The sequence below is a fragment of the Pseudescherichia sp. genome, assembly GCF_032052675.1.
Classification (GTDB): domain Bacteria; phylum Pseudomonadota; class Gammaproteobacteria; order Enterobacterales; family Enterobacteriaceae; genus Pseudescherichia.
In genome coordinates this window covers 220,871-278,541 of record NZ_DAMBWA010000003.1, presented here as the reverse complement: position 1 = coordinate 278,541, position 57,671 = coordinate 220,871, and the positions used below count along the sequence as shown (strand labels likewise).

The 57,671-nt window shown below is 58.0% G+C and carries 44 protein-coding genes, 1 tRNA gene and 1 other RNA gene (2 of these 46 running past the window's edge); 15 read left to right on the top strand and 31 right to left on the bottom strand.

Annotated elements, in window-relative coordinates; genetic code table 11:
• Positions 1-610, bottom strand: the beginning of a protein-coding gene (gene prlC / locus RTX96_RS06125; protein WP_268106114.1) for an oligopeptidase A. It extends 1,433 nt beyond the left edge of the window; only the first 610 of its 2,043 coding nucleotides appear in the window; it begins with the start codon at positions 608-610; the stop codon falls past the left edge of the window.
• Positions 611-809: 199 nt separating this feature from the next.
• On the opposite strand from prlC, the gene RTX96_RS06120 reads away from it, so the two are divergent.
• The 3 genes from RTX96_RS06120 (at position 810) to RTX96_RS06110 (ending at position 3,888) form a co-directional block, all read left to right on the top strand.
• Positions 810-1,652 carry a 23S rRNA (adenine(2030)-N(6))-methyltransferase RlmJ gene (locus RTX96_RS06120; RefSeq protein WP_103820401.1) on the top strand — a complete coding sequence of 281 codons (843 nt, stop codon included), beginning with the start codon at positions 810-812 and terminating at the stop codon, positions 1,650-1,652.
• Between the two features lie 69 nt (positions 1,653-1,721).
• Entirely contained in the window at positions 1,722-3,074 is a 1,353-nt protein-coding gene (gene gorA / locus RTX96_RS06115) for a glutathione-disulfide reductase (protein WP_312670548.1), read from the top strand.
• A gap of 325 nt (positions 3,075-3,399) precedes the next feature.
• Positions 3,400-3,888, top strand: coding sequence for a type VI secretion system tube protein TssD (locus RTX96_RS06110; RefSeq protein WP_312670547.1), 489 nt, complete (start codon positions 3,400-3,402; stop codon positions 3,886-3,888).
• Positions 3,889-3,899: 11 nt separating this feature from the next.
• Here RTX96_RS06110 and RTX96_RS06105 read toward each other — a convergent pair whose 3' ends face one another.
• Together RTX96_RS06105 and RTX96_RS06100 are read right to left on the bottom strand one after the other, a co-directional pair.
• Positions 3,900-4,157, bottom strand: a complete 258-nt coding sequence (locus RTX96_RS06105; protein WP_312670546.1) for a hypothetical protein — start codon at positions 4,155-4,157, stop codon at positions 3,900-3,902.
• On the bottom strand, positions 4,135-4,665 hold the full coding sequence (locus RTX96_RS06100) for a DUF2778 domain-containing protein (RefSeq protein WP_312670544.1): 531 nt from the start codon (positions 4,663-4,665) through the stop codon (positions 4,135-4,137). The genes RTX96_RS06105 and RTX96_RS06100 overlap by 23 nt, the downstream gene beginning before the upstream one ends.
• Positions 4,666-4,896: 231 nt before the next feature.
• Between RTX96_RS06100 and RTX96_RS06095 the strand changes: the two genes are divergently transcribed.
• From RTX96_RS06095 to RTX96_RS06080, 4 genes are all read left to right on the top strand, one after another.
• Positions 4,897-5,148: a type II toxin-antitoxin system Phd/YefM family antitoxin gene (locus RTX96_RS06095; protein ID WP_312228077.1), complete on the top strand. Its 252-nt coding sequence runs from the start codon at positions 4,897-4,899 to the stop codon at positions 5,146-5,148.
• Positions 5,145-5,432, top strand: coding sequence for a type II toxin-antitoxin system RelE/ParE family toxin (locus RTX96_RS06090; RefSeq protein WP_312670543.1), 288 nt, complete (start codon positions 5,145-5,147; stop codon positions 5,430-5,432). The genes RTX96_RS06095 and RTX96_RS06090 overlap by 4 nt, the downstream gene beginning before the upstream one ends.
• Positions 5,433-5,526: 94 nt before the next feature.
• The gene (locus RTX96_RS06085) at positions 5,527-5,964 is read left to right on the top strand and encodes a CopD family protein (protein WP_312670542.1); all 438 of its coding nucleotides are present in this window, start codon (positions 5,527-5,529) and stop codon (positions 5,962-5,964) included.
• Between the two features lie 236 nt (positions 5,965-6,200).
• Positions 6,201-7,850, top strand: a complete 1,650-nt coding sequence (locus RTX96_RS06080; RefSeq protein WP_103820404.1) for an alpha,alpha-trehalase — start codon at positions 6,201-6,203, stop codon at positions 7,848-7,850.
• Between the two features lie 29 nt (positions 7,851-7,879).
• On the opposite strand, the gene RTX96_RS06075 is transcribed toward RTX96_RS06080, so the two are convergent.
• Positions 7,880-9,478 carry an STY4199 family HEPN domain-containing protein gene (locus RTX96_RS06075; RefSeq protein ID WP_103820405.1) on the bottom strand — a complete coding sequence of 533 codons (1,599 nt, stop codon included), beginning with the start codon at positions 9,476-9,478 and terminating at the stop codon, positions 7,880-7,882.
• A 226-nt stretch (positions 9,479-9,704) separates the two neighbouring features.
• Between RTX96_RS06075 and RTX96_RS06070 the strand changes: the two genes are divergently transcribed.
• The gene (locus tag RTX96_RS06070) at positions 9,705-10,103 is read left to right on the top strand and encodes a YdeI family stress tolerance OB fold protein (protein WP_103820406.1); all 399 of its coding nucleotides are present in this window, start codon (positions 9,705-9,707) and stop codon (positions 10,101-10,103) included.
• Between the two features lie 49 nt (positions 10,104-10,152).
• Here the strand turns inward: RTX96_RS06070 and RTX96_RS06065 are convergent, their stop codons facing one another.
• Entirely contained in the window at positions 10,153-10,911 is a 759-nt protein-coding gene (locus RTX96_RS06065) for an SDR family NAD(P)-dependent oxidoreductase (protein WP_103820407.1), read from the bottom strand.
• A gap of 118 nt (positions 10,912-11,029) precedes the next feature.
• Here RTX96_RS06065 and RTX96_RS06060 point away from each other — a divergent pair, with 118 nt between their 5' ends.
• From RTX96_RS06060 to RTX96_RS06050, 3 genes are all read left to right on the top strand, one after another.
• On the top strand, positions 11,030-11,938 hold the full coding sequence (locus RTX96_RS06060) for a LysR family transcriptional regulator (RefSeq protein ID WP_312670541.1): 909 nt from the start codon (positions 11,030-11,032) through the stop codon (positions 11,936-11,938).
• 58 nt (positions 11,939-11,996) lie between these two features.
• Positions 11,997-13,037 carry an inner membrane protein YhjD gene (gene yhjD / locus RTX96_RS06055; RefSeq protein WP_312268438.1) on the top strand — a complete coding sequence of 347 codons (1,041 nt, stop codon included), beginning with the start codon at positions 11,997-11,999 and terminating at the stop codon, positions 13,035-13,037.
• 272 nt (positions 13,038-13,309) lie between these two features.
• Positions 13,310-14,632 (top strand): MFS transporter, encoded by a 1,323-nt coding sequence (locus tag RTX96_RS06050; RefSeq protein WP_103820410.1) that lies wholly within the window; start codon positions 13,310-13,312, stop codon positions 14,630-14,632.
• A gap of 111 nt (positions 14,633-14,743) precedes the next feature.
• Here the strand turns inward: RTX96_RS06050 and RTX96_RS06045 are convergent, their stop codons facing one another.
• From RTX96_RS06045 to pdeH, 3 genes are all read right to left on the bottom strand, one after another.
• A complete protein-coding gene (locus tag RTX96_RS06045) occupies positions 14,744-15,256 on the bottom strand; it encodes a hypothetical protein (RefSeq protein ID WP_103820411.1) in 513 nt (170 codons plus the stop codon).
• 114 nt (positions 15,257-15,370) lie between these two features.
• A complete protein-coding gene (locus RTX96_RS06040; protein ID WP_312670540.1) occupies positions 15,371-17,431 on the bottom strand; it encodes an AsmA family protein in 2,061 nt (686 codons plus the stop codon).
• A gap of 74 nt (positions 17,432-17,505) precedes the next feature.
• Positions 17,506-18,276 carry a cyclic-guanylate-specific phosphodiesterase gene (gene pdeH / locus RTX96_RS06035; RefSeq protein WP_103820413.1) on the bottom strand — a complete coding sequence of 257 codons (771 nt, stop codon included), beginning with the start codon at positions 18,274-18,276 and terminating at the stop codon, positions 17,506-17,508.
• 235 nt (positions 18,277-18,511) lie between these two features.
• Here pdeH and RTX96_RS06030 point away from each other — a divergent pair, with 235 nt between their 5' ends.
• Positions 18,512-19,441, top strand: coding sequence for a sugar kinase (locus tag RTX96_RS06030; protein WP_312670539.1), 930 nt, complete (start codon positions 18,512-18,514; stop codon positions 19,439-19,441).
• A gap of 53 nt (positions 19,442-19,494) precedes the next feature.
• Here the strand turns inward: RTX96_RS06030 and RTX96_RS06025 are convergent, their stop codons facing one another.
• The 9 genes from RTX96_RS06025 to bcsR form a co-directional block, all read right to left on the bottom strand.
• Complete coding sequence (locus tag RTX96_RS06025) at positions 19,495-20,985, bottom strand: pitrilysin family protein (RefSeq protein WP_312670538.1); 1,491 nt, start codon at positions 20,983-20,985, stop codon at positions 19,495-19,497.
• Between the two features lie 187 nt (positions 20,986-21,172).
• The gene (locus tag RTX96_RS06020) at positions 21,173-22,459 is read right to left on the bottom strand and encodes a dicarboxylate/amino acid:cation symporter (protein ID WP_103820416.1); all 1,287 of its coding nucleotides are present in this window, start codon (positions 22,457-22,459) and stop codon (positions 21,173-21,175) included.
• A gap of 156 nt (positions 22,460-22,615) precedes the next feature.
• A complete protein-coding gene (hmsP, locus tag RTX96_RS06015; protein WP_312670537.1) occupies positions 22,616-24,619 on the bottom strand; it encodes a biofilm formation regulator HmsP in 2,004 nt (667 codons plus the stop codon).
• A gap of 113 nt (positions 24,620-24,732) precedes the next feature.
• Complete coding sequence (gene bcsC / locus RTX96_RS06010; protein WP_312670536.1) at positions 24,733-28,221, bottom strand: cellulose synthase complex outer membrane protein BcsC; 3,489 nt, start codon at positions 28,219-28,221, stop codon at positions 24,733-24,735.
• Complete coding sequence (gene bcsZ, locus RTX96_RS06005; RefSeq protein ID WP_103820419.1) at positions 28,209-29,312, bottom strand: cellulose synthase complex periplasmic endoglucanase BcsZ; 1,104 nt, start codon at positions 29,310-29,312, stop codon at positions 28,209-28,211. Before bcsZ ends, bcsC begins: the two co-directional genes overlap by 13 nt.
• A gap of 3 nt (positions 29,313-29,315) precedes the next feature.
• Positions 29,316-31,673 (bottom strand): cellulose biosynthesis cyclic di-GMP-binding regulatory protein BcsB, encoded by a 2,358-nt coding sequence (gene bcsB, locus RTX96_RS06000; RefSeq protein WP_312670535.1) that lies wholly within the window; start codon positions 31,671-31,673, stop codon positions 29,316-29,318.
• A gap of 10 nt (positions 31,674-31,683) precedes the next feature.
• Positions 31,684-34,302: a UDP-forming cellulose synthase catalytic subunit gene (gene bcsA, locus RTX96_RS05995; RefSeq protein WP_312670534.1), complete on the bottom strand. Its 2,619-nt coding sequence runs from the start codon at positions 34,300-34,302 to the stop codon at positions 31,684-31,686.
• Positions 34,299-35,066, bottom strand: coding sequence for a cellulose biosynthesis protein BcsQ (gene bcsQ / locus RTX96_RS05990; protein ID WP_312670533.1), 768 nt, complete (start codon positions 35,064-35,066; stop codon positions 34,299-34,301). The genes bcsA (RTX96_RS05995) and bcsQ (RTX96_RS05990) overlap by 4 nt, the downstream gene beginning before the upstream one ends.
• Positions 35,067-35,084: 18 nt before the next feature.
• Positions 35,085-35,273: a cellulose biosynthesis protein BcsR gene (gene bcsR / locus RTX96_RS05985; protein ID WP_103820423.1), complete on the bottom strand. Its 189-nt coding sequence runs from the start codon at positions 35,271-35,273 to the stop codon at positions 35,085-35,087.
• A 169-nt stretch (positions 35,274-35,442) separates the two neighbouring features.
• Between bcsR and bcsE the strand changes: the two genes are divergently transcribed.
• Genes bcsE through bcsG form a run of 3 tightly spaced genes read left to right on the top strand, consistent with a single transcriptional unit; the run spans position 35,443 to position 38,868 of the window.
• A complete protein-coding gene (gene bcsE / locus RTX96_RS05980; RefSeq protein WP_103820424.1) occupies positions 35,443-37,002 on the top strand; it encodes a cellulose biosynthesis c-di-GMP-binding protein BcsE in 1,560 nt (519 codons plus the stop codon).
• Positions 36,999-37,196 (top strand): cellulose biosynthesis protein BcsF, encoded by a 198-nt coding sequence (gene bcsF / locus RTX96_RS05975; protein WP_103820425.1) that lies wholly within the window; start codon positions 36,999-37,001, stop codon positions 37,194-37,196. The genes bcsE and bcsF overlap by 4 nt, the downstream gene beginning before the upstream one ends.
• On the top strand, positions 37,189-38,868 hold the full coding sequence (bcsG, locus tag RTX96_RS05970) for a cellulose biosynthesis protein BcsG (protein ID WP_312670532.1): 1,680 nt from the start codon (positions 37,189-37,191) through the stop codon (positions 38,866-38,868). Before bcsF ends, bcsG begins: the two co-directional genes overlap by 8 nt.
• 67 nt (positions 38,869-38,935) lie before the next feature.
• Here the strand turns inward: bcsG and RTX96_RS05965 are convergent, their stop codons facing one another.
• The 14 genes from RTX96_RS05965 to RTX96_RS05900 all read right to left on the bottom strand — a co-directional run.
• Positions 38,936-39,943 (bottom strand): glycosyl hydrolase family 8, encoded by a 1,008-nt coding sequence (locus tag RTX96_RS05965; RefSeq protein WP_103820427.1) that lies wholly within the window; start codon positions 39,941-39,943, stop codon positions 38,936-38,938.
• 11 nt (positions 39,944-39,954) lie between these two features.
• Positions 39,955-40,434 carry a cellulose biosynthesis protein BcsD gene (bcsD, locus tag RTX96_RS05960; RefSeq protein WP_286140703.1) on the bottom strand — a complete coding sequence of 160 codons (480 nt, stop codon included), beginning with the start codon at positions 40,432-40,434 and terminating at the stop codon, positions 39,955-39,957.
• Complete coding sequence (locus RTX96_RS05955; protein ID WP_312670531.1) at positions 40,431-44,405, bottom strand: cellulose synthase subunit BcsC-related outer membrane protein; 3,975 nt, start codon at positions 44,403-44,405, stop codon at positions 40,431-40,433. Before RTX96_RS05955 ends, bcsD begins: the two co-directional genes overlap by 4 nt.
• A 14-nt stretch (positions 44,406-44,419) precedes the next feature.
• Entirely contained in the window at positions 44,420-46,711 is a 2,292-nt protein-coding gene (bcsB, locus tag RTX96_RS05950) for a cellulose biosynthesis cyclic di-GMP-binding regulatory protein BcsB (RefSeq protein WP_312670529.1), read from the bottom strand.
• A complete protein-coding gene (gene bcsA / locus RTX96_RS05945; protein WP_312670527.1) occupies positions 46,708-48,816 on the bottom strand; it encodes a UDP-forming cellulose synthase catalytic subunit in 2,109 nt (702 codons plus the stop codon). Before bcsA (RTX96_RS05945) ends, bcsB (RTX96_RS05950) begins: the two co-directional genes overlap by 4 nt.
• Positions 48,817-48,834: 18 nt before the next feature.
• Positions 48,835-49,638, bottom strand: coding sequence for a cellulose biosynthesis protein BcsQ (gene bcsQ, locus RTX96_RS05940; protein WP_312670526.1), 804 nt, complete (start codon positions 49,636-49,638; stop codon positions 48,835-48,837).
• Complete coding sequence (locus RTX96_RS05935) at positions 49,629-50,144, bottom strand: cellulose biosynthesis protein BcsO (protein ID WP_312670525.1); 516 nt, start codon at positions 50,142-50,144, stop codon at positions 49,629-49,631. The genes bcsQ (RTX96_RS05940) and RTX96_RS05935 overlap by 10 nt, the downstream gene beginning before the upstream one ends.
• A 537-nt stretch (positions 50,145-50,681) precedes the next feature.
• Positions 50,682-51,698, bottom strand: coding sequence for a dipeptide ABC transporter ATP-binding subunit DppF (gene dppF, locus RTX96_RS05930; protein WP_042394052.1), 1,017 nt, complete (start codon positions 51,696-51,698; stop codon positions 50,682-50,684).
• Positions 51,685-52,677, bottom strand: coding sequence for a dipeptide ABC transporter ATP-binding protein (gene dppD / locus RTX96_RS05925; RefSeq protein ID WP_103820434.1), 993 nt, complete (start codon positions 52,675-52,677; stop codon positions 51,685-51,687). Before dppD ends, dppF begins: the two co-directional genes overlap by 14 nt.
• Before the next feature lie 11 nt (positions 52,678-52,688).
• Positions 52,689-53,591: a dipeptide ABC transporter permease DppC gene (dppC, locus tag RTX96_RS05920; RefSeq protein WP_312670524.1), complete on the bottom strand. Its 903-nt coding sequence runs from the start codon at positions 53,589-53,591 to the stop codon at positions 52,689-52,691.
• Positions 53,592-53,600: 9 nt separating this feature from the next.
• On the bottom strand, positions 53,601-54,620 hold the full coding sequence (gene dppB / locus RTX96_RS05915) for a dipeptide ABC transporter permease DppB (protein ID WP_103820436.1): 1,020 nt from the start codon (positions 54,618-54,620) through the stop codon (positions 53,601-53,603).
• Between the two features lie 161 nt (positions 54,621-54,781).
• Positions 54,782-56,389, bottom strand: coding sequence for a dipeptide ABC transporter periplasmic-binding protein DppA (dppA, locus tag RTX96_RS05910; protein WP_312670521.1), 1,608 nt, complete (start codon positions 56,387-56,389; stop codon positions 54,782-54,784).
• A 1,095-nt stretch (positions 56,390-57,484) separates the two neighbouring features.
• Positions 57,485-57,618, bottom strand: a non-coding RNA gene (locus tag RTX96_RS05905) — RtT sRNA.
• A 35-nt stretch (positions 57,619-57,653) separates the two neighbouring features.
• Positions 57,654-57,671 (bottom strand) — tRNA-Pro (locus RTX96_RS05900) (it continues 159 nt past the right edge of the window).

Genomic DNA, 57,671 nt, shown 5'->3' with positions numbered 1-57,671 from the left:
CCTGCGCCTGAGCCTGAGCCTGTGCCAGGGCGCTCTCCGGCATGCCAGACAGCTCGGACTCATCGGTGATCAGTTTACTCCAGCCCATAGTGGCATCGAGCACGTTGTTGCTGTAGGTCGAACCCAGCTCGGAGAGGCGAGCGGCGATTTCGCCGTAGCGTTTCTGTTTCTCTTTCGGCAGGCCGATACCGGACAGTTCAAAATCACGCAGGGCGTTATCCACCGCTTTCATCTGCGCCAGATCCAGCACGGTATAGGCCTCGCCGTCGCGCAGGTTGCGATAGGCCTGGTAGAGCCCCTCATGCTGGCCCACCCAGGTGCTGTATTCAGAGAGCAGCGGCAGCGTCTGCTCGTAGGCTTCACGCAGCTCCGGGCTGTTCTGCACCGAGTTCAGGTGGCTGACCGGCGAGAAGATACGGCCCAGGCGATCGTCCACCTCTGCCAGCGGCTGGCAGAGGTTGTCCCAGGTGTAGGGTGCCCCTTGAGCTACCACGCGCTCTACCGCTTCGCGGCAATCCTCAAGCGCTTTCGTCACGGCGGGAACCACATGCTCAGGTTTAATCTGGGAAAACGGCGGCAAGTCGAAGGGCGTCAGTAATGGATTGGTCATAAGCGCTGTCCTGTAAAAATAATCGCAAGCGCTCGGGCGGCGCTCGTTCCTGTAAGGTCTAGCATGGGGTTTAGTGTAGTTAATTTCAATGCCGTACGTTGCGCTTTTGCGCCCCGGCAACAGCGCCGCTGCGGTAATTTGCCGCAATCTGCGGTAAACTATCGGCTATCTGTTTTTACTTCCCAGGATTGTTCCTTCCATGCTCAGTTATCGCCACAGCTTCCACGCCGGCAACCATGCCGACGTTTTAAAACACACCGTTCAGAGCCTGATCATTGAATCACTGAAAGAGAAGGAGAAACCCTTTCTCTATCTGGATACCCACGCAGGCGCGGGCCGTTATCAGCTGAGCAGCGAACATGCCGAGCGCACCGGCGAGTACCTGGAAGGCATCGCCCGTATCTGGCAGCAGGACGATCTGCCTGCCGAGCTGGAGCCGTACATCAGCGTGGTAAATCACTTTAACCGTAGCGGCCAGCTGCGCTACTACCCTGGCTCGCCGCTGATCGCCCGCCAGCTGCTGCGCGAGCAGGACAGCCTGCAGCTGACCGAGCTGCACCCGAGCGACTTTCCGCTGCTGCGCTCAGAGTTCCAGAAAGATAGCCGCACCCGCGTCGAGCGCGCCGACGGCTACCAGCAGCTGAAGTCCAAGCTGCCCCCGGTGTCACGCCGCGGCCTGATCCTGATCGACCCGCCCTACGAGATTAAAAGCGACTACCAGGCGGTGGTTCAGGGTATCAGCGAAGGCTATAAACGCTTTGCAACCGGCACCTACGCGCTGTGGTATCCGGTGGTGATGCGCGCGCAGATCAAACGCATGTTAAAAGAGCTGGAAGCCACCGGCATCCGCCGTATTTTGCAGATTGAGCTGGCGGTGCGCCCGGATAGCGACCAGCGCGGCATGACCGCATCCGGCATGATTGTTATCAACCCACCGTGGAAGCTGGAGCAGCAGATGAACAGCGTCCTGCCGTGGCTGCACAGCAAGCTGGTTCCGGCCGGCACCGGCCATACGCTGGTAAACTGGGTCGTACCAGAGTAATCACAGCCATCGGTGGAACCTTAAGGGCATCGCGTTACACTCAAAGCAAAAATTCACTAAGGAAACGTTATGACTAAGCACTACGACTACATCGCCATTGGCGGCGGCAGCGGCGGTATTGCGTCTATTAACCGTGCGGCCATGTACGGCCAGAAATGTGCTCTGATTGAAGCGAAAGAGCTGGGCGGAACCTGCGTGAACGTGGGCTGCGTGCCGAAAAAAGTGATGTGGCATGCCTCGCAGATTGCCGAGGCGGTCAACCTCTACGGCCCGGACTACGGCTTTGACGCCACCATCAACAACTTTGACTGGCAGCGCCTGGTTGCCAGCCGCACGGCCTATATTGACCGCATTCACAGCTCCTATGAGAACGTGCTGGGTAAAAATAACGTGGATGTGATCCGCGGTTTTGCCCGCTTTGTCGATGCTAAGACCGTTGAGGTCAACGGCGAGACCCTCACCGCCGACCATATTCTGATCGCCACCGGTGGGCGTCCGAGCTACCCGGATATCCCTGGCGTTGAGCACGGCATCGACTCCGACGGCTTTTTTGAGCTGACCGCCCTGCCGAAACGCGTTGCGGTTGTTGGGGCAGGCTATATCGCCGTTGAGCTGGCAGGCGTGCTGCACGGCCTGGGCGCAGAGACGCACCTGTTCGTGCGTAAGCATGCCCCGCTGCGCAGCTTCGATCCGCTGATCGTCGAGACGCTGGTTGAGACAATCATGGCCGACGGTCCGTCGCTTCATACCAACGCCACGCCGAAAGCCGTGGTGAAAAACAGCGACGGTAGCCTGACGCTGGAGCTGGAGGATGGCCGTAGCGAGACCGTTGACTGCCTGATCTGGGCGATTGGCCGCGAACCCGCCACTGACACCTTCAACCTGGCGGTTACCGGGGTGAAAACCAACGATAAAGGCCACATCATCGTCGATAAGTTCCAGAACACTAACGTTCCAGGAATTTATGCGGTCGGTGATAACACCGGTGCGGTTGAGCTGACGCCGGTTGCGGTGGCGGCAGGCCGTCGTCTTTCAGAGCGTCTGTTCAACAACAAGCCGGACGAGCATCTGGACTACAGCAATATTCCTACCGTGGTCTTTAGCCATCCGCCTATCGGCACCGTCGGCCTGACCGAGCCGCAGGCCCGCGAGCAGTACGGCGACGACCAGGTGAAGGTCTACACCTCCTCCTTTACCGCCATGTACACCGCCGTCACCCTGCACCGCCAGGCGTGCCGAATGAAGCTGGTCTGCGTTGGCCCGGAAGAGAAGATTGTCGGCATTCACGGCATCGGCCAGGGCATGGATGAGATCCTGCAGGGCTTCGCCGTCGCGCTGAAGATGGGCGCAACGAAAAAAGACTTTGATAACACCGTGGCGATCCACCCTACGGCGGCAGAAGAGTTTGTGACGATGCGTTAAGAGTTAAAGAAAGGCTTACTGTCTTTTTAAATAGTATCGTACTATCCGCACGGTTTTTTAAACCCGTGCGGGCATATCTTACATATCGTTTTCAATAACGTAGCCGAAAGATTTAAACCGCGTAATTAATTTATGTAATGATCCAATGCTTCATTGATTGCTATGACAATCACCTTACCGGAAGGAAGCTCAAATCTTTCTGCATGGAAAGGTCGGGCAGTTTGGAACACGGAAATTTTTTGCAAAACATTGATCGTTTACTCGCCAATTTACAAAGTCCATACTTTCCTTGCGTGTTCAATAACAACATGAGGAAAAAGGAAAAATGCCAATACCAGCGTATTTATGGCTGAAGGACGACGGTGGCGCAGACATCAAAGGTTCTGTCGATGTAAAAGACCGTGAGGGCAGTATTGAGATTATCAGCCTATCGCATGGACTCAATCTTCCGGTTGATAGTGCCAGTGGCAAAATTACCGGTACGCGTCAGCACTCATCGATGATGTTTGAGAAGGAGATAGACAGTTCTTCCCCTTACTTCAACCGCGCCGTGGCAACAGGCCAGGCACTGAAAAGCGCGGAGTTTCGTTTCTACCGGATAAATTACTCGGGCCAGGAAGAGTGTTACTACAAAATCATCCTGGAGAACGTGAAGGTGACAAGCGTGAATACAGCTATCCCGAATACTAAACTTTCCAGTTCGCAGATTAACCACGTCGAGCATGTCAGTTTGAATTATGAAAAAATCACTTGGCACTACATGGACGGGAACGTACAGTACGCCGATGCTTGGAACGAGCGTAAGACGGCTTAAAAAATGCGCCGTCAGCGGCGCACTTTTCTGATTATCCCCATTGAGAGCAGATACCCTACCACGGCGAACGCGAAAGAGCTGACCACCCAAGTCAGTACCCATAAATCGTCGAAATTTTCCTGACTAGAGTATCCATATACCCATTGTGCAAAACGCTCAGAGGTGTACAGACTGATAAATTTTTCAGGGTAGATAATGTGCAAGCCGATATAGAACAGTCCGATAAACCAAGCGATTTTCGCCAGCCTACGAGCAAGTGTTATAGCCATTGTTCACGACCTCAATCATGCCGTATGCCTTCAAATCCTTCATGCAGGGCACGTCGATTTGTTGGGTCGCAAGCAGAGCGTTACGCAAGGTACGGAAGTCGGCATTACTCACGAGGGTAATGCAGCCGTCGGAGAGTACGCCGGGATGGAGGCGGAAGTGTTGGCGCTTAACACCTTCGGTCCAGAGCGTATCATCAATGTTCCAGTCGTTCGGGTACAGCGCAAACCATTCATCGCGTCTGAACTCTGCGCCGCTGTTAAATTTGTTGTACGTGTCTTTTATGTAAGCAATACCCTTTGAAATACTTCCACCACCTCCGCGGCTCACAATCCAGTATCGTCCTTCCGGCAATGGGCCATCACCGGCAGCAGTTCCTGAAAACTTGCCGCATCCTCCCCGATTTTTATAAGCGCCGTTGCCCGAGAACGCCATAAACGTACCAACACCGGGAAAGGATAGCGGCGCAATATTCGCACCATTTAAAAGCATTGTTCCGTTAAGAGCCATTCGCTAATCCCTCATTATTTTGTGGGTTTAGTTTACAAGGCATGTGACCATTTTTTAACAAACAAAACGTAATTGATTATTAAGGAGTCGGTTTAGGAAACGGTGACTCTCTACGTTAAGAGTATTTATTAATCACGGCGGGTGCCTAACTCACGCTTCAAATGACTCGTTAACAGGTCTCATAAGGGCTACAATAGAGACTAGTTAACCAGTCTCGAAGAGGTTTCTACCATGCCACATGCTATTTTGAGTGATACCAGCGCCAGCGTCAGCGAACTAAAAAAAAACCCAATGGCAACGGTGAGTGCTGGCGAGGGGTTTCCAGTCGCGATCCTTAACCGCAACCAGCCAGCGTTCTACTGTGTTCCTGCGGAGCTGTATGAAAAAATGCTAGATGCCCTGGACGATCACGAGTTAGTGAAGCTAGTAAACGAACGCAGCAGTCAGCCGCTTGTCGATATAGATCTGGACAGCTACCTATGACCTATAGCGTCAAATTCAGGGAAGATGCACAGAAGGAGTGGCTAAAGCTAGACAGATCGCTCCAGCAACAATTCGCAAAAAAGCTGAAGAAATGCTGTGAAAACCCTCATATTCCTTCAGCAAAGCTGAACGGTTTAAAAGATTGCTACAAGATCAAACTACGGGCCTCAGGCTTTCGTCTGGTTTATCAGGTCCTTGATGAGGTTTTGATTATTGTTGTTGTAGCCATAGGGAAACGTGAACGCAGCAACGTTTATAACCTGGCCAGCGCGAGAATGAAGTAAACCTGTTTACGGAGCAGTGAAACCTCTTTCTTGCTCCCGAGGCCCGGAGTATGATCTCAGTTACAACAATAGGGTTACAGCTCAGGGGAAAGCGATGGACTACCGTTGGTTAAACGCTCTGCATATTATGGCGGGCGTGATTTGGCTGGGCGGCATTTTTGTGATGGCAGTGATTATCGTGGCCTGGTCGCAGAGCCGCAGCGCGGTGGCAAAAGGGGGGAGCGATCCCTTGCTGGAGTATGCGCGCCGCTGGAACCGATTCGTCACTTCACCCGCAATGATCCTGCTGTGGGCTTTTGGTATCGCGCTGATTGTAAAGGGCGACTGGCTGCTGCCGCTCTGGTTAGGTATTAAGCTGGCGGTACTAGTATTCCTTTCGGCGGTTCACGGCATGCTGTCGGCCTCGCTGCGCAGGTTAGCGACGGGCGAGACATCCTCAGCCCCACTGCTGGCGCGTAATGCCGCATGGCTCACCGTCGTGGCCGTTATCATCGTGGTGGCTTTAGCGGTGGTTAAGCCTTTTAGCGGTTAAAAAATTATCTTGATTGCTCTGAAAATGCAGTTTGTTTAGGCAGGCTGCAATGTCACGATTTTGTAATAAAAAACAAAAAGTTAAACCGATTTGCTTTACAAATTAGTGCTTATAATTGTGATCTTGCGCACAGTTTGTACTTCATTCCCAATGCCAAATGACTAAACTTTAATCTTATAAAACAACCGGGAAAACACCCGACTCTTTTTACGACGCCATCCGGAGGTCGCCACTCTATGTTCAACCAGAAACTACAGCTTGCTGATTCTGTCGAATTCGAGATCGAGGAGAAGATCCGCTACGAGACCGATCCTTGCGAATTAAAACTGGATGAAATGATCGAGGCGGAACCGGAACCGGAGATGATCGAGGGGCTGCCCGCATCTGACGCGCTGACCCCCGCCGATCGTTATCTGGAACTCTTCGAGCAGGTACAGTCGTCGGGCCTCTTTGCCGACAGCAAGACCTTTCCTGACTGTGCGCCGAGAATGGATCCGCTCGATATCCTTATCCGCTATCGTCGTATCAAACGCAGACCTGACTTTGACCTGCGCCAGTTTGTCTCACGGCATTTCTGGCTCCCGCAGCAAATAGACAGTCAGTATGTCTCTAATCCAGAAAACTCGCTGAAGGAGCATATCGACCAGCTGTGGCCAGTGCTGACCCGCGAGCCGCAGGATCATATTCCCTGGTCGTCGCTGCTGGCGCTGCCGCAGGCCTATATTGTGCCCGGCGGACGATTCAGTGAGACCTACTACTGGGACTCCTACTTTACCATGCTGGGGCTGGCCGAAAGCGGCCGTAACGATCTGCTGAAGTGTATGGCGGATAACTTTGCATGGATGATTGAAAAATATGGGCACATCCCAAACGGCAACCGAACCTACTATCTGAGCCGCTCTCAGCCGCCGGTGTTCGCGCTGATGGTGGAGCTGTTCGAAGAGGACGGCGTGCGCGGTGCGCGGCGCTACTATGAGCACCTGCTGATGGAGTACGCCTTCTGGATGGATGGCGCTGAATCGCTGAACCTTAACCAGGCCTATCGTCATGCCGTGCGTATGCCTGATGGCTCTCTGCTCAACCGCTACTGGGACGATCGCGATACGCCCCGAGATGAGTCATGGATCGAAGACGTGGAAACCGCGAAGCATTCGGGCCGTCCACCAAACGAGGTCTACCGCGATCTGCGCGCCGGGGCGGAGTCCGGCTGGGACTACTCTTCCCGCTGGCTGCGGGACACGCAGCGTCTGGCCAGTATCCGGACGACGCAGTTTATCCCTATCGATCTGAACGCTTTCCTGTTCAAGCTCGAGAGCACCATCGCTAATCTCTCTGGCCTGAAGGGCGATCGCGAAGGCGAGGCGATGTTCCGCCAGCGCGCCAGCGATCGCCGGGCAGCGGTGAACCGCTACCTGTGGGATGAGGAGAAAGGCTGCTACCGCGACTATGACTGGCGGCGCGGCGAGCAGGCTCTCTTCTCAGCAGCGAGCATCGTGCCGCTCTACGTTGGTATGGTCACCCATGAGCAGGCCGATCGGATAGCCGTGGCGGTACGTGAACGCCTGTTGACGCCGGGCGGCATGATGGCCACCGAGTATGAGACCGGTGAGCAGTGGGATAAACCTAACGGCTGGGCACCGCTGCAGTGGATGGCTATCCAGGGCTTTAAGCTCTATGGTAACGATGCGCTGGGGGATGAAATTGCCCATAGCTGGCTTCATACTGTTAACGTTTTCTATCAGCAGCACTACAAGCTGATTGAGAAGTACCATATCGCAGGCGGTACGCCGCGCGAGGGTGGCGGCGGTGAGTATCCGTTGCAGGACGGTTTTGGCTGGACCAACGGTGTAGCACGTCGCCTGATCGGGCTTTACGGGGAGCCGTAGCGCCCCCCTGTTTATCAACGCATAGCCCGTTAGCGGATAACGTTATAGATCGCAGTCTGGATTGCCAGCCACTGGCGGGTGCTCTCATCAGGCTGCGCTTTATGCCGTATTTTTGCCTGCTCGGTTTCATAGCGCTGTCGCTCTACCACGGGTGGACTGGTGCAGAAGGCGTGCAGGTAATCTTTCCGTTGCCCGGTAAGCTTTTCCCCGTTTAACATGGCGTGACCGAGCGTAGTCGTAAAGCGACGGCAGGGCCGTGGTTCATCCATCTGTAGCTTATAGCGCAGCAGCAGAGTCAGCACCTCGTCATTCCCCACCGAAAGCGCCTGCTCGGTCCAGGAGAGCTTCCAGTCCATTCCCCCTTTCAGGAACAGCTGTGCGACACGGGTATCGTTACGATCAATCGCCGAGCGAAGGTTGCTCTCATCCCAGGTGATGCCCATTCGCGTGAGCTGCATGCGTGAGGTCGGCGTAGTATGTTCGTTTTCCGTATCGGTTAATATCTGCGTCTGGGCCGGAGGCTCGCTTACCGCCCGTGCGGGTGGGGTGCTGTTTATCATTATGAAGCCGCCCCCCATCATCATCAGCACCATCACGCCAACCGCACCCCAGAGAATGCCTGAGACCAGGCGAATACGCTGCTCCGGCGTGCGGACGGCACGGCGCTCGGGTCGCTCAATGTCTTCACCTACTTCGAAAATATCCCCTCCCGCCCCGGCCTTTTTAACCGTTCGCGCTTTAAACGCATTCAGTTCGTCCACGTCGGTAGTCAACAAGCTGGCCGGGTTAACGGTGGTGCGGCCCTCATTGAAGGCGCGTTGCACCGGTGTGGCGAGCTGCGGATAGTAGGTGTCCAGCAGAGTAAGCTGGATGGCAGAGAGGGGTTTCTGTGCGGTAAGGGTGTTGCGGATCTGGCGAATATCATCAAGAAAGGTTTGCAAGGTCTTGCGCGGATCAGCAAACAGCGTCAGTAGCGAACTGTCGTTAAACAGCGGAGCGTAGTGGCGAGAGAACTCTTTTTTATCCACCAGCATCAGCGCCAGCTCGCTAAACAGCATTCCGCTGAGCACGTCGTTACGCTCTCCTAGCTTTAACCAACGGCGCACGCGATCCTGGCCAAACTGGGTTTTTAGATGGTTACGCAGCTTGATGCCGTCCGGCCAGGCAGCATAGACCAGCCCGCTCATCATCTGCTCCAGGGCGCGAAGCTGAGCCAGCCCCTTGAGCTGCGCTTCGCCGTTTACCGTCTCCGTTGAGGTAGGATAGGTCAGCAGAGGCTGCTGCAGGCGGAGATGCTCCAGGGCAGCGACAAAGCGCAGCGCGGCAATCAGCTGGTTTTCGCTAACGTCCTGGCCGCTTTCATACTGCGGAACCAGCTGCTGAAGGTGGCGCAGCTGCATGGTGAACTGCGTAAGCTCGGCGTCGTTGAGCTTTAGTCGCTGTGCTACCGCACCCCAGCCGCCGAGGCCCAGACGAGCGTTTTCCAACTGCTCCAGAAACCAGCGCGGATCTTTACCTTCGCTAACGCGAACGTCCAGCAGTAACAAAATTTCAATAGACGCCTGGCGAATAATTCCGATGCAGGTTTCGAATTGTTCGCGGTTCCTGAGCGATGTGCTGTATGTCATTATTTTCCCTTAACCACAATTAACGAAAGTTAATGCCAGCCGTCTACGCAGCTTATTTTATCTTAGATTCCAGTTAGTTAGATAATAGGCCACTTTAAATTAAATATCAGTGATGCAGGTAATAAAAGACGAAGTGAAATAAAACAGAGCATTCCTTATCCACAGCGGAATTTCCTATGCCAGGCTTAGTACAGAGGTATCTGAGGCACATGCGAAAGGAGTATCTATGAAGAAAATGTTACTTGCCGCCACGGTGGCCGCCCTATTCACCCTCCCGGCACTGGCCGAAGACTCCCCAGGGCTGAATACGGATAAAGCACCACCGCCGCCACATAAGCTCGACGATGGCTATCGCGGCATTGAAGATGCCCGGACCATGAACATTAAACAGGCGCTGGAGCTGCACGACGGTGGTTCCGTCTCGCTACGCGGGAACCTGATCGCTAAAAAAGGTAACGATATCTACACCTTCCGCGACAAAACGGGTGAGATTGACGTCTATATTCCGATGGCGGTTTTTGCCGAGCGCGATGTTAGCCCGGATCAGCTGGTAGGCATCAGCGGCTCGCTGGACAAGAAACAGAAGCCGCCGCGGATCAAAGTACACCATTTCCAGAAAGAGTAACCCGCTTTGTAGGCCGGGCCAGCGCTAGCGCCGCCCGGCGTTTTTATCTCTATAAGAACATCCCGCCCGAGACCTCAACGCGCTGGGCATTCATCCATGCCAGCTCATCGCTCAGCAGCGCCGCTATCGCGTTGCCGATATCATCCGGTAGGCCAGTGCGTCCCAGCGCCGTTTGCGAGGCGACAAACTGGTTGAGCTGCGCGTCATCACGTACCCGTCCGCCGCCAAAATCGGTTTCAATAGCGCCGGGTGCAATGATATTTACCGAGATACCCCGCGCGCCCAGCTCTTTTGCCTGATAGCGGGTTAACACCTCCATTGCCCCTTTCATCGCCGCATAGGCCGCATAGCCTGGCAGAGCAAAGCGTGCCAGCCCACTTGAGACGTTCAGGATCCGTCCGCCATTTTTAATCAGCGGCAGCAGATGTTGGGTAAGAAAGAACGGCCCCTTAAAATGGATGTTCACCAGCTGGTCAAACTGTGCCTCGGTGGTCTCAGCAAAGGATGCGTTCAGGCCGATTCCGGCATTGTTTATTAAATAATCAAAGGTGTCGCGCTGCCAGGTCTGTTTCAGGCAATCCTGCACCTGTCTGGCCACGTTTTCGAAGCTAGCGCTATCGCCGACGTCGAGCTGCAACGCCACAGCCTTCGCGCCTTTCAGCTCAATTTCACGTACCACGTCCAGAGCATCTTCCTGACGACTATTCCACGTCAGAATAATGTCCACGCCTTTTTCAGCCAGCTTCAATGCGGCATTTTTTCCCAATCCACGGCTGCCGCCAGTCACTAATGCAATACGATGCGTCATAAGAAACCTCATTTCTGATGGTGGATGATTGAGAAAGAGCTTATTAGGTGGTAGATAAACAATAAAGCCTGGCGAATACGCTTCACTGTTTCATTCATAACAACAATAGGTGGCAGGGATGGATAAAATTTACGCAATGCAGCTTTTCGTCCGCGTCGCAGAGCTGGCAAGCTTTTCTCGCGCCGCCGACTCCCTTGGCGTGCCGAAAGGGAGCGTATCGCGCCAGGTTCAGACTCTGGAGAACCACCTCGGTACGCAACTGCTGCACCGGACCACGCGCCGGGTTCAGCTCACCCAGGACGGTATGGTTTATTACGAGCGCGCTAAAGATCTGCTCTCTAATCTTGACGAGCTGGACGGTCTGTTTATCCACGATCCCGCCAGCATCAGCGGCAAGCTGCGGGTGGACATGCCCGTGGGCGTGGCGCGCAATCTGGTCATCCCACGCCTGCCCGCCTTTGTGCAGCAGTATCCCGGCATTGAGATAGAACTCAGCAGCAGCGACCGGCTGGTGGATGTGATCCGCGAAGGCTTTGACTGCGTGGTACGCGTTGGCACGCTGAAAGATTCCGGGCTGATCGCCCGCTCGCTGGGTAAACTGGCGGTGGTCAACTGCGCCAGCCCCGGCTATCTCGAACGTTTTGGCTACCCGGAGACGCTGGAGGATCTCTCCTCTCACGCAGTGGTGCATTACGCTGTTCACCTTGGCACGCGGCCGCAGGGCTTTGAGCTTTACCAGGATAACACCACGCGCTGGATCAAGACCGGTGGCATTCTGACGGTCAACAGCACCGAGACCTATCATGCAGCGTGCCTGGCGGGGCTGGGGATTATCCAGGTGCCGCGTACCGGCGTGCGTGATGCTCTGCGCCAGGGCACGCTGGTGGAGATCCTGCCCCAGTACCGCGCCGAGCCGATGCCGGTCTCGCTGATCTATCCCCATCGCCGCAACCTCTCCCGGCGGATACACCTGTTTATGGAGTGGCTGGCAAGCGTGATGAAGGATTACGTCGATTCACCCGCTTAGGTGATGAGGGTCTATAATTTGCGGTACATCACGCTAAGCAGAGAAGGAAGCCGTACTGATGACCCCGGAAAATAGCGCCAAGCGACCTGTCCCGCACCTGGACTACGAGCCTGTTAAAAAGGTCGATACTACCGATAAGCCTGAGTCTGAGTCAGAGCCGCTGCTGAGCGGTAAGGCAGAGGGCGTGGTGGAGACGGTCACCGAAGCGGCGGAGAAGATCCAGCGCCGGCCGATGATTGCGCATCTGATCCGCGCGACGGAGCGCTTCAATGACCGGATGGGCAACCAGTTTGGGGCAGCCATCACCTACTTCTCGTTCCTGTCGATGATCCCCATTCTGATGGTGTCGTTTGCCGCAGCGGGTTTTGTGCTGGTCTCCCACCCCACCCTGCTGCAGGATATCTTCAATAAGATCCTGCTCAACGTCAGCGACCGCACCCTGGCCGATACCCTGCGCAATACGATAAAAACTGCCGTAGAGCAGCGTACTACCGTAGGTATTGTCGGTCTGGCCGTCGCGCTCTACTCGGGTATTAACTGGATGGGCAACCTGCGCGAGGCGATCCGCGCCCAGTCCCGGGACGAGTGGGAGCGTACGCCCCAGGACAGTGAGAAGATCTGGGTAAAATATTTCCGCGACTTTATCTCCCTGATTGGCCTGCTGGTGGCGCTGGTGATCACCCTCTCCATCACCTCTATCGCCGGTGCGGCGCAGGAGATGATTATCTCTGCACTCTATCTGGACTACATCGGCTGGCTTAAACCGGTCTGGCATCTGATTGGCCTGGCGATCTCTATCTGCGCTAACTTCCTGCTCTTCTTCTGGATCTTCTGGCGCCTGCCGCGCCACCGCCCACGCAAGAAGGCATTGATTCGCGGGACGCTGATTGCCGCCGTCGGCTTTGAGGTGATTAAGCTCATCATGACCTGGACCCTGCCTTCGCTGGTAACCTCCCCGTCAGGTGCGGCGTTTGGTTCGGTGCTCGGTATTATGGCCTTCTTCTACTTCTTCGCCCGTCTGACGCTGTTCTGCGCAGCGTGGATCGCCACCGCGCAGTATAAAGACGACGTGAAAATGCCAGGCAAAGAGACCCTTTAACCACACTACTGGGCTGAATCAAAAAGCAAAGTTTCGGCCCAATTCCTCATTTCAGCATTAAAAACCAGTCCGTAACTTTTATTTAACCAAAAACTGGTTTTTAATGCTGATATTCAATTTCTGTGAAGCATTTCATAGATGCGAAAACTCAGGCACGAAAATTATTCACTTTTTGCCGTTTTTATCGCCACCTGCCCGTCTTGTTACAGATTGAAATGTCGCTTTTGCTGTGCGTAATATGGCCCTTCGTTCGCCCAAAATAAGAAAATTCTATGCAAGCTACCGCCACAACGCTCAATCACGAACAGGAAAGCCCTCCGGTCAACTCGCGTAATAAAGTTGTCATCGCCTCGCTCATTGGTACGGCGATTGAGTTTTTCGACTTCTATATTTACGCCACCGCAGCGGTCATCGTCTTTCCGCACATCTTCTTCCCGCAAGGGGATCCGACGGCTGCTACGCTACAGTCGCTGGCGACCTTCGCCATCGCCTTTGTGGCGCGTCCGATCGGCTCTGCGGTGTTTGGTCACTTTGGCGATCGCGTCGGGCGTAAAGCCACGCTGGTGGCATCCCTGCTGACGATGGGGATCTCTACCGTGCTGATCGGCCTGCTGCCGAGCTACGCTACCATCGGTATCTTTGCTCCCCTGCTGCTGGCGCTGGCGCGCTTTGGCCAGGGTCTGGGCCTTGGCGGTGAGTGGGGCGGCGCGGCGCTGCTGGCCACCGAAAACGCCCCGGCCCGCAAGCGTGCGCTCTACGGCTCCTTCCCGCAGCTCGGCGCGCCGATCGGCTTCTTCTTTGCCAACGGTACCTTCCTGCTGCTCTCCTGGCTGCTGACCGACGAGCAGTTTATGGCGTGGGGCTGGCGCGTGCCGTTTATCTTCTCCGCCGTACTGGTGCTGATCGGCCTCTACGTTCGCGTCTCTCTGCATGAGTCGCCGGTATTTGCCAAAGTCGCCGCCGCCAAGAAGCAGGTGAAGATCCCGCTGGGGACGCTGCTGACCAAGCACATGCGCGTCACCGTGCTCGGGACCTTTATCATGCTGGCGACCTACACGCTGTTCTACATTATGACCGTCTACTCCATGACCTACAGCACGGCACCTGCGCCGGTGGGCCTTGGATTACCGCGTAATGAAGTGCTGTGGATGCTGATGCTGGCGGTCATTGGCTTTGGCGTGATGGTGCCGATTGCTGGCCTGCTGGCGGACGCCTACGGCCGTCGCAAGAGCATGATCGTGATCACCTCGCTGATCATTATCTTTGCGCTGTTTGTCTTCCCGCCGCTGCTGGGCTCAGGTAGCCCGGCGATGGTAATGGCCTATCTGCTGATTGGTCTGAGCCTGATGGGACTGACCTTTGGTCCGATGGGTGCGCTGCTGCCGGAGCTGTTCCCGACCGAAGTACGCTACACCGGCGCATCGTTCTCCTATAACGTCTCGTCCATTCTGGGTGCATCGGTGGCGCCGTACATTGCCGCCTGGCTGACCGCCAACTACGGCCTGTTCTACGTCGGCGTCTACCTGGCGGCGATGGCAGCCCTGACGCTGATCGCCCTGGTGCTGACCCACGAAACCAAAAACCAGTCTCTTTAAGCATAAAAAAGCCCGGTAGCGTAAGCGCCGCCGGGCGTAGCATCATACGTTCCGGAATCGCCGGGTGGCGGCTACGCCTTACCCGGCCTACGTGGAGTGCGGTGCAGTTTCTCAGAACCGCCAGTTCAGGCTCACCACAAATACCGAAGGGAAAATGATCCCTGATTCCACACCAAAATGATTGGTAAAATTATACTGAACCGCATGATAGATATAGGGTGCAAAACCCACTCCGGTGATATTTTTAAAGGAGTGATAGATGCCCTCATCACCGCATTTGCTGAACTCATCAAAAAAGAATTCGCCGGTATAACCGTAAATACCCTTAAAAACAATGTTACCCTTTTCCGCCCAATCTTTTCTGACGCCAAGAGAGAGGCAACGATCCCCGTAGCTGTTTCTCATTGTCCCGACGAGCAAACTGTAATCAGGATGGTCAGGGAGTTTTTTTTCAACCGAATAAAATTCATTATCAAACTTCTCCGTGTATTGACCATGATTCCCAAGCAGATGGTAGACAAATGAGCCAGTGTTAAAAGAGATGGTATGGTCGGCCTGCGTGCAAGTAGTGGCCAACAGGAAAGTCGCTGCAGAAATGTTAAAATAGCTAAGGCGTGAAGGCATTGTGACGCAATATCTGAAGTGATGTAATACTGTATTAGCGTAGCAGATAGAGAGTTATCCAATCCAGCCCGGTGTGCGCGAGCGCCACCGGGCTTTTTTATCCTGCTTTCCTGCTTACTTCTTCATTTGAGACAAGATGTTCCGGCACTGATTCTCCTGTCCTTCCGACGGAGAGATGAGCGCCAGCAGCGCTGCGGCCGGGGTCACCAGCGTCGCCAGCGCTGCCGCTACCGCACCGCGGGCGATCAGCGGGCCGGCCTTCACGCCCGCCTGTGGATCCTTGAAGCTACCACGCACGTAGAGCGGCGAGCGCAGGGTCACGATACGGATCCCCTTGCTCTCCGGGTTGATGGTGAGATCGAGCTGCTCCGAGGCAAAGCTGGCGGTCCCGGTGACGTTAATGATCGCGTTCTCGGTATCGAAGGCGAAGATCTGCGGACGTGCCACACCGTTGACCAGGTTCAGGTTGGCGGCGGCGCAGTTTACGCGCACCTCATCGTCACCGAAAATCTGTCCGACGATAAAGTTCCCGACGTTAAGACCGAGGATCTCCATCAGGTTACGGCTGACCACGCCATCGTTCATCAGCAGTTTCAAATTGCCGTTGCTTGTGCCAAGCAGCGCGGCTATGGAGTTACCCGTGCCGCGGAAATCCGCATCGCCGTTCATCTCACCGATGGTTTTCTGCATCAGCTCCACGTCCGGCATCAGCTCTTTCAGCTTCAGACGACGGGCCTGGATATCCGCCCGCCCCTGCATCGGCTTCTTATCCCCCTCAAGGTGGATATTGGAAGAGATGGTGCCCCCCGCCAGGCCAAACTTCAGCGGCTGGAGGCGCAGGTCGGCGTTTTTCAGGATGATATGGGTCGAGAGGTCGCTGATCGGCAGAGAGCTACCGTGCTCAATACGCCGCCCCTTAAAGCGCACGTCGGCATCCATCGTATCCCACTTATCGGTTTCGAAACGATCGTAGGGCAGCACTTTGCCTGCGGGCTGATTGGTCTTCTCGCCCTTCTTCTCTTCAGAACGTTTCGACTTCTCAGCCCCTTTTCCAGAGTCGACACCGATCAGCGGGCCTAAATCCGCCAGACGCAGCTGGCGCGACTCGAGATCGCCTTCCAATTTGGGCCGAGGCTTACCGGTGGTATAGGTCAGAGAGCCATGAATATCGCTGTCGCCGATGCGGCCGTTAAAGCCTCGGTAGTCATAGACAGAGCTCTTTTCAGCGTCGATTTTTGCCACCAGCCGTCCGTCGGTCTCAAACGGTGGCGTATCCGGCAGCAGTACGCCGGTCAGATCGTACAGCTCACCCAGCGAGTTACCGGCAAACTTCAGCTTAAGGTCGACCCCGCCCATCTTCATCGGGTCGCTCACCGTGCCGGAGAAGGCCACGCGGGTATTACCGGAGCGGAAATCAGCCTGCACCGGGAACGGCGTGCCTTCACTGCGCAGCGCCAGCATGCCGCCAATTTTACCCGTGCCGGTCACCTGCTGGCCGTTGTAGCGCCCCTGCGCCTTGAGGCCAAACACGTAGTCGCCAACCTTGGCACTCTTCTCTTTGCTGCTGCCGGTCACTTCGCTAAACGGCAGCGGCTTGCCAAGCGGGTCGATCAGGATCTCAACGTCGGCCTTGCTGACCTTATCATCGACCGCTACACGGCCCTGATCGAAAAGTATATTGTCGAGGCGGAAGGACCAGGCCGAAGGCGGCGCATCCTCATCTTTCGGTTCATCGCTGCCCGCCAGGTTGAAGGTCCAGTTGTTGGTTTTTTCCGACAGGCGGATCAGACGGGCGTCCGGCTTCTCAAATTTCACCCACGGTAGGTACACGGTTTTGGTCAGCAGCGCCAGCGGTGCCAGCGTCGCCTCTACCCGTGGCAGGTGTACCATCGTGATCTCAGGGATATCAGGCGGGTTGCCAAGGACTACATCCTCGGCATGCACGTGCGGCCACGGCACCCAGCTGCGCCAGCCGGTCTCCTGCTTCTGTCGCTCCCAGACAACGCCTAAATCGCCGCGTATCGCAAAGGGACGATTCAGCTCGGTGGAGACCTTCTCATTGATAGTGGGTTTAAGCCGGTTCCAGTCAAACGTCGCGATAATGATGATAGCCACCACGATCAGCAACAAAAGCGTTCCCAAGACGGCAATGATTGCCTTGCTTGTTCTTGTCATGCTTGCATCCTTCCATTCTTGCCTTGCCTGTCATAAAGATAGCTGAGCCTGAGGGAAAGGAGTGCAACCTGATGTTATAGAGCGAGAATAACGCTTTCGAGGTTTGCCAGCGGTGCGGGACGAGAGAGGAAATAACCCTGTGCGGCAAAGGCCGGTGACGCCTGCACATCGCGCCACTCCTCCACCGTCTCCACACCCTCAACAATGACGCCCTGGCAGTAACGGTTCATCAGCTGTAGCAGCAGCGTGAAGAGGTTGCGCCCTTCCGGCGTTTTGCGCAGCATGATAAACAGCTCACGGGCCACTTTGATGTAGTCGTAGCGTACTTCGCTCAGCGCAGAGAAGTTCGCCATCCCAGTCCCAAAGTCGTCCAGCCACAGCGGGCCAATTTCACAGATCGAGGCGAAGGAGGAGTCCTCCGGCAGGCGAATATGCTCAACCAGCTCGAAGCGCAGCCACGACAGCGTCTCGACCAGCGCCATCATTTTTGGGTTTTGCCGCATCGATAGCAGCGTCGGGCCATCAACGTTAACCGACGCGAGCACGTTATTCTTCACAAAGAAGTCACTTTGCAGGGCAAGCAGGTTAATCTGCTCCAGCATGACGTCCAGACGCTGACGGACCGCCACCTCTGCAAAGTAGCGGTCGGGCGCAATACGCTGCGAGGGATTATCCGGGTGCGTAACGATCGTTAATACTTCGATTGCCATCAGGCTGCCATCTACGCGATAGATGGGCTGGTAAGTGTAGGCACGTTCACATTGCAGCCAGTAGCGTCGCTCTTCCAGGCTTTCGATGCTCGCCTCCGGAATGCTTAGCCGCTGGATAACCTGCTTCAACTTCATTGTCAGATGTCCTGTAATAGAGTGAGTGACCTGGCGGAACTCGTCTAGGAGTTATCGGCGCGGCGGGTGAGAACTTTATGTTCAAACAGAGAGCAAAATTAAATTCTGCTAAGGGAATCTGCACTTAACACGCGTTAGCTCAAAAAAATATTGGAACGTTGTTTTAATATGATTGACCACGCAGCACGCGCAACGCACACTACTCCCAATATTTATCCGACTCAGGTTGATGACTATGTCCAGGAAAATTGCCGTCATTGGCGAATGCATGATTGAGCTGTCACAGAAAGGCACAGAGGTAAACCGTGGCTTTGGTGGCGATACCTTAAATACCTCCGTTTATGTTGCCCGCCAGGTCGATCCGGCTGCGCTGACGGTACACTATGTTACGGCGCTGGGGACGGATAATTTTAGCCAGCAGATGCTGGATGCCTGGCAGAACGAAAGCGTCGATACCTCCCTTACCCAATGCATGGAGAACCGCCTGCCGGGGCTCTACTACATCGAAACCGATAGCACCGGCGAGCGCACCTTCTACTACTGGCGTAACGAGGCCGCAGCCAAATTCTGGCTGGAGAGCGAGCAGGCCGCCGCCATCTGCGAAGAGCTGGCTACCTTTGACTATCTCTACCTGAGCGGTATCAGCCTGGCGATCTTAAGCCCGGCCAGCCGCGACAAGCTGCTCTCCCTGCTGCGCGAGTGCCGCGCCAACGGCGGCAAGGTGATTTTCGATAACAACTACCGTCCACGCCTGTGGGCCAGCAAAGAGGAGACCCAGCAGGTCTACCAGCAGATGCTGGCCTGCACCGATATCGCCTTCCTGACCCTGGACGACGAGGATGCGCTGTGGGGCGAGAAGCCGGTAGAAGAGGTGATTGCTCGTACCCAGGCCGCTGGCGTGAGCGAAGTAGTGGTGAAGCGCGGGGCGGACTCCTGCCTGGTGGCGATTGCTGGCGACGCGGTGATTGACGTGCCGGCGGTGAAGCTGCCGAAAGAGAAGGTGATCGATACCACCGCGGCGGGTGACTCCTTCAGCGCGGGCTACCTGGCCGTACGTCTGACTGGCGGCGATGCCGAGGCGGCGGCGCAGCGCGGTCACCTGACCGCCAGCACCGTGATCCAGTATCGTGGGGCGATTATTCCCCGCGGGGCAATGCCGAACTGATCGTCCGGCTTTCCGGCCCCTGCCGCTGGCAGCGGGCCGGGTGAACCGCACGGCTACTGCTGAACGGGCGGAATATCCGTCACGTCCTGATGCACATCATCACTGGCAGGCACAAGGGCTGACGTTTCGGCACTCATCACCTGATCCCAGGTGGCCTGCAGCTCCTTCATATTAAACTCCGGCTCGCCTTTCGGCTGCAGCAGCACCAGCGACTGATCCTGGGTCAGCTGCTGACGCAGGCTCTGGTTCAGCATCTCGGTCGTCAGGCCGTTCAGGAAGTCCTGGCGCAGCCTCTGGTACTGCTCAGGAGCAATATCTACCACCTGATTTTGCAGAGAGCGCATACGCTGGCTGATCAGCACGTCGGTATCGGTGCGGGCATAGGTCGTGAAGAGCCTCTGCAGCTCCAGCTTCTTCTGGGCAATCAGGGCGTTAAACTCATCCTCTGACAGACCGCTGTCGCGCACCTTTTTCAGCTCGCGGGCAATCATCGCCAGATTGGCGTTGAGCTTATCGGGCGCAGAATCGACGTTAATGGCGCACTGCGCACGCTGGAACAGCACCCGGCAGTCGAAGCCGAGGCCAATATCTTTAGCGTTGTTTTTAGTCAGGGTCTGCTGGAGATGCCAGAACAGCGCCTCGCGGGCGACATCTGCCCGCCAGTAGCGCTCCAGCGCGGCGGATTCACGAATCGGCTGCCACGGCACGTCCCACATCAGCGAGAGCCTGTCCTGGCGTACGGAGTCGGTCATGATGCTCACCGGCTCGCGCGGTAGCGGAGAGAGCGTTGGCACCGGGGCTGGCGTCTCCCGTTTTCCCTTTAGATCGCCAAAGGTTTTATTGATCTGCTCGCCAACGGCGCGGCTATCGATATTACCGACCACAATCAGCGTCATCGCGTCCGGGGTATACCACTTCTGATAAAAGGCCTTCAGCTGGGCCGCATCCACCGGTTTCTTTAGCGGTGCCGCGGGATCGTGTCCCAGCAAGCTCGACCCTTTCAGGCGGTAGCGCCACCAGTTATCTTTAGTCTCTGGCGGCCAGGTTGCTACCATATCATCGCTGCCCAGAGCGTGGTTGACCGTCTCCGGCGTCACGGTAAGCTTGCCAGTAATATCAGAGAGATAGACCAGCGCCTCTTTCAGCAGGTCGCTGCGATTATTGGGTAAGCTGAGACTAAACAGCGTGTAGTCGTAGGAGACCAGCGCCGGGGGCAGAGGGCGCTTGGGATCGATGCCCTGCTGCCAGAGCGAGCGCACCTGCGCGGGCTGAAGGCTGCCGCTATGGGTCAGCGCGATACGTGGAATAAAATGGCTAAAGCCGCTCTGCTGGGTGCTCTCCGTCAGCGAGCCGGTATTCACCAGCAGGCGGACCTCAACCCGATCGCTGGGGCGCTGCGGCGTACTTAACACCTGCCACTGAAAACCGTTTGTCAGTGTCCCCTGTTGCCATGCCGGGTCGGGCTGGAGCGCATCTGCCTGCACGTAACTGGCTGCCATCATCAGCAAACCACCAGCTATGAGTCGAATTTTTGTGCCCTGCATGTGAACCCCTGATCAACATTCCTGGTTAAAAGACCGCCTGCAAGCCAGGCCGCCTAAAATGAAGTTTTAACACTCCGTGTTAGACAGCCAAAAAAGCAAAACGTCACACCGGGAAGTAAAAAAATAGGGGGTAATTATGCGCAGGTGCCCGTGCCCCTACAAGGGACAACGGGCATAAGTAGGCAGATTATGAGGAGATTTCGCCCGTTTTGCCGTCTGACGCACGGTTATTCAGGGTATTTTTCAGCTGTTTGTGGTCCAGCTCCTTCACCCATTTCGCCACCACGATGGTCGCCACGCCGTTGCCGATCAGGTTAGTTAGCGCCCGTGCCTCGGACATGAAGCGGTCAATGCCAAGGATCAGCGCCAGCCCGGCGACCGGCAGGTGCCCCACCGCAGAGAGGGTTGCCGCCAGCACGATGAAGCCGCTGCCGGTGACGCCCGCCGCCCCTTTCGAGGAGAGCAGCAGCACGACCAGCAGCGTAATCTGATGAAAAATGTCCATATGGCTGTTGGTGGCCTGAGCGATAAACACGGCTGCCATTGTCAGGTAGATGGAGGTGCCGTCGAGGTTAAAGGAGTAGCCGGTGGGAATAACCAGCCCGACCACGGACTTACGGCAGCCGAGCTTCTCCATCTTATCGAGCATGCGCGGCAGCGCCGACTCGGACGACGAGGTGCCAAGCACGATCAGCAGCTCTTCACGAATGTAGCGGATAAATTTGAAGATGCTGAAGCCGGTAGCGCGGGCGATGCTGCCGAGCACCACCACGATAAACAGGATACAGGTAGCATAGAAGCAGATGATCAGCTGGCCGAGCTGCACCAGGGTGCCCACGCCATATTTCCCGATAGTAAAGGCCATTGCCCCAAACGCACCGATAGGCGCGAGGCGCATAATCATATTGATGATGCCAAAGATGACCTGGGAGAAGCTCTCAATAACGTTAAAGATCAGCTGGCCTTTGTGGCCAAGGCGATGGAGGGCAAAGCCGAACAGCACAGCGAACAGCAGCACCTGCAAAATATTGCCGCTGGCAAACGCGCCGATGACGCTGGCGGGGATCACATCCATCAGGAAGGCAACAATGCCCTGCTGCTCGGCCTGGGCCGCGTAGACCGCCACGGCTTTGGCATCCAGCGTGGAGGGGTCGACATTCATACCCGCGCCCGGCTGTACCACGTTGACGATAATCAGGCCGATGATCAGCGCGAGGGTGCTGACCACTTCAAAGTAGAGCAGCGCCACCGCGCCGGTGCGGCCTACCGCTTTCATGCTTTCCATGCCAGCGATACCGGTCACAACGGTACAGAAGATTACGGGGGCGATGATCATTTTAATCAGCTTCACGAAGGCGTCGCCAAGCGGCTTCATCTGTGCGCCGATATCAGGGTAGAAGTGACCGAGCAGGATCCCGATAGCGATGGCGGTTAACACCTGGAAGTAGAGGCTTTTGAAGAGTGAGGTTTTCATAGGGTGTCCTTGAATTAAAAACCACAGGCATTGTAAGGTTGGCTCGCCTGCGGTCTTAAAATAACACCCCAACAACATCGCAGATATAAACTTACCTCAAATTTGAAACATAAATGTTAAGAAATTTGAGCCAGCTCGCACAAGTGAGCACGGCCGCTACGCGCTTCCGTCAACCAGCTGAGAAAGGTTATGCTGCTCAAATGCCTCCGGGGCCACCGCGCGGCCAAAGAGATAACCCTGAGCCATCTCAACCCCTGCCGCCTGCAGCCATGCACGCTGCTCCTCGGTCTCGACCCCCTCAGCGATAATATTCAGATCGAGGCTGCGGGCCATATGGATTATCGATGAGACCATGCTGCTGTCTTGCGGCAGACCTTCAACAAAAATCTTGTCGATTTTCAGCACGTCGACCGGCAACGATTTCATGTGCTGAAGTTGGCGCAGGCCTGCATAGCCCATGCCGAAATCATCCAGCGCAATACGCACCCCGGCATTGCGCAGCGGACGCAGGATCGCCACCGCCGCATGCGGATCGTCAATGCGGCGGCTCTCGGTCACTTCGAGGATCAGCGTGCCGGGCGCAATACGGTAGCGTTCCAGCAGCTCAAGCAGATCCCGCACCATATCCTGGTGCATCAGCTGCAGCGCCGAGAGGTTCACCGACAGCGGCAGCATAATGCCTCGCGCCTGCCAGGCCGCGAGCTGGCGGCAGGACTCCTCCAGCACCCAGTGGCCGACAACAATCATCAGCCCGCAGGACTCAATGCTGTCGATTAGTCCCTCTGGCAGCTCCCAGCTGCCGTCCGGCTGCTGCTGGCGCAGCAGGGCCTCGGCGCTGACCACCTCGCCGGTGGCCAGGTTGACCTGCGGCTGCAGCCAGATGGCAAACTGATGGTTATCCAGCGCGTTTAAGATATCGCTCTCTTCCGTCAGCCGTTTCTGCGCCGTGACCATCTGTTCCGGGTCAAAGAACTGGATCTGATTTTTACCCTTGCGACGGGCGGAGAGCGCTGCTGAGATAGCCCGACGGTAGAGCTGCTCCGCCGTTACATCGCCATAGAACATGGCGATGCCAATGCTGGCGCTCGGGCGCAGCTGGATACCCTGCACCGGCAGACGCTCATTAATGACAGCGAGTATCTGCTGACCCAGCGTAATGGCATGCCACGGCTCGCTGGCGCCGTTACCAATAATAACAAAGGTGTCGGTACTCGCCTGGGCCAGCACCATGCGTGGGGCAAGCACCGACTTCATCTTCTCCACCAGCGTCAGGAGCAGCATTTCGCGCTGGCTCTCTTTCAGCACCCCCGCGGTGTCCTGCAAGGTTTCACAGGCAATCACCATGAGCGCGGTCGTTTTTTGCCGGGCAACGGTCTGCTCCAGCAGGGCCATCATAAAGGCTTTGTTCGGTAGCTCTGATACCGGAAAGCGCGTCACCTGGCTATTCAGCTCTTCATGCTGGCGCAGCACCATCTGCTGATTACGGTTATAGCTACGAACCAGCATGCCAATCTCATCGTCATGATGGTGGCGGGGCAGCGGCAGCTGGTGTCCAGGGTGGTCCTGTAGCGACAGGTCGTTCAGCTCACGGGCGATCTTGCGCAGCGGGCGGATAATCAGCCGGCTGATGCACCAGGTGAGCGCCACCGTCATGATCAGGACTAACAGTAAGTAAGTAGTAACTAACGTTGAAACGGTGCTCATAACGAACTTATACATGCGGAATGAGTCCGCCTGCAGCACCAGATAGGCCAGCGGCTGTGGGTTAGCCGGACGCTCCAGGGAGTAGATCGGCAATGAAATCTGTACCGGTAGCTCAAAGAGCCGGGTAATGGTCACGGGAACCGGACGCTCGGGGATGAAGCTCATGCGCAGAGCCTGGAACTGATTCGGCAGGACGACGTCCGCCCGGCTGACCACGCCAGCGGGCTGGATGCGTTTAAGGATAGCTTCCGCGTCGGCAATGTCGCCCTTCAGAATAGCGGCGGACAGCGGCTCACGCACCGAGCGCGCAATGCTCTCCATCTGCGTACCGGTGTTGTAGCGATTCTGCTGCACAAAATGGAACAGCAAAATCACGCAAAAAAGGAAAATAAACACCATAGCGACGATCGAGACCATCGCCATCTGTTTAATGGTTAACGAACGGCTAACGCGCAAATTGACTCTCCAAATACTCCGTGTCCGCAAAAGTAACCGACGGCTACCTGCCTGCTGTCAGAGTATACTCGATTCTGACAGCAGAATAAGACCGGGATAGAGAGCCTTGTGCGTTACCAGTCGGCGTAAGGCGTCAGCACCTGCGGCGGCGAGTCCATATCGCCCTGCCAGCCCGCCTGCGAATAGCGAACGTAGAGCATGCCGTGGCTCGGAGTATAATCCTCCGCCTGCTGAATATCGATGGCGGCACCGATGGACCAGTTGGAGGTGATGCGACGCTCAATCAGGGCGCGCGCCGTATAGCCAAAGCCGTTGCTTTTCGATCCTGGATCGTTAGTTTCGCTGGCCCGCGCACGATAATCCTCTGGTATAAGATTAAGCAGCGGGTAGCGATCCTGGGTACGGGTTGCCGAATGCGACCAGGAGAGCGAACCACCCAGCTCCCACGACCAGTTCTCCTTTCTTTCACGCCATGTTACCGGTACGGCAAATGAGAGATATTTCTGCGGGCTGTAGTAGCCTCCCTGGCCGAGGGTATAACTGCTCAGATCCTTTTCATAGTGCCAGAGCATGTTATTCAGGCCGACGGTGACGCGGCGGTTATCTTCGTTGACCAGCTTGTAGTAGTAGCCCGTCATCCAGCGCACGCGCCAGTTGTCATCTACGTTCTTACCGGTAAGCGCGTCGGCGCTCAGGCTCGCCCAGACGCCATGCGCTTCGCCCTGATCATAGCTCAGGCTAACGCCGCCGCCGGTAGATCGAACGCCGCCCCAGGTTTTGCCTGTGTTGCTTCCCGGATCGCGTTGCCCGCCAAATGCCAGTAAGGAACTCGAAATTGGGCGGCGGTGAACGTCTAGCGTATAGCCGACCGGACCCAGATCGTTGCTATAACTCAGACCGCCAACTACATCAACGACACGGAAACCCATTGGGGTAGTACCAATGTCCCCCTCCCAGGTATCATTACGCCAGCCAGCCGCTACGCTTACGCCACCGTCAGATTGGCTTTTATCGTCATTAATACACTGTATTTCATTACAGGTTCCCCATCTGGGCTGATATACACCTTCTTTGTCCGTTGAAAACGATCCCACGTTCATATTGACCACGTCGGTACGGAAGAACATCCGACCGTCGGCCAGCGGCGCATCGGCCTGCAGCATGGTGGTGTTGGCTTTCAGATCGGAATAGCCGCCGGTGCCGCTGGAGCCCCAGTAGTCATGCTCAAGCGTGACGTTGAGATCCTGCTGGCGATAGAGATCGGCGGCATCGCTGCGCAGGCCGCGCTTCAGCCAGTCATCGCTGGCATCGTTACGCGTCTGGCGGGTAAAGGTGTCGTTATCCTGGGCGGGGGTGGCCGCAATGCCTGCCGCGACCATCGCCTGTTTATAGCTCTCCAGCGCGGGCTGCGGCTGGCCGTTAGCCTGCTGGAAGCGGGCATAGTCACGCAGCACCAGAGCGCTGTCCTGCGACGGCGGCAGCGCTTTCGCCTCGGGCACGATGGTGTCATAGGTGCGCTGGGCCAGAACCCGGTCCCCCAGCTGCGACCGCACCAGCGCCATTCGGCGCTGCATATTGATAGAGGGTTGCTCAGTCTGCGGCATCTCGTTCAGCGCCGCCAGCTGCTGACGCGCTGCAAGCGGATTGCCTTCGGCAATGGCCACCTCTATCAGGCTCAGGCGGGCGTCGGCGTTAGCCGGTTCACGCGCCAGCACGGCTTCATATCCGGCCTGGGCCGTAGCGTAATCACCGCGCTGCTGCGCCCAGTCCGCGAGGGTTAAATCGATGCGCGTGGAGGCAGGCTGCTGCCTGAGCAGGGCTTCAGCCTCCTGCTCCTTGCCACTGTCGCGCAGGCGGTTGGCGGTCTCGAGCAGCTGGTTGCCCTCAAGGCGGCTCGCCAGCGCCTGCATATTACTGTCCCATTTGCTGCGCGGCAGGGTATTAAGATGCGCCAGCGCGGCACGATCCTGATCGTTACCTGACAGGTAGAGGCTGTAAGCGTAAACCTGGGTAGGATCGTTGGGCTGGCGACGAACCAGATCGCGCATCTGTGCATCGGCCTCGGCGTGCCGTCCGGCGCTCCAGAGGTCACGGGAGAGACGGTAGGCGATCCAGACGCTGTCCGGATCGCTCGCCAGGCGACGGCGCTGAACTTCAGCCGCCTGCGCCCAGCGCCCCTGGTTCTCCAGAGCTTCAGCCTGCTGCGCCAGCCGATCGTTAGCAAGGCTACGCTCAATATCATCTACGCTGCGGCGCTGGCTGGCAGAGAGCGAGGCAATCCAGGCGGAGGCTTTTTCAGGCGACTGCTCGCGGTAGAGATTGGCCAGGCCGCGAATCGCATTGCTATTGCCGCTGTCCATGCGCAGCGCCTGCTGGTAGTAGCGCTCGGCGGCGGCGCTCTCCTTGCGGGCAACGGCAGCATCCCCCAGCCCCAGCACCGCATAGCTGTCGGTGTTATCTACTGCCCGGGCCTGCTGGTAAAGTCGCTCTGCCTGGGCAGGGTTATTGGCCTTCAGCGCAGCGTCACCTTGCTGGATCAGCAGCCAGTAGCGGTTGGTTTGCAGGAGGCTATCCCACTTGCTGCGGTTGCTGCTCTGCGGCGCAAGGGCAATGGCTCTCTCTAGCAGGGGAACCGCCCGGGCGCGATCGCCCTTTTGCGAATAAGCCTGGCCGAGCGCGCCGGTGGTCTCACCGTCGTTCTGATCGGCGCTCAGCGCCTGCTGCAGCGAGGCGATAGCCTGCCCGCCTTGGCCAGCGTCGACCGCGGCCAGCCCGCGGGAACGGGCGCGGAACGCCGGATCGGCCAGCTGCTGCTGCTGTTTCGCCAGCGTCGCCCGAGCCGTATCCACCGTATCGCCGCTGCTAAACTCATTTAAAAACTGTTGCAATGCCTGCACGCTGGCATCGCTCACCGGCATATTTTGAACCTGTTGATACCAGATGGCCGCCGCTGCTTCGCGAGTGGTGCCTGACTTCGCCATCTGGCGCAGCACGGTATAGCCTTCGTCGCTGCGTCCGTTAGCAAACAGCAGCTGCGCCAGCGAGTTTTGTAGCTGAGGGTTGCCTGGGTAGCGGACGTTGGCGCTTTTAAGCTGGGTAATGGCCTGGCTGCGACGCTCGGGCACCTTTGCCACCAGCGTCCAGTACTCGGCAGCGAGATCGCTATCCGGGGGGTTACCCTGCAACAGCTTGTTATAGGCCGCGATGGCCTCTGCCGTGTGGCCGGTCGTCGCCAGCAGCCGCGCCTCCTGCAACCCCTGCCGTCCCTGGGCGGTAGAGAGCGTCATAGTGCTTTTGGCTTCCCGGTACGCCGCCGAGTCAGGGGCAAGCTGGGCCAGCCGATCGAGCTGCTTCTGCGCGCCTGCGGTGTCACCCTGGCGCAGCAGATAGCGCTGACGGGCGGCAATCACCTCGGGGTTATTGGGATCGATAAGCTCCAGCCGGTAGAGGGACTGGCGTACCAGATCCTCACGATGGGTAGACTCTCCGAGCCGCACCTGCTCCAGCAGCTGTTGCTGCTGGGCTGTCGGGGCCGCATACGTCTTTGGCATCAGCGCGATGCCCAGCGATAAAGCAAGTAAGCGTAGGGTTAGCGTGCGCATTCCTGGCCCCAGTCAGGTTGTAACTCACCTTGGGAGGTGAAACGAAAACGGTGCTCATCCCAGCCCTGTCCAAAGAGGGTGAGCACGTAGCTGTAATAGGCGTCGCTGCCGGGCGGGTTATCGGCAACGCGCTGGCGCAGCACCGCTTGTGCGTCGCGGTTTTGCATAAACGGCAGCATGGCGGCAGAGAAGCCCGTCGCGCCGCTGCCCTGGGCCGCGCCGGTGACTACGTTGACCTTCTCCGGCGGCACGCCGTTTTTCGCCGTTAACGTTGCCATCGGCTTAAAGCGCGCCAGCAGGCGATTTTTTTGCAAATCGCTGTCGTGCATCATGCCGACCCACAGATAGACACGGATGGCGTCGTAGCTGGAGACCAGCTTGCTCTCGGGCTTCAGGTTCCAGCCGCGATTTTTCTCATAGCTCACCCAGTCCGGAGAGAAGCCTTTGGGGGCCGTCTCCAGCAGCAGCCGCAGGTTGGTCTCCCGCAGCGTGGTCCAGGGCGCGCCAAAGCGGGTGAGATACTGCGCTACCTGCGGCGGCAGATAGCTGGGATTAAAGCGCCAGCTCTCTTTCTCGGCGAAGCCAATTTTCCCCGGCAGCAGCATAGAGCCCAGCCCCGGCACGTTGACCACCTCTTCGCTGACGATATGCTTAAGCAGCCCCTGGGCCAGCGCGGTATAGCGCGGCTCTTTCCACAGGCGTCCGGCTTCAAACAGCGACCAGACGATCCAGATATCGGCATCGGAGGCGGAGTTGGTGTCCAGCACGGCCCACTCCTCCTCCCCCTTCTTGCCCCACAGCCAGGCGGGAAGATGGGCCGCCAGATCGCCCTCGGCGAGGTTATCCTCGGTCCAGGCTAAGATCTTGTCAAAGCCGGGCCGGTCGTTGGCGGCGAGGGCAAAAAACAGCCCGTAGCTCTGCCCCTCTGAGGTGGTGATCTTGCGGGCATCGCTGGGATCGATCACCCGGCCGCCGTCGCTGAGGTAATCTTTTTTAAACTGCAGCCAGGCCGGCCAGCTACAGGCGGCGTGCGTACTCGCCGCCGCCAGCAGCAGGGTGGCCGCAATTGCTCCACGCAGTAAGGTTTTCATGGCTTACTCATCATGCGGGTCGAGACGACGGCGGCTGATAATACGCAGCAGACGCCACAGTACCCAGGCCAGCAGCACAACGCTCACCGCCGCCAGCACCGCCAGCAGCACCGGGTGGTTAGAGAGCGCATACCAGATACGCTCGAACCACGGCAGATGGCCAACGTAGTAGACGTCCCCTACCCGCAGACCATTCACGCCGGACTCGCGGATCACCGTGACGGAACCATACATCGCCGCACGCTTACCGCTGTCGTTCATCGCCTCGTTCAGCAGCTCGTAGCCGCGCGGGCTGTCCGCCAGCAGGGCAATCACGCTGCGCTGATCGTTATACGGCGACTGGAAGCCGACAATGGCCGCCATCGGTCCGCTGGAGGTCACCGCCGTCTGGGCATCCGCCTGGCGATCGGTGTTATCCGGGACGATAGAGGGGAAAGGAGTCTGGCGCTGCGGGGTCTTCACCCAGCTCTGCGTCGCCTGCACCAGCAGGTCGATGCGCTTGTCATCCTTCAGACTATCCGGAATGGTGCCGATGACCAGCACGTCGGCATCTTTGTTCTGGATCTGGCTGCCGTCGTTGGTCAGGGTCAGGTTAACCGCCGGAAGACCGGTTTGCGCCCCGAGCTGGCCGATGGAGTCCAGCAGCGTCGCCAGCTGGCCCTGGGTCGGGTTAGCGGGCAGCACCACGATGGTGTCCGCAAGGTCCGCCATCCGGCTGAACGGGAAGCCCGCGTTGGCAAAGGCGCGCAGGTCCGGCATCGCAATAAAGTGGTAGTACTTCGAGAAGTCGATGGTCGAGTCATCGCCAATCACCACCCGGTTCTGCACCGGCTGGAAGGAGACGCAGTTGTCGACGGTGCCGCCCGGCATCGGGTTCATGTACTGGAAGTCAAAACGCAGCTGGTTAAGCGCCCCCAGCTGCAGCGCCGGGATGGTGACGGCAGTTTTGCCATCCAGCAGCCCCTGCAGAACCGGCAGGCGCAGCAGCAGGCGGTTGGTATCCTGGTTGCTGGTGAGGCTGAAGGATTGCAGGAACTGGTTGTTGAGGCTGATATCCATCCGCGAGCTGTCTTTGGTCGGCGGCGCGGTATAGCGATAGTTGAGATCCATATCGATGCCGGTGCTGCGCAGCAGATAGAGATCCGGCGGCAGGTTCAGCGCCACGCTAATTGGGTTCGGCTCAAGGCCTACCGACTGGAGCTGCTCCTCGTAGGATTTCAGCTCGCCAAAAGAGATCGCCCGGTCGGTGCGTACCCAGTTCGGCGCGTCGTACGGCTTACGGGCCAGCAGCGGCTTAACGTCGTTTATCTCCACGCGATCGCCCCGGAACAGAACGTTGCCCTGGGCAATCCCCTTCGCCGCCTGGAGCAGATCTTTATCATCGCGACCAAAGACCACCAGCAGCTTCACGTAAGGATTTTGGGGGTGATCCATCATCACCACCGTCGGGGCGTTCACCGGCGGCGCGTCGCGCAGGAAATCCGGACGTTTGTCGTTGGTGGCAAACACAATGGCGTTGCGATCCGGCAGGCCGTTGTAGATCACCGGGAAGCTCTGGCCGCGCCAGCCCATGCGGGAGCCAAAGAAGGAGGCAACAATGCCCGCGGCCTGCTGCTGCGCCAGCGCGGGTGCACCGGCAAAGACCATCGGCAGCACCAGCGGACGGTTATCACGGGCGTCATAGAACGGCACCGGGAAGTGTGACAGGTCGTTTTTCAGCGGCAGGGTCTGGTAGGTCATCTCCAGGGAGCTGCTGCGCCCAACGTCCATCCACAGCGTACTGCTGGCCGGGTTTTCGCAGACGTCACGGTAGTGTCCCACAAACTCCAGCCGCACCCGGTTGTAGTCGGTGATATAGAGCGGGTCGATCGGAAGCTGGGCGAGTGTCTTTTTGCCCAGCTGCTCTTTAGTGACCGGCAGGACGCCCATCAGCTCATCGTTAAGGTAGACCTTCAGCTGCGACTGCACCGGCAGCAGCGAGGGTGACGGGGTGTACTCCAGGTTCAGCATCGCCTTCGAGACGACTTCGTCGCTGCGCATCCCGAACTCAATCTGGCCGTCGGGTCTCACCCCGCGCAGCACCATGCTGCCCGGCGGCGGCGCAATCTGGGCAAAAGAGAGCTTAACCTCCCGCGACGGCGCATTGTCCGCAACGATAGGCGCATTGGCGCCGGTTACGCCGGGCATCACCTGGCCGACGGCCTGCGGATCGGCAGCGGGCGCAGCGGCCTGCGCCTCAGGCGTCTCGGGTGCGGCAGGCACGGTAACCATTGAGGTGGCCGGGGCCGCGTGGGTGACCAGCGACGGGAAAGCACTCATCCCAACCGCCACTGCACAAATCCAGGAAAGTTTTCTTTTCATCGCATTATCATCATTGTTGAGCCATAACCGGATCCGGCTGCTGCACCACCACGCCCCGCACAGGGCGGCGGGGAATGAACGACACAACCCAGGAGATCAGGGAAGTAAGAGACCGGAAAATCATTTTCACAGAAGGTGGAGCAAATTCAGCAAGGTGGCGATAGCCACGGAAGCCAAGCTTGAGAATATCCAGCAGGCTCTCCAGCGGTTTATCCTCCGGGAAGCTGTCCTGCCAAAGCGCCCAGGTATCCGCACGGGCGAAGGTACACTGAACAAAGTCGATATGCTGGCGAGTGGTGAGCGGCATCAGCTGCAGGCCCACCTCCCTGCCGTTAACCCGCGCTACCTGCGCCGGGAAGACGTACTCCTGCTGGCCGCGCTTGAGCAGCAGATTGACCTTCTGCCCCTCCAGCACCTGCGACTGGCCGTTGATCTTGATCCCTACCCCGCCGTCAGAGAAGTCGTGCACCGTACAGGAGAAGAGATGACCATCGTCGCGGGCAATAGCCGCTGGCATGGAGATCTCAACGCGGTGCGCCCGGCGCACCTGCTTGCTCTCCACCGACACCGCCACCGCACCACCCAGCACGATCAGGTTGTAGAAGACCCAGACGATACTGACGACCACGGTGAGCATCTCGGTCTCCGGACCGTAGAAGTAGCGCCAGATGCCCACCAGCACGCCGACAATGTTCAGCAGCACAAGGAAGATGTAGGGCCGGGAGATCACCCAGTCGACATACTCCTCCTCCACAAGGCCGCCCTTCGAGGTCACGTTAAACTTGCCCTTGTGCGGGTTAAACAGCGCCACCATTGTCGGTCTGGCGATATACCAGGCCAGCACCGTTTCGTAGATCTCACTCCAGAACGAGTGGCGGTATTTCCCCTGAATCTTGGAGTTGGTCAGGCTGGCGTGGATCATGTGCGGCAGCACGAACAGAGCGATCATCAGCGCCGGGGCGTAGATGATGTAGGCGTGCAGCAGCAGGAACGCCAGCGGCGCGGTCAGGAAGATCAGCCGCGGCACGCCGGAGAGGAAGTGGAACATGGCGTTGACGTAGCAGAGCCGCTGCGCCAGCTTTAGCCCTTTACCAAACAGTGGGTTATCGAGACGGAAGATCTGTACCATGCCTCGCGCCCAGCGGATACGCTGCCCAATGTGGGACGACAGGCTCTCGGTCGCCAGCCCAGCCGCCTGCGGAATACGCATATAGGCAGAAGTATGTCCGCGACGATGCAGACGCAGGGAGGTGTGCGCATCCTCGGTCACGGTCTCTACCGCAATGCCGCCAATTTCATCCAGCGGGCCGCGACGGATCACCGCACAGGAGCCGCAGAAGAAGGTAGCATCCCACATGTCGTTGCCGTCCTGCACCAGGCCGTAGAACAGGGTGCCTTCGTTCGGCGTCTGGCGGAAGCGGCCCAGGTTACGCTCGAACGGATCCGGCGAGAAGAAGTGGTGCGGGGTCTGCATCATCGCCAGCTTCTTATCTTTGATAAACCAGCCCATCGTCAGCTGCAGGAACGAGCGTGTCGGCACGTGGTCGCAGTCGAAAATCGAGACAAAGTCGCCTTTCGCATACTGCAACGCGTTGTTGATGTTGCCCGCCTTAGCGTGCTCGTGGGTGGTACGGGCGACGTACTCTACCCCTACCGTCTCGGCAAACTGACGGAACGACTCGCGGCCGCCGTCGTCGAGGATCCAGATTTTCAGCTTATCCTTCGGCCAGTCGATACCCAGCGCGGCGTAGATCGTGTTCTTCACTACGTTGAGATCTTCGTTGTAGGTCGGCACGAAGATATCCACCGACGGCCACAGCGACATATCCTTCGGCAGCGACACCGGCTGACGGTTAAGCGGCCACACGACCTGGAAGTAGCCCAGCACCAGCACGATCCACGCATAGGTTTCGGCAAACAGCAGCACCAGACCGCACACCAGGCTGACCGGATCGTTCCAGTTGAGCGTCGAGGTGTAACGCCACCAGATGTAGCGACAGGAGACGGTTAACGACAGCACAATCAGCACCAAGGCCGAGAAGCGTCCTGGAATGCGGCGTACCAGCAGCGCCACGCCCCACAGCAGCAGCAGGAAGATAAACTGCGACCAGGGGTTAAACGGCTGGGTAATGCAGAGCAGGGCGAGGATCAGCGAGAAGAAGACAATCACGCCAATGATAAAGCGGCGTAAGCCCGGCTTGAGGTGCGCCAGCTCTTTCTCCCCTTCCATATGGCTTGTCCGGCTACTCACTTTCGTTGGCAGCGCGTCCAGCCAGTTGAGATAGCGGCGGCGGAAATGGATAAAGCGTGCGCGCTTGCTCTTGCGCGGCCGGATGGACGGCGCGTTATGCGCCCCGACCAGCAGCCAGAGAGTTTGCAGCAGGTAGCGGGCCGGATCGAGCGGACGCGGCCGCTCGGCGCGAATGTGAGGATAAAACTCAGCGTGCCGGGCGCGGAGCTGCTGCCAGCGCGGGTGCTCCAGCGGAATAAACAGCCAGGCAAGAATAGTCCACAGGCAGCCCAGCGCGGCGCTGAACGCCGGTGCGCCGTGGCTGCGGTAAAGGCGGTAACGCTCGCTCAGGCGGGCGTTCACCGGGGGGATCAACAGCAAGGCGGCAAGGCGGCTCATAGCTCATGCTCAATGTTGCGATCGTGGGCGATGCGGTCCGACCCGGCGCAGTGCAGCAGGCACCAGTTGGCCAGGGTCAGGATCTCTTCGGCCGCCAGCGAGTCACTGCGATATTCGCCCAGGGGCTGCTTCGCCGCCAGGCACTCCACCATCGCCTCATCGCGGTGAATGACGGTCGACAGCAGGCGAGGCTGGCTTTGGAGCCAGACCTGATAAAGATCGTCCTGCAGCTGGCTGCCGATCCGCAGGTCATTAATAAGCAGATTCGTGCCGGACGGCAGCGCCTGCTGGTGCAGGCGAACGTGGCAGTTAGTATCGGGCTTGACGACGGTTAGCGTATGGTCGCACTGGTCCAGCAGCTCCCGGGTAAGCGGCGTAAAATCTGCCGGCAGGTCGAGCAGGATCCACCGGTAGTGTCCCTGGGACTTTAGCGCCTGGAGCGCAGCGGCGATCGGGACGAGGCGATCGTGCAGAGCATAGATATTTTCCCGCTCGCCAGCGGCCAGTTGGCCAAACGGCAGCAGATCGAGATTTGAGGTGTAGCGTTGGCCCGCATCGCGCCACTCTTTATTATCCAGCAGCGCCCGTGCCCAGCCCGCTGAGTGGGTAAACTCAACGTTGAACGACAGACGCAGCATATTGTCCGGGGAAGCGTCGATCATCAGCACCGACTCGCCCAGCAGCTGTAACGCCCAGCCCAGCGCTGCGGTTACCGATGTGGTCCCCACCCCGCCGCGAATGCCTTGCAGACCCAGAATTGCCATCCACGTCTTCCTTATTAATTATTGTTGACGGGCAAACTCAGCGAGCAGCGGCCAGCGTTTTATCGCTGTAGCTAGCTGTTCACGTTGGGATATATCGGTGTAATCAATTTCTGGCAGTGAAAACACCCGACTTAAGGCCAGAAAGTCATTTTGAAAGGTATAACCCAGGGTTGAATCAGTCTGGCTTGTAAACTCTTTGTTAGACATTTTTACTGCATCTCATTGATGAAAAACAGACGAACAGATAGCAACGCAGAGTGCCGTTGAAAATTCATTTACATGCTAAATGTGATGTTCTTTAATTTCAATGTTAGGTTTATTTCTCGGCTTTCGCTAGTAAACTAAGGTGCAGACGAATTTGATTAAGAGAGACACCGTGAAGCCCATATTTACCCTTGGCATCCAGTCATTATGGGATGAGTTGAGCCACATGCCGGCTGGCGGCGTCTGGTGGGTCAACGTCGATCGCGAAACGGATGCCATAAATCTAGTGAATCATACCCTTGCTGCCCAGGATAAAAAAAGCCGGGCGGCACTGATTACTATGGGTAGCGATCCGAATAAAATTATTAATTTAGAGGCCGGTCACGGTCCCGATAAAATCCATCTTTTTAGCATGCCTAATCATGAGAACGGGCTATCCTTTTTCACCCGCGATCTCCTCAGCGCTATTGAGCCGCAACACTATTTTCTGGTTTTACTCTGCGCCAATAACGCATGGCAAAATATATCCGCCGATAATTTGCGCGGCTGGCTAGAAAAAATACACGCCTGGGCGAAATACCACGACTGCACGCTGCTGATAGTTAACCCCGGCAACAATAATGATAAGCAATACTCATTTTTGATGGGCGAATATCGCTCACTTTTTGGCCTTTCCAGCCTGCGTACCCAGGCCGATATCCACCTTTATGACGTCGCCTTCTGGTTTAATGAAAAAGGCGTCAGCGCCCGCCAGCAGCTTATTGTTGAGCAAAACAACGGCCGCTGGAAAATAGCGCAGCAGGAGCAGGCATCGGTGCAGCCGCGCAGCGATGAAAAGCGTATTTTAAGTAACGTAATGGTATTAGAGGGCGCACCGCCGCTTTCCGAGCACTGGGCCCTGTTTGATAATAATGAAGCCCTATTTAGCGAGGCGCGAACCACTCAGGCGGCCACCATTATTTTTTCGCTCATGCAGAATAACCAGATTGAGGGGCTGGCCCGCCATATCCATACCCTGCGCCGCCAGCGCGGCAGCGCGCTAAAAATTATCGTCCGGGAGAAGAACGCCAGCCTGCGCGCCACCGATGAACGTCTGCTGCTGGGCTGCGGGGCGAATATGGTTATTCCCTGGAACGCGCCCCTCTCCCGCTGTCTGACGCTGATCGAGAGCGTGCAGGGGCAGCAGTTTAACCGTCCGGTGCCGGAGGATATCGCCGCTCTGCTGACCATGACCCAGCCGCTGAAGCTGCGCGGATACCAGACGTGGGATGCCTTCTGCGATGCGGTAAACAATATGCTCAGCAATACGCTGCTGCCGACGGACGGTAAAGGCGTACTCGTTGCCCTGCGTCCGGTGCCCGGCATCCGCGTGGAGCAGGCCCTGACGCTGTGCCGCCCTAACCGCGTGGGCGATATTATGACCATCGGCGATAACCGGCTGATGCTGTTTCTCTCTTTCTGCCGCATCAACGATCTCGATACGGCTCTGAACCATATCTTCCCGCTGCCGATCCCCGATATTTTCTCAAACCGGGTGGTATGGTTTGAAGATAACCAGATCGCCGCCGAGCTGGTGCAGATGCGCGCCCTGGTGCCGGAGAAGTGGGGTAAGCCACTGCCGGTGATCGATGGGCCAAACCCCATTCTCAATGCTGAACACAACGGCCAGAGCTGGCGGCGCATTCCGCAGCCGCACCGGCTGCCAGGCGGGGCGTCGGAGCAGACATCATGATGCAGTTAAGCGATATCATTCAGCTGGTGGTGCTCTGCGCCCTGATCTTTTTTCCTCTCGGTTATATTACGCGCCACTACATCCGGCGCATCAGGACCGTGCTGCGCATGCTGTTTATTAAACCGCGCTATGTAAAACCTGTTGGCACATGGCGCAGTGCTTCGACCGTCAAGGCAAAACGAAAAGATGACTAATCAAACCCTTACCGCCTCTACGCCCTCACCGCTGTGGCAATACTGGCGCGGCCTTGCCGGCTGGAACTTCTATTTCCTGGTGAAATTTGGTTTGCTGTGGGCAGGCTACCTCAACTTTCATGCGCTGTTAAACCTGGTGTTTATGGCGTTCCTGCTGCTTCCGCTCCCGCGACGTAGCGTGCACCGCCTGCGCCACTGGATCGCCATTCCCATTGGCCTTGCCCTCTTCTGGCACGACACCTGGCTCCCCGGCCCGCAGAGTATGCTCAGCCAGGGATCGCAGGTAGCCGGATTTAGCGCTGACTATCTGCTGGATCTGGTGACACGTTTTATTAACTGGCAGATGATCGGTGGGATTTTTGTTCTGCTGGTGGCCTGGCTCTTCTTATCGCAGTGGATCCGCGTCACCGTCTTTGTGGTGGCGATAATGGTCTGGCTGAACGTGCTGACCCTGACCGGACCGACCTTCTCCCTGTGGCCAGCCGGTCAGCCTACCAATACCGTGACCACCACCGGCGGCAACGCGGCGGCTACCATCGCCGCGGCGGGGGACAAACCGGTCGTTGGCGATATCCCAGCGCAGACCGCCCCCCCGACCACGGCAAACCTCGACGCGTGGCTGAACAGCTTCTATACCGCGGAAGAGAAGCGCCAGACCCGCTTCCCGACGCAGCTGCCCGCCGATGCGCAGCCGTTTGAGCTGCTGGTGATTAACATCTGCTCCTTGTCGTGGGCGGATGTAGAGGCAGCGGGCCTGATGTCCCATCCGCTGTGGTCGCACTTTGATATTCAGTTTAAGCACTTCAACTCGGCCACCTCCTACAGCGGTCCGGCGGCGATTCGCCTGCTGCGCGCCAGCTGCGGCCAGCCGTCGCATAAAAACCTCTATCAGCAGGCTGGTAACCAGTGCTACCTGTTTGATAACCTGGCCCAGCTCGGCTTCTCGCAGCAGTTTATGCTCGACCACAACGGCATTTTCGGCGGCTTCCTGAAAGAGGTACGCGATAACGGCGGCATGCAGGCGCCGCTGATGGATCAGACCGGTCTGCCCACCGCCCTGCTGGCGTTTGACGGCTCGGCAGTCTACGACGATACCGCCGTACTCAACCGCTGGATGCAGTCCCAGGACGGGAAAGAGAATCAGCGCACGGCAACCTTCTATAACCTGCTGCCGCTGCACGACGGGAACCACTTCCCTGGCGTGAGCAAAACGGCGGACTATAAAGTGCGCGCTCAGAAGCTGTTTGACGAGCTGGATGCGTTCTTTAATACGCTGGAGAAATCTGGCCGTAAGGTGATGGTCGTGATGGTGCCGGAGCACGGTGGCGCGCTGCAGGGCGATAAAATGCAGGTTTCTGGCCTGCGCGATATCCCTAGCCCGTCCATTACCAACGTCCCGGCAGGGATCAAGTTCTTCGGTATGAAGACGCCGCATCAGGGCGCACCGATTGAGATCGATCAGCCGAGCAGCTTCCTGGCGATATCGGAGCTGGTTGCCCGTTCAGTAGACGGCAAGCTGTTTACCGAAGATAGCGTCAACTGGGACAGCCTGACCAGCAATCTGCCGCAGACGGCTCCGGTGTCGGAGAACGCCAACGCCATTGTGATCCAGTACCAGAACAAACCGTACGTGCGCCTCAACGGCGGGGACTGGGTACCGTATCCGCAGTAATAACGGCAGGTTATGTCGTTGTAGGCCGGGTAAGCGCTAGCGCGCCACCCGGCTTTTTTATTGCCTGCTACCGCTGTTCCGCCAGCCAGGAGAGCATTTTCAGGCTCGCAGAGTAGTAGTCATCCTGGGCGGTAATCTGCGGCTCGCCGTTTTTCGTGCCAAGAGTCAGATCCCGCACCGCCAGCTGTCCCTCGTTCATATTGTAGGGCGCGCCTTCGTTGGTGGTGACGTTCACCCAGGCAGGCGTCTGGCTGCGGCTATATTTCTGCCACCAGCTGCGCCACGGCGTCAGCAGCGGGCTAGTTGGATCCTGCCAGGCGATGTAGAGCGGAATACGTATCGCGTCGTAGCTCATGCGCGGCGGCCACTCTTTGGCTGGCTGCATCTTGCCATCGGCGGCCAGCGCCACCCAGTCGGTAGGCAAATTCGCCTCGCCCCAGCCCATCTTGCCCGTCAGCGTCTTCGCGTCACGAATCAGATCGCGCCACACCGTCAGGTGGCTGCGATCGGCGAAGGCCTGCCACGCCGGAAAGATGAAATAGGAGGGGTTAAGGTTCACGTAGCTGTTGAGGTTGAACCCGTTGGCACCCGGCAGCATGACCCGATAGCCCGCAAAGTTAATCACCGTGTGGCTCACCAGCGCTTTGGTGATGGCGTCAGAGGCGGCGCCGTAACGCCCGTCGTGCCAGCGCGCATCGGCCTTCAGTAGCGCCCAGGCGATCAGCGCGTCGCCGTCGGAGGCATCATTTTTATCGGGGATTGGATCCGGTTCGACCGGGTTGTAGCGCCAGTAGAACAGTCCGTTCTCTTTGTTTTTTAGCGTCTTCTCTGTCCAGCTCCACATTTTATCGAAGCTGGCGCGATCGTCATTCGCCACCGCCATCAGCATGGCGAAGCCCTGCCCTTCCGTGTGGGAGACGTTTTTGTTGCCGGTATCAACGATGCGTCCGTCCGGCATCAGAAAACGGGATTTATAGGTATCCCAGGCGCTGCTCGCCTGAGCAAAAGAGGCCGACAGCAGGCCCATCAGAACAACCGTTGCGGCAACGACGCGCTTGACCCTGGTTAAACTCATTATGGCTAGACTCACTGTGGATTATGGTAACGGAACTGAACGTCGCTATGGGAAAACAGACGTTCGCGCTGAACGGTGACGTGTGCTGCGCCGCCCTGCGCCTGCAGCCAGCGGGCGTAAAGGCCTTCAAGTATCGCACAAAAGGCGTGGCACCAGCGCTGACGGTCGTCATCGCGTCCCAGCGGTAGCCCTTCATGGCGCAGCAGCATGCCGTTTTCGTTGGCTACAATATCGATAAAGCCCCAGTTGAACTGGCGCAGCAGGGCGTTGATATTTGCCTCCAGCTCCCCCACCGTTTCCGAGTCGGGCAGCGGAAAACGCTCGGCCATCGCCTCCCCCATCTGGCGCAGGAAAGGCTGGCTGTCCGTCTGGCCTACGTTACGCACCATATTGTCGATCATAATGGTCAGCAGATCGAACCAGCCTGCTGGCGTCTGCTGCTGCTGAAAATAGCTCATGAGCGGTGAATATTGACCATTCTGGGTCATCAGTTGCCTCCTAACATGTAGCGGAAGTAAAGCCCGGCGGTGCTTTCGTTATAGTTGCCGAACGTGTCATAGCCGACCTTGCCGCCTATCGTCATCTCTTTATTGACGTTGTAGTCCACCCCCGTACGTACGGTGTAGCCAATGCCGCTCTTCGAACTGCCACCGTAGCGTGCTTCCTTCGCAAAGCCTAAGTTGGCGAGCATTTCAAGTTCGCGCTGCGCTTCAGGATCGTTCGGGAAATAGTCGCTGCTGTCCTGGGTATAGGATTGATAGCCGACCGAGCCGCCAATGTGTAGCTTCCAGCTGTCAATTTTCTGGGAGAAATCAATGGGCAATGAGACGCTGACGTAGTTCTGTGGGCTAAAGTAGCCGCCCTGGCCGAAGGTGTAGTAGCTCAGGTTTTTGGAGAAATCCATCCAGCTGACATTCAGGCCCGTCTGCAAGGCCCTGAAGTCATCCTGATACGGACGAAGATAGACCCCGGCGCTGGCATTTATGCTGTTGTTGCTGGCTACGTTCTCTCCGATATAGCTGTAACCACCACCGCCAATATAGAAGCCCGCATCACCGTCGTCGTAGCCCAGCTGCGCACTGCCGCCGTTTTTGGTCACCTGACCCCAACGCCCTCCCGAGAAGCTATCTTTCATACCGACGTAAGAGAGTAAGCTGTCGGTAACGGCGCGTCGCTCACCTTTAAGAATCAGCGTCAGGTAGTTTGTCAGTTTTGGTGACCACTGAACACCGCCCACCAGCGTGCTGAGATCCTCTCCAAGTGGCGTACTGCCGATATCAATTCGGTACTGTTCACCGCTTAATGCCATAGCCAGCTCAACGCCGCTGGCTTTTTGCGAGCTCGTTGAGTCGTTGAGAGTACTGTTCAGGTTGGGGCTGTACTCACTGCGACTTAACGCGTTCAGTACGCCGGTTTCTCTCAACACGTCCAGACGATCGAAGCCTTCACCATTGAACGGTGAAAGCGCCTGCGCAGTTTGCGCGGCGGTTACCGGGCTAATTTCACCGGTGAGATCTTCATAGGCATCAACTATCGACTGACTGACGTTGCTAATGGCATTGTTGAGCGGATTCGTGCCGTAGCGACGCCAGGCGTCCCCCGAGGCGCTGCCGGCGCTAAGGTTAATCGGCGTGGCGGTAAACTCGAAGCGCGATTCGCCAAACGGCGAGCTGGACCACGTCAGCGGCGCTTTGGCTTCGGTCAGCTTGCTGGTACCCGATTCGCCGTCGCGACCGCGGATCTCTACGCCACCCTGCACCCACATCCCGGTCTTCTGCTGCAGATCCTGCATCATCTCATCGACCTGACGCAGGGTACGGCTCTGCACGGTTTCCATCGGCAGATCGGTGCGCATCGTCCCCGGCAGCGTGCTGCCCGGCTCGCGCGCGGTCTGCGCCACCTGCCACGGCATGCTATTACCCTCGCTGTAGGTTGAGCGCGACGCCATCTTGCTGTTACCCACGAACGGGTTGTCCGCCAGCAGCACGCCGCCGATGGTCGGCGTGGCGGCGGCATTGCTGGACGTCATTCCCAGCAGCTTGCCTCGGGCGCTGCGCAGCCAGGTCATCGCCTGCTGGTGGTTACCTTTCGCCTCCTCTAGCCTGGCCAGCAGCAGCATCCGGTCCGCCGAGCTGTCGTTGCGTAGACCGCTGGCAAGCGTCTGGGCTTTCTCGACGTTGTTCTCTGCCAGCGCCACGTCAATCGCCCCGACACGAGCGGACTGATCGTCGGTATCCCGGGTCATCAGGTAGTCATAAACCACCCCGGCCTCTTTGTTCATCTTGCCGGTCTGGTAGAGGCGGGCCATAGCGAACATCAGATCGGTGTTCTGCGGATCGCTCTGCATCGCCCGCATCAGTTTGTCATAGGCGGCAGCGTAGTTACCCTGCTCGCGCAGCTGGTCGGCCTCGTTGATCACGTAGCCGTTGCGGATCCCGGCCAGCTGCGTGGGCGTGCTGCGCGCCTGCAGCTCGGGATTGGCAAGAAAGGCCTGCGCCTCGTTGTCTAACCCGGCTTTGTTCAGAACCGTAACCTGATCGGCATAGTCCCCGGCGTTGCCCTGCACGCCCTGGCGCAGGTTTTCCCGCACCAGCGCCACCGCGCCGTTGAGATCGCCGCTCTGGGCCAGCAGCTTCGCCAGCTTACCCGCATCCACCGGGCTTTCCGGAAGCTGGCTGGTCAAGGTTTTCAAGGTGTTGGCCGCAGCAACACTGTTACCCTGGGCAAGGTAGCGCTCGGCGGTGGCCAGCTGCAGGTTGTAGTTCACCCGCTGGGCCAGATCGCGCATCTGTCCGTTCTGGCTGGCGGGGGAAATGCGCGACAGCAGGGTTTGCGACTGCTGCCATGCGCCGTTCTCGTTGGCAAAGAGAGCCGCCGCGTAGAGCGAGCTGGCCCCCGCGCCGTTGCGCGCCGCCGGTGCCATTACCGAGCTGGCTTCATCGCTGCGGCCGCTCTTTTGCAGCAGGCGGGCAAGGTCGAGACGCAGCCACGGATCGTCCGGCAGGCGGCTGACGCCCTGCTGAAGGATAGCGATAGCCTGCTGGATATTGCCCGCTGCGGCGGCCTGCTGGGCCTGGCGACGGAGGGGATCCCCCGGTAGCCCGGTGACGATGCGCGGCTGGAGCTTCGCCTGTAGGCTGGCGGGCAGCGTGCGCAGCATCGCCTGGGCCTCGTCAGACTTATTCTGCTCCCGCAGGACGTAGAAGAGGTTCTCCCTGGCGGCGGCATTTTGCGGGTGGTCGTTTAACACCGCGCGCAGGGCTTGCTCCGCCTGGGGATAGTCTTTGTTATGACGCAGGACGTCGGCACGGAACAGCTTTGCTGCCGTGCCGCGCTCGCCGCTCTGCTGGGCCAGCGGGGCGGAGAGGGCCAGCGCCTGGCTAACGTTGCCCTCTTTGAGCGCCTGCTGCGCCTCGGCCAGCTGACCGTAAAACGCCGCATCCTCCGCCTGGGTTTTGCGCTCCGTTGAAGCCTCGCCCCCCTGGCTGGCGGCCCGGCTCAGGTACTGGGAGGCGGCTTTGTAGTCGCCGTTGCGCTGAGCGATATAGCCCAGCCCGGCCAGGGCGTCGGCATCTTCAGGGTTGGTTTGCAGCACCTGCTCAAACTGGCGCTTCGCCGAGCCGGTATCACCGCTGTTAAGGGCAGTGAACCCCTCGCCCTTCGCCGCGCCGCCGACGTTTTTCCGGTAGTAGGCCTGCACGTCGCCGTCCTGAGGGTGGCGCTGAAGGAAGTTATCGTAGAAACGCTCGTCTCCTGCCTGCGGCCCCAGCCACAGCAGGGCCTGGCGCAGACCGTCATCGGCCTCACGGCTGCCGCTGGCCATCGGCTCCAGCAGGGCGATCCCGTCGCGTCGCGTCTCTTCCCGCCACGTCAGCATTTTACCCAGCGCCACCCGCGCCGCGTTGTCCTGCGGATGCTGGGCAACAAAACGCTGCAGCTCGCCTACCGCCTGCGGGTAGAGCGACTTGTCGCTGCCCATAGTCAGGTAGTACTCCGGGGCCAGGCTTGGCGGCGGTGTCTCACCATTAAACATGCTGCGCCAGGTAGCCAGCGCCGCCGGAACGTTGCCGCTGCGCGCCTGCTGGCGGGCCAGAGTCAGCTGCCCCTGGGGCACCTGCGCCAGCTGTTTGGCATTATCCAGCGCCTGTAATCCGGCGTCAGCGGGCGCCACGGCCGCCAGCCGGGCGCGCCACTGGGCGGCGGTCTGCAGATCGCCGTTTTGCTGCGCCCAGAGCGCCATCAGGTAGAGCGCCTGCGTATTATTGGCATCCACCATCAGCACTTTTTTCAGCGACTCGCTCGCCAGATCGTCGTGCGATTTCTCATGCCAGTAGTTAGCCTGGTCAAACAGCGCCTTCAGCGCCGCATCGTTTGACGCGGCCTGCGCCTGGCTCACTGCGCCGAGCGTCAGCGCCCCCGACAGGCAGAGGGTTGTTAACCGGCGGGCGGTTTTAATTGTCATTGTTGTCACCCTGTTCACTCTCCATCCTGCGGATCCAGCCGCTTACGCGCACGTTTTTTCAGTAGGGCATACAGCGCCAGCCCGACAATGATGCTGAAGCACAGCCCCAGCACCGCCAGCAGACCCGAGTGCTGGTTGGCATACCAGATCACCATCAGGTGCATCGGCATCTCGCCGCGCGGGTACTGCGCACCAACGCGGAAGCTGCGTACGCCGTTCTCGTTGGTGATGATGGCCGCGTCGCCGCGAATACCGGCGTTGATCTTCGGCGAGGTGAGATCGCTGTGCAGCCGCGAGAGCTGGTCATCGCTGCTGCCGATAGCGGTGACCACCGTGCGCTCGCTGCTCCACGGCGAGCGGAAGCTGACGAAGCCGCGCCAGGACTCGTTCGAGGAGAAGTAGCGATCGGCCTCAAGACCGTCTGCGTTCCAGTCTCCGGCCATCCAGCGCTGGATCTTCTGCCACTGGGTCGGCTCGCGCACGCTCAGCAGATTGTCGTGGGCCACGAAGGGCGAGGTTTTTAACAGCTCGCGGTTGAAGTCGTGCTGATCCAGCCCGGTCACTGCCAGCACATCGCGGTCGCGCAGCAGCTCGAGGTTTGACCCCGCCGTAGGTATACCCAGCACCACGCGGTTGTGGCTTAGCGCCGTCCCGGTGGCGTTACCGGAGCGGGCCGCCATATCAAGCAGCGTTCCGATCTGGGTCTCGGTGGGTTTCTCCGGCAGCAGCAGCACGGTTTGCGAGTAGTCCGCCAGCCGGGTGAAGGGGAAGGCGGCACCCACGAAGTAGGAGAGATTGGGCAGCAGCGCAAAGTGGCGGGTATGGCTCAGATCGATCCACGAGTCGTCATCCACCCGGCTCTTGATGTTGTTGTTCAGCAGCACGCTGCACGGCGCGCTCTCCTTCGGTACGATGTTGAAGTAGAGCGACAGCTGGTTGTCGCCGTAGATCATGTACGGCTCCAGCGGCATGTCGAACTGCTCCTGGCGCGCGTCACCGCCCATTTTGTGCCACAGCGTCTCCAGCGCGCCCTGCTTGTTGACCGGCAGGTTGTGCAGGAAGGTATCGTTCATGGTCATACTCAGCCATGAGCGATCCTCATCAATCCAGCTCTCCGATGGGAAGCGGTAGCCGATGCGCAGCGGAATGGTTTCCCCATCCCAGAGGAAAAGATCCGGCGCGGCGCGGAAGGCCACCCGCAGCGCATCGTGCCAGATCCCGTTCACGGTCATGCTTTGATCCTTGCGGATCAGCTCGGAGAGCTTCACCGGACGATCCGTGGGGATCCAGCGCGGCGCGTCGTAGGGTTTACTTACCGGGATCGACTCGCCGTCCACCGTTACGCTCGGCGTTTGCAAGGCAAAGTTGCCGCGGGTCAAACGCCAGGCCGCCGCCCGCAGGGCGCGATCGTCGTTGCCCACCACCAGTAGCAGCTTGTAGGTAGGATTTGCCGGATTATCGATAATGCTCAGCGTCGGCCCGCCGCTCTGGGGTAGGGTCAGGCCGCCGATGCGCTCGCCGGGATGGCCAACCAGAATGCCGTTCTTCTCCGGCAGGCGGTCGCTAAGGGCGGCGAAAGAGACGCCGCGGTAGTCCGCCTGGATACCCATCCACGAGGAGATCAACGCCGCCGCGCTGATGGTGTCTGCCGTCAGCTTCGCCGGGAAGGCAAAAGCGATGGTGGCAGGCGTCATCTGCATGCTATCAAAGAAGGGGCGCGGGAAGTGGCTGAGATCGGAGCCGATATCCAGCTGCTGCCCCTCAAGGCTAAACTTCGAATCCGGCAGGATCGTCACGCGGTACTTATCCGTGAGATCGCGCTGGCACATCATCGCGTCGCCGTCGTTGATCTTGAAGCTGATGGTGTTGCTGGAGACCAGCAGCGCCGCCGGCACGTCAAGCTGGAAGCGGGAGACGTCGCTGTCGGCGGCCCCCAGCGGCACGGTGCCCAGCGGCTGGCCGTTAAGCATCAGCTGCATGGTGGCATTGCGGGTCGCCATTGCCGGGGAGACCTTCAGGTTCAGCGCCAGCTGGGCGTTAGTGATCACCTGGCTGACCGGCAGCGTAAAGGCCACCCCGCCCTGCAGCTGACCGCCGCTCAGGATGATGCCCTGCGGCTGGCCCATCTGCGCCAGCGTGATATCGCCCGCTACCGTCGGAATGAACGGCGTCGGTGCAGGCGCCGGGCTCGCGACTGGCGGAGGGAGATCCAGCGGCAGCAGATCGGCTGGCGTGGTCTCCTCGCCGTAGAGCGGCGTAATGAACAGTGCGCTGACCAGCAGCACCAGGGCGGTTAAACGTCTCATACGCTCCCCTTCTCCTGCGCAGCCTTGAGCACCGCACGCTGGCGACGGTTTTCACGGCGTGACTTCCACGTCAGCCAGAAGAGGTCAAACACGCAGCGCATAATGGTCAGCATCGAGCGGAACGGGTTGTCCTGCGGTCGTTGAGGCTGGATCCACGCATCGGCGCGGGAGAGCACCACCCGCACCAGCTCGCGGCGGCGGGAGAGCGGAATATCTTCAAACATCAGCCGCACATACGCGTCGTCAGCAGCGATGGTTTTCACCGGGATGCTGATCGCTCCCGACTGGAGCAGCAGCTCAATCTCTTCGATCTCATCGGTCAGGTGACGGCTGTCCGGCACGGCGACGCGGCAGCCGCCCATCGACAGGTCAGCGGTCTCGCTGCGGGACGAGATGCCGCTGGCGTAGTGGATCAGCGCCGGGATTTTTACATCGATACGGATCGTTTTCCGCGTCTGGCGCGTTTCCCGAGCAACGGCGATGGCCGCCAGCAGGAAGATCAGGCTGTAGAGTCCCCACCCGACGTTAAGCGCGATAACCTTCGGATCGACAGCAAAGTGGTCCCAGGCGAAGGCGCGCACGATCCCCCAAACCACCGCCACAATCAGCAGGAAAGCGATCACCAGGTGCGGGCGCACGACGCTGAAGTCAAAGTAGCCGACGTTGAGCAGGCCGCCCTTATCGGTCACGTTAAACTTGCCGCGTTTTGGGAAGAGCATGGTTACTACGGTGGGCAGCACGATATGGAACGCCAGCACCAGGTCGTAGATCTCGCCCCAGAAGCTGTAGCGGTAGCGCCCGTTCAGCCGCGAGTTGAGGTAGATCGACAGGAACAGGTGCGGCAGCGCGTAGGCAAATACCAGGCTCGCCGAGGAGTAGATAATGTTGAGGTTAAACAGCAGGTAGGCCAGCGGCGCGGTCAGGAAGATGATGCGCGGGATGGCGAACTGATAGTAGAGCATCGCGCTGAGGTAGCACAGGCGTTGCTGGAAGGTCAGGCCGCGGCCAAACAGCGGGTTATCGAGGCGGAAGATCTGCGTCATACCGCGCGCCCAGCGGGTACGCTGGATGATGTGCAGAACCAGGCGCTCGGTGGCAAGCCCGGCGGCCAGCGGAATATCGATAAACGCCGAGCCCCAGCCCAGACGCTGCATCTTCAGCGCGGTATGGGCATCTTCGGTTACCGTCTCTACCGCAAAGCCGCCAATCTCTCCCAGCGCGCTGCGGCGGATCACCGCACAGGAGCCGCAGAAGAAGGTGGCGTTCCAGTTATCGTTGCCACGCTGGATCGGGCCGTAGAACAGCATCCCTTCGTTAGGGATATTGCGGCCAACGGAGAGGTTGCGCTCAAAGGGATCCGGCGAGTAGAAGAAGTGCGGGGTCTGGACCAGGGCCAGCTTCGGATCCTTCAGGAAGCCGCCGACGGTGGCCTGCAGGAAGATACGCGTTGCGACATGGTCGCAGTCAAAGACGCAGATCAGCTCGCCGTTGGTGAGCTTCATGGCGTGGTTAAGGTTGCCCGCTTTGGCGTGTGAGTTATCGTTACGGGTGATGTATCCCACCCCAACGTCGGCGGCAAACATAGCAAACTCGCTGCGCTTGCCGTCGTCGAGGATATAAATTTTCATTTTATCCCTGGGGTAGTCGATGCACTGCGCCGCCAGCACGGTATCGCGCACCACATCCAGCGATTCGTTATAGGTGGGCACATAGACGTCAACGGTCGGCCACAGGCTCATGTCGTCCGGCAGGGGCACGATCTCCCGCTTCAGCGGCCAGATGGTTTGCAGGTAGTTCAGCAGCAGCATCACCCAGACGTAGAGATCGGCGAGGAACAGGCCGATGCCCAGAATGGTCTCTATCTCGGAGTTAAAGTGCAGGGTCTGGGTGGCGCGAAAGTAGATGTAACGCGTCGACATCAGGAACGACATCACCACCATGATCACGGAGATGCTGCGCTTTTTGCTGTAGCCCATTAAGAAGAGAATGCCGATGCTGATCAGGCCAAAGAGGTACTGCTTCTGGCTATCCATTGGCGTAATGACCACCAGCACGGCGGCAGGCGCCAGCGCCAGGATCAAGAGATAAAACAGGAACTTTTTCATTGTTCGCCCTGGCGAAGATTAGAATCCAGACATCTTTGGCTGGCTGTGAACGGTGCCGTCACCGACCCTCACGCCCAGAATATTGGTCACCTTTCTGGCAATCAGCTCGATATCAAACGCCGCCGCCGAGGCCGGGCTAAAATCGAAAATCGACTGCTGGGAGGCGTTAGCCTCGATCACGCTCTCATCACGATGAACCACGCCAATCAGGCGCTCGCCCAGCCGCTGCTCCATAAAGGCAGTGACGTCGCGGCTGATCTGGCGGCGGTTATCGCTCTGGTTCAGCACCACGTAGTAGCCCGCTTTGCGGTTAAGCACGTCGCCGGTCAGACGGTGGTTCTCCACCTGCGGCAGCAGAGAGAGGGAGGCGGTATCGGCCAGCAGCGAGACCAGATGCAGATCGGCCAGCCGCGACAGCGCCTTCAGCGCAGGTGAGGGGCCGGGTGGGAAGTCGGCGATGATAATCAGCCCAGGGTAGTTAAGCAGGGTACTCAGACCGCGCAGCAGAAAGTGCTCATCCTGTACAAGACGTGCTTCAAAGGCTTCGCGCTGCGGCTCTGTCGCATCGCCGTAGGGCAGAACAAAGATATTTCCGCCTGCCGAAAGGACAAACTGGCTCCAGTCAGGTGATTCGGCGGCTTTGGCGACAAAACCGCGGCCGTCGGAGAGCGGAACGCCAAAGTGCAGGCGCAGCGCATTCTGCACGTCGAAATCAATCGCCAGCACCTTGTTGCCCGCACGCGACAGCGCATAGGCCAGGTTTGCCGTGAGGGTTGTTTTCCCTACTCCACCCTTCGGCGAACAGACACAGATCAACGGCATGAAGCGATCCTTTCTAACAGCGATTTCAACGGCTGATTTTTTTCCACGGCGGGCTTCGCCTCTGCGGCTTTCGGCGCAAAGAGCTGGGAGAAGTTCACAGGCGCTGCAGGTGCTGGCGCAAGGCGTGGCTCAGGCATCGGTGCAGGCGTCGCCATCAGCGCCGCAGGCGCGAGTGCCGGGGCTGCTGGTGGCGTCGCAAGCTGGGCCGCGACGCTCTGAAAAATAGGCGGTGCAGCGTCAGGGAGCGGAGTCGGGGCGAGCGCCGCTGGCGCGGCAAAAGTCTGCTCTGTAAGAGCAAACGTATCCGGCTCGACGGACTGCGGAACGGGCAGCGAGACGTGCCCGCCCATCGCCAGCACGGACTCTTCGGTCGCCGGAGAGAGCTGGTTAATAATGGCCCAGTTGCCGTGGTCATGCGCGAGGTTTTGCGACGAGAAATCTTTAAAATCGTGTTGCTGTGTGTGAGTCTTCTCTTTAAACCTCTGCAAATCATCATAATTATTCATATCTATACTCATGATTTACAAATAAAAATAGCCCTACCACCGTGTTGACCAACGTGGCTATTCACAGGAAAGGGTCTCGAATTTTATTATCGTGTGAGTCCGGGAGCCGTTAGCTGGCTTCCGCATACTTAATTATTACGTCGTTATGTTACTGCTCTACGACTTTCAACCTATTTACAGCAGTAATATAAGGATTAGCGGGACACATGCTATCTGTTTTTGCGGCAAAAAACACCAAAGCGCTAAATAACGCATCTGCGGCAAATATTTGGAATATAAAACTAATTTAAGCTAAATGCGCCATTTCATGTGATATGTTTGCGGTGACTTTTCAGGGTAACCGCCTGAATAAGATAGTTCTTAATTTAATATATAGTTACTCTCTGAAATATTTAGAAATACTTTTATAAGCATAAATTTTGTTAATTCCCTTAAATCCCTATTGTGTCAGCAGTTGTTATTCGTCATACCTTTGTTTGCAGGAATAAAAAAACCGGAGGCGATGCTCCGGTTTTAAGGATGGGTAAATCAGATGGCTCAAACAGGGTTGATTGGCTTCTCGCCGTTCTCATCCTGATCCACTGCAAAGCAGGCCACCAGCTGACCGCCGTACGATTTCAGCTGCGGCTGAAGCTGGGTGCAGGGACCAAAGCGACGACGGCAGCGAGCGCTGAAGGCGCAGCCCGGCGGCGGATTCAGCGGGCTAGGCAGCTCGCCGGTCAGCTTGATACGCTCCCGACGATCGTCCGGATTCAGGCGCGGCGTCGCGGAGAGCAGTGCCTGGGTATACGGATGACGCGGATTGCTGAAAATCTGCTCCTTGGTGCCCTTCTCTACGCAGCGGCCCAGATACATCACCATCACTTCATCGGCAATGTGCTCTACCACCGACAGGTCGTGGGAGATAAAGACATAGGAGAGCCCCAGGTCCTGCTGCAGATCCATCATCAGGTTCAGCACCTGCGCACGCACGGAGACGTCGAGCGCCGATACCGGCTCATCGGCAATCACCACGTCCGGATCGAGCATCAGGCCGCGGGCGATAGCAATACGCTGACGCTGGCCGCCGGAGAACATGTGCGGGTAGCGATCGTAATGCTCGGTCTTCAGGCCCACCTTCGCCATCATCGACAGCGCTTTTTCACGCAGCTCTGCTTTGCTGAGGTTGCTGTTAATCTGCAGCGGCTCTTCCAGGATCTGGCCCACTTTTTTACGCGGGTTCAGCGAGCCGTAAGGGTTCTGGAAGACGATCTGAATCTTCTGTCGGCGCAGCTTCTGCGCCTGCGGATCGTGCTTAAGCAGATCCTGGCCCTGATAGTAGAGCTCACCGCCGGTGGGCGTCTCAATCATGGTCAACAGACGGCCGAGCGTGGATTTACCACAGCCGGATTCGCCCACCACCGCGAGGGTTTTCCCACGTTCAAGAGAGAACGATACGCCGTCCAGCGCTTTTACCAGGCGCTCCGGGGCAAACAGCCCTTTCTTCACCGGATAGTGTTTTTTCAGGTCAATAGCCTGCAACAGCACAGGGGTTGTGGCCTCATGCGTACTCATAGTTAGGCCTCCCGGCATCATCGAGTGGATAGTGACATTTTGAGCGACGTCCGTTGTCCACCAGGTTTAAGCCTGGCTCTTCGACGCGGCATTTATCCGTAGCATACGGGCAGCGCGGATTGAGCAGGCAGCCGGTCGGGCGATCGTATTTACCCGGCACCACGCCCGGCAGCGAGGCCAGACGGGCTTTGTCCTGAGCAAACTCAGGCAGCGCGCGCAGCAGCGCCTGGGTATAGGGGTGGCGTGGCGCACGGAAGATATCGTTCGCCTGCCCGGTCTCTACTACCTGGCCTGCGTACATCACGATGATTTTGTGCGCGGCTTCGGCCACCAGCGCCAGATCGTGAGTGATCAGGATCAGCGCCATGTTCTCTTTCTGCTGTAGCTCCAGCAGCAGCTCGATAATCTGCGCCTGGATGGTCACGTCCAGCGCGGTGGTCGGTTCGTCGGCAATCAGCAGCTTCGGCTGGCAGGCGATGGCCATCGCGATCATCACGCGCTGGCTCATCCCGCCGGAGAGCTGGTGCGGATAGACGTCAAGCCGCGATGCCGGATCCGGAATGCCGACCTGGGTCAGCAGATCGATAGCCCGCTGGCGGCGGGTGCGCTTGCTGCCGCCCTGATGCACCTTAATGGCTTCCATAATCTGGAAGCCAACCGTATAGCACGGGTTAAGGCTGGTCATCGGGTCCTGGAAGATCATCGCGACGTCGGCACCCACCAGGTTACGCCGCTCTTTTTCCGAGATGCGCTTCAGATCCTGGCCGTTAAACTCCAGCTTCTCTGCCATCACCCGGCCAGGGAAGTCAATCAGGCCCATAATCGCCAGCGAGCTGACGGATTTACCGGAGCCGGACTCCCCAACAATGCCCACCACTTCGCCCTGCTCAACGCTGTAGCTTACGCGGTCTACGGCACGGAACGGTGTCCCTTCGTCGCCGAAGTGCACCGACAGTTGATCAATATTCAATAACGCCATTCTCGTGCCTCTTACTGCTTCAGTTTGGGATCAAGCGCATCACGCAGACCGTCACCCATCAGGTTAAATGCCAGCACCGTCAGCAGGATCGCCAGACCCGGGAAGGTCACGACCCACCAGGCACTCTGTGCGAACTGCAATACGTCGGAGAGCATGGTGCCCCACTCCGGCGTTGGCGGCTGCGCACCCATGCCAAGGAAGCCAAGGGCGGCCATATCGAGAATGGCGTTAGAGAAGCCGAGCGACGCCTGAACGATCAGCGGCGCAAGACAGTTGGGTAAAATATTGACGAACATCTGACGCATGGCACCCGCACCCGCCACGCGCGAGGCGGTAACGTAGTCGCGGTTAACCTCTACCAGCACGGCGGCACGCGTTAAGCGCACATAGTGCGGCAGCGCCACGAAGGTCAGCGCCAGCGAGGCGTTGACGATCGACGGGCCGAAGATAGCCACCAGCACCAGCGCCAGCAGCAGGCTTGGCAGCGCCAGCATGATATCGACTATGCGCATGATGATGTTATCGACGATGCCGCCGAAGTAGCCTGCCACCAGCCCGAGCACGACGCCCATGATCAGCGACAGCACCACCACCAGACAGCCCACCAGCAGCGACAGGCGTGCGCCGTACATCAGACGCGACATCACATCGCGGCCAACGTCGTCGGTGCCGAGAATATGCGCCAGGCTACCGCCCTCCTGCCATGCAGGCGGGGCCAGCAGCGCGTCACGGAACTGATCCGCCGGGTTATAGGGCGCAATCCAGTTGGCAAAAATAGCAATAATCAGCACGACGATAACGTACACCAGGCCGACTACCGCGCCTTTGTTGCGTTTGAAGTAGTGCCAGAACTCCTGCAGCGGCGTCATCGGTACCGGTGCAGAGACAGCTTTATCTTGAGTTACTTGTGACATGATGGCCCCTTACTTCTTGTGCCGAATACGCGGGTTCACCACGCCATAGAGCAGATCGACCAGCAGGTTGACGAGGATAATCATCGTCGCTACCAGCAGTACCCCACCCTGCACCACCGGATAATCGCGGCGCTGCAGCGCATCAATCAGCCAGCGTCCCAGCCCCGGCCAGGAGAAGATGGTTTCGGTCAGGATCGCCCCGGCCAGCATCGTCCCCACCTGCAGACCGATTACGGTCACCACCGGCAGCATAGCGTTACGCAGGGCGTGAACGATAATCACGCGCATGCGGGTCAGACCCTTGGCGCGGGCGGTACGGATGTAATCCTCACCCAGCACCTCCAGCATTGCCGAACGGGTCATACGCACGATCACCGCCAGCGGGATAGTGCCCAGCACCACCGCAGGCAGGATCATATGCGCCAGCGCATCGATAAAGTTGCCCTCTTCACCCCAGATGGCGGTGTCGATCAGCATAAAGCCGGTGAGCGGATTGCTGTCGTCGAGGAAGACCATATCGCTGACGCGCCCGGAAACGGGGGTCAGGTTGAGCTGCACCGAGACCAGCATGATCAGCATCATGCCCCACCAGAAGATCGGCATGGAGTAGCCGGTCAGGGCAAGGCCTACCGCAGTATGGTCAAAAATAGAGCCGCGCTTCACGGCGGCAAGAACGCCCACCGGAATGCCGACGGCCACGGCAAAAATCATGGCGCAGACGCCGAGCTCCAGCGTCGCTTGAAAACGCGGCACGAACTCTTCCCACACCGGAAGACGGCTTTTCAGGGAGATGCCTAAGTCGCCGTGCAGAACGCCCCAAACGTAGTTGACGTACTGCTGCCACAGCGGCTTGTTGAGGCCCAGCTCAGCCAACAGCTGCGCATGGCGCTCAGGGGAGATACCACGCTCACCTGCCATGATCATCACCGGGTCACCGGGGATCATATGGACAAAGGCAAAGGTGAGAAGGGTGATACCGATAAACGTGGGGATAACTAATCCCAGACGTCGGAGGATGAACTGCAACATAACCCGGATTCTCTCTGATGACGCACGCTCAGTGACGTGACGTCTGTATTGCTCACAAATCTAACGCCGGGTGGCGCTTCGCTTACCCGGCCTACACTCGTAGGCCCACGCAAGCGTCGCGCCGCCGGGCATGGGGTGCAGTCGCACCCCTTACGCTTTTATTATTCGACAGACACGTTTTCGAAGTGGTGTTTGCCTAATGGATCAACAACGTAGCCTTTCACCTCTTTACGCACAGGCTCGTACACGGTGGAGTGAGCGATGATCAGTGCCGGAGCCTGATCGTGCATCACCACCTGAGCCTGTTTGTAGAGCTCGATACGCTTGTTGTGATCGTCGGTGGCGCGCGCCGGCTGAATCAGATCTTCAAACGGCTTGTAGCACCAGCGAGAGTAGTTAGAACCTTGTTTTGCCGCATCGCAGCTGAACAGAGTAGCGAAGAAGTTGTCCGGATCCCCATTGTCCCCGGTCCAGCCCATCATCACTGCCTGGTGCTCACCTGCTTTAGCACGCTTCAGGTACTCGCCCCACTCGTAGGTCACGATTTTGGCCTGCACGCCAATCTTCGCCCAGTCAGCCTGAATCATCTCAGCCATACGGCGAGCGTTCGGGTTGTACGGACGCTGTACCGGCATCGCCCACAGCTCAACGGTGAGACCTTTATCCTGACCCGCTTCTTTCAGCAGCTGCTTCGCCTTCTCTACGTCGTAAGTATAATCCTTAACGTCGTCGTTATAGCCCCACATGGTCGGTGGGATCAGGTTTTTCGCCGCGGTGCCCGCGCCCTGGTAAACGGCTTTGATGATCGCGTCTTTGTTGACCGCGTAGGTCAGCGCCTGGCGTACTTTCACGTCATCAAACGGTTTTTTCTCGGTGTTGAAAGAGAGATAGCCCACGTTCAGGCCCGCCTGCTCCATCAGGTTCAGGTTTTTATCCTGCTTCATACGTGCAATGTCAGCCGGATTTGGATACGGCATCACCTGGCACTCGTTTTTCTGCAGTTTTGCATAGCGTACAGAGGCGTCAGGCGTGATGGAGAAGACCAGACGATCGATCTGCGGCTTGGTGCCCCAGAAGCCTTCAAACGCTTTGTACAGAATACGGGAGTCTTTCTGGTACTGCAGCAGCTGGAACGGACCGGTACCGATTGGATTCAGGTCGATTTTTTCCGGCGTGCCGGCTTTCAGCATATTATCGGCGTACTCTTTGGACATGATAGACGCGAAGTCCATTGCCAGGTCGGCCAGGAACGGTGCTTCCGGACGCGAAAGGATAAACTGAACGGTATGATCGTCCACTTTTTTCACTTCGCTAATCAGGTCCGGCAGGCCCATCCCTTCAAAGTATTCGTAGCTACCGCCAGAGACTTTATGGTACGGGTTATTCGCGTTTTTCTGGCGATCGAAGGAGAACACCACGTCGTCGGCGTTAAATTCACGCGTCGGTTTGAACTCTTTATTATCCTGCCACTTCACGCCCTGGCGCAGGTGGAAGGTGTAGGTTTTACCGTCTTCGCTAACGTCCCACTTTTCAGCCAGGCCCGGAATGACTTCTGTGGTGCCTGTTTTGAACTCAACCAGACGGTTGTAGATCGGTACAGAGCTGGCGTCATAGGTGGTACCAGAAGTAAAGAGCTGCGGGTTAAAACCCTCCGGCGAACCTTCAGAACAGTAAACCAGGGTTTTGGCCTGCACACTTGCTGCGACGGTCAGAGCCACCAGGCTGAGACCAAGCTTCAGCATCCCTGACTTCTTCAAGGAAATACTCATTATTCTGCTCCAATGTGATATGTGTTGTTTACCCGTTGCAGCGGGTATAACCGACAAACCTTTATTTATTTTTTACCGGTCTGGTCGGCGGTGCCCAAAGGCAGCGTAAGGGGAGGTGATTCCTTTCAAAAGGTTGACTGAGTTGCAGTGCAGATTCTCCGTGAAATGCCCCTCATGCCCTACAATCTGTCAATAGAATGTCAAAACGTCAATACAGGTAACCGGGTTTTACACCGAAGGTGAGAATTAACAAACAAAGCGTAAAAAAAGCGCAATCCGCTATTTCCAGCAGAGAAATTTGTGCTATGGCCTACAGGGCAGGACGATTAACTCCGCAGACCACTTGAACCAGCGTTTTACATTAGCAAATATTGTGAAAAATTTCTGACAGGATGATGAATATCTGAGCGATTAATACCGCGAACGTTAAAACGCACAGCGGAAAATGCTGAGTTAGCCATAAGCAACGCGAAAAAAGATTCATCTATATATAAATAAATACAATGGAATATGTCACAAAACGGTTAACAAACGAGGTGAAAAGTCGGCGGGGTGATAACGCCCGGCGGCGCAAGCTTGCCAGGCCTACATGGTGCACAATTTTGCCTTTGTAGGCCGGGTAAGGCAAAGCCGCCACCCGGCGAATCAATGCAGACCAGAGCAGGGAATTCAGCCAGGCAAAACGCCCGGCGGCGCAAGCTTGCCGGGCCTACATGGTGCACAATTTTGCCTTTGTAGGCCGGGTAAGGCGGAGCCGCCGCCCGGCGAATCAATGCAGACCAGAGCAGGGAATTCAGCCAGGCACAACGCCCGGCGGCGCAAACTTGCCGGGCCTACCGAGTGCACGATTTCGCCTTTGTAGGCCGGGTAAGGCGGAGCCGCCACCCGGCGAATCAATGCAGACCAGAGCAGGGAATTCTGCCAGGCAAAACGCCCGGCGGCGCAAGCTTGCCGGGCCTACATGGTGCACAATTTTGCCTTTGTAGGCCGGGTAAGGCGAAGCCGCCACCCGGCGAAAGAGGTGCAGACCCGGGCAGAGAGTTCAGCCAGGCATAAATGCAAAAAGCCTGACCGTAAGGTCAGGCTTTTCAAATTTGGTCGGTGATAGAGGATTACTCGCCACTCCGTGGCTCGCCCTGCGGGCCGTTGCTGGCGCAACGTTCCCTCGCGCTGCTCGGTTCGAACCTCCCTGCCCCCGGAGGTTCTCATCCTCATGGGCTACAGAAAGCAAAAAGCCTGACCGTAAGGTCAGGCTTTTCAAATTTGGTCGGTGATAGAGGAT

Bases quoted from the DNA above. Each gene is read 5' to 3' on its own strand.
- RTX96_RS06120 (WP_103820401.1), top strand. From the start codon at position 810: ATGCTCAGTTATCGCCACAGCTTCCACGCCGGCAACCATGCCGACGTT.
- gorA (WP_312670548.1), top strand. From the start codon at position 1,722: ATGACTAAGCACTACGACTACATCGCCATTGGCGGCGGCAGCGGCGGT.
- RTX96_RS06110 (WP_312670547.1), top strand. From the start codon at position 3,400: ATGCCAATACCAGCGTATTTATGGCTGAAGGACGACGGTGGCGCAGAC.
- RTX96_RS06105 (WP_312670546.1), bottom strand. From the start codon at position 4,157: ATGGCTATAACACTTGCTCGTAGGCTGGCGAAAATCGCTTGGTTTATC.
- RTX96_RS06100 (WP_312670544.1), bottom strand. From the start codon at position 4,665: ATGGCTCTTAACGGAACAATGCTTTTAAATGGTGCGAATATTGCGCCG.
- RTX96_RS06095 (WP_312228077.1), top strand. From the start codon at position 4,897: ATGCCACATGCTATTTTGAGTGATACCAGCGCCAGCGTCAGCGAACTA.
- RTX96_RS06090 (WP_312670543.1), top strand. From the start codon at position 5,145: ATGACCTATAGCGTCAAATTCAGGGAAGATGCACAGAAGGAGTGGCTA.
- RTX96_RS06085 (WP_312670542.1), top strand. From the start codon at position 5,527: ATGGACTACCGTTGGTTAAACGCTCTGCATATTATGGCGGGCGTGATT.
- RTX96_RS06080 (WP_103820404.1), top strand. From the start codon at position 6,201: ATGTTCAACCAGAAACTACAGCTTGCTGATTCTGTCGAATTCGAGATC.
- RTX96_RS06075 (WP_103820405.1), bottom strand. From the start codon at position 9,478: ATGACATACAGCACATCGCTCAGGAACCGCGAACAATTCGAAACCTGC.
- RTX96_RS06070 (WP_103820406.1), top strand. From the start codon at position 9,705: ATGAAGAAAATGTTACTTGCCGCCACGGTGGCCGCCCTATTCACCCTC.
- RTX96_RS06065 (WP_103820407.1), bottom strand. From the start codon at position 10,911: ATGACGCATCGTATTGCATTAGTGACTGGCGGCAGCCGTGGATTGGGA.
- RTX96_RS06060 (WP_312670541.1), top strand. From the start codon at position 11,030: ATGGATAAAATTTACGCAATGCAGCTTTTCGTCCGCGTCGCAGAGCTG.
- yhjD (WP_312268438.1), top strand. From the start codon at position 11,997: ATGACCCCGGAAAATAGCGCCAAGCGACCTGTCCCGCACCTGGACTAC.
- RTX96_RS06050 (WP_103820410.1), top strand. From the start codon at position 13,310: ATGCAAGCTACCGCCACAACGCTCAATCACGAACAGGAAAGCCCTCCG.
- RTX96_RS06045 (WP_103820411.1), bottom strand. From the start codon at position 15,256: ATGCCTTCACGCCTTAGCTATTTTAACATTTCTGCAGCGACTTTCCTG.
- RTX96_RS06040 (WP_312670540.1), bottom strand. From the start codon at position 17,431: ATGACAAGAACAAGCAAGGCAATCATTGCCGTCTTGGGAACGCTTTTG.
- pdeH (WP_103820413.1), bottom strand. From the start codon at position 18,276: ATGAAGTTGAAGCAGGTTATCCAGCGGCTAAGCATTCCGGAGGCGAGC.
- RTX96_RS06030 (WP_312670539.1), top strand. From the start codon at position 18,512: ATGTCCAGGAAAATTGCCGTCATTGGCGAATGCATGATTGAGCTGTCA.
- RTX96_RS06025 (WP_312670538.1), bottom strand. From the start codon at position 20,985: ATGCAGGGCACAAAAATTCGACTCATAGCTGGTGGTTTGCTGATGATG.
- RTX96_RS06020 (WP_103820416.1), bottom strand. From the start codon at position 22,459: ATGAAAACCTCACTCTTCAAAAGCCTCTACTTCCAGGTGTTAACCGCC.
- bcsC (WP_312670536.1), bottom strand. From the start codon at position 28,221: ATGCGCACGCTAACCCTACGCTTACTTGCTTTATCGCTGGGCATCGCG.
- bcsZ (WP_103820419.1), bottom strand. From the start codon at position 29,312: ATGAAAACCTTACTGCGTGGAGCAATTGCGGCCACCCTGCTGCTGGCG.
- bcsB (WP_312670535.1), bottom strand. From the start codon at position 31,673: ATGAAAAGAAAACTTTCCTGGATTTGTGCAGTGGCGGTTGGGATGAGT.
- bcsA (WP_312670534.1), bottom strand. From the start codon at position 34,302: ATGAGCCGCCTTGCCGCCTTGCTGTTGATCCCCCCGGTGAACGCCCGC.
- bcsQ (WP_312670533.1), bottom strand. From the start codon at position 35,066: ATGGCAATTCTGGGTCTGCAAGGCATTCGCGGCGGGGTGGGGACCACA.
- bcsR (WP_103820423.1), bottom strand. From the start codon at position 35,273: ATGTCTAACAAAGAGTTTACAAGCCAGACTGATTCAACCCTGGGTTAT.
- bcsF (WP_103820425.1), top strand. From the start codon at position 36,999: ATGATGCAGTTAAGCGATATCATTCAGCTGGTGGTGCTCTGCGCCCTG.
- bcsG (WP_312670532.1), top strand. From the start codon at position 37,189: ATGACTAATCAAACCCTTACCGCCTCTACGCCCTCACCGCTGTGGCAA.
- RTX96_RS05965 (WP_103820427.1), bottom strand. From the start codon at position 39,943: ATGAGTTTAACCAGGGTCAAGCGCGTCGTTGCCGCAACGGTTGTTCTG.
- RTX96_RS05955 (WP_312670531.1), bottom strand. From the start codon at position 44,405: ATGACAATTAAAACCGCCCGCCGGTTAACAACCCTCTGCCTGTCGGGG.
- bcsB (WP_312670529.1), bottom strand. From the start codon at position 46,711: ATGAGACGTTTAACCGCCCTGGTGCTGCTGGTCAGCGCACTGTTCATT.
- bcsA (WP_312670527.1), bottom strand. From the start codon at position 48,816: ATGAAAAAGTTCCTGTTTTATCTCTTGATCCTGGCGCTGGCGCCTGCC.
- bcsQ (WP_312670526.1), bottom strand. From the start codon at position 49,638: ATGCCGTTGATCTGTGTCTGTTCGCCGAAGGGTGGAGTAGGGAAAACA.
- RTX96_RS05935 (WP_312670525.1), bottom strand. From the start codon at position 50,144: ATGAATAATTATGATGATTTGCAGAGGTTTAAAGAGAAGACTCACACA.
- dppF (WP_042394052.1), bottom strand. From the start codon at position 51,698: ATGAGTACGCATGAGGCCACAACCCCTGTGCTGTTGCAGGCTATTGAC.
- dppD (WP_103820434.1), bottom strand. From the start codon at position 52,677: ATGGCGTTATTGAATATTGATCAACTGTCGGTGCACTTCGGCGACGAA.
- dppC (WP_312670524.1), bottom strand. From the start codon at position 53,591: ATGTCACAAGTAACTCAAGATAAAGCTGTCTCTGCACCGGTACCGATG.
- dppB (WP_103820436.1), bottom strand. From the start codon at position 54,620: ATGTTGCAGTTCATCCTCCGACGTCTGGGATTAGTTATCCCCACGTTT.
- dppA (WP_312670521.1), bottom strand. From the start codon at position 56,389: ATGAGTATTTCCTTGAAGAAGTCAGGGATGCTGAAGCTTGGTCTCAGC.